Below are 55,653 nucleotides of genomic sequence, written 5' to 3'. Positions count from 1 at the left end.
AGCCCGCCGCCCAGCGAGTGCCCAGTCGCGAAAACCCGTTCCCGGCCACCGTAGGCTGAATCGAGCCGGGCCACCACCACGGGCGTGAGGGCACGGGCCTGCTCATATTGGTCCCACAGGCCGGGCCAGTTCGTAACGGGCCGCGTATTGGCCACCCAATCGGCAAACTCCAGGTAATTGGTACCCCGGAACACCAGCACCGCCAGCGGCCGGGCGCCGGTCCGGGCCTGCACCCATACATCGTACACCAATCCGCCTAAGGGGTGTTGGCCCGGCGGAGTTGTCACCACCTCAGCCAAGGCAAACGGCTGCCAGCCGCGCCGGGCTAGCTCGCGCCGCTCCACGGCGTATTTGGCCGTGTCCTGCCTATAATCGGGCCGGTGGCCAGACACGCGTACCCCCGCATACACTACCGCGCTCAGCATGGCCATATCGCTGACCAATTGATAATCAGCATCGTGCAGCTGCGGCGTGAGCTGGCCTTGCGCCAGTTCGGCCGACGTGCGGTGCCACTGCTTACCCTTGATGATGACCACCGCATCATCGGGCCGCTGGCAGGCACTGAGCAGCAGGCAGCAACCCAAAAGCAGGATGGCGAATGTTGTTTTCATTTCAGGTTCTGTTCCATGTGCCGGTCATGCAGAGGTTTGCATGCTCCGCTCGGCATGACGGTCTATTGTGCTGCAGGCTTCGCATTCTCACTGCACCGGCACCGATTTCGTTTGCACGGCAAACGTCGTATCGGCAAACTCGGTGTAGCGAATCAGGACGTGGCCTGGGTGAGCGGGGTCTTTTTCGATGGGCTTTACCTCGGCCTCCCACTGGTTGCAGTGCGTGGAGAAGGGCTTCACCAGCCGCTCCCACTTCCCGGCCCGGTAGGTAAACACGTAATAACTGGCCCAGCAGCTGGTGAACCACTCCGGCAGCAGGCCGATTTCATCGCCGCCGTTGCCGTTCAAATCGCCCAGGTTCTCGGGCTGCCCACCAATGCAGTTCAGCTGCTCAATGGCCGGCAGCGCCGCCTTCGAAAATCGCAGGTAGCTGGTGCATTCGCCCTTGCATTCCATGTCATCTGTTATTTCGGGCGCCGTCAGCCACACGTATTCGGCACGCCCGTCGCCGTCGAAATCGCCTTTCGCGGCATCCTTGGGCACAGTGTCGGACGGGACCGGAGGCTTTGTCGCCACCGGCGAGGCCGGGCGGGGGGCTTCGGGCGCTTTGATTGGTTTAGTGGATTGCTCGCAGCCCGTCCACAGGCCAATACTCAGCACGAGCGCGCTCAGAAAGTATCCTTTTTTACTCACAGCAAATCAAGTTCGAGTTTAGCCCAGTTAATAAGTACCTCCTGTCCTGCGTCATCGTCACAATTACCTCTAGCTCAACGTCAGCCCCTTGTCGACAAAGCGGCGGTAGATGCCGGCCAGAATCTCGCTCTTCGTGAGCTGTTCCTGGCGGATATTGGTAATCCAGAACAGCACTTTCAGCTCATATACCTGCCCGTTGATGCTGCTGAGCAGGATTTCGGGCGGCAGGTTGTGCATGGTGTAAGGGCTGGTTTTGATTTCCTCCTGAATGAGCTCGCGGGCCGTTTGGAGGTCGGTCTGCAAGTCGGTGCCGGGAGCCAGCCTCAGCGACAAATCCGTGCGGATGTGGTCGTTGGTACGCGTCCAGTTGATGACGTGGTTGGAGAGCAGGTCGCCATTGGGCACGATGATTTCGGAGCCCGTGACGGACGTCAGCTTGCTCGACCGGATGCCGATGTCGTGCACCCGTCCGGCCTTGCCGGCTACCTCAATGAAGTCGCCCACGTGAAACGGCCGCTCAAAAATCAGGATGATGCCCGACACCAGGTTGTTCACAATGCTCTGCAAGCCCAGACCAATGCCCACGCTAAGCGCGCCGAATACGATGGCGATTTTACTCAGCGGCAGGCCCGTGGCGGCGGTAGCCAGCGCGAAGCCCACCAGCACCAGCAGCAGCCGCAACGCTACCAGCCACGAGCCGCGCTGCCGCGAGTCCACGCTGTCGTCGTTGCCCACATCGCCGAAAAAGTAGCCGATGTAGCGCTGCAGCAGCGCCGAAATGTAGAGGATAAGGAAAAACAGCAGGACGTTGCCGTAGGTGAATTCGGTGCTGCCGAAGGTGTGCGTGGCCGTGAGAAAGTGGTCGAACAGGCCGTAGATGAGGTTGTAGATGTTGAGGTTGGACGTGAACACCACCAGCCACAGGGCACCGGCCAGCACCGTGAGCAGGCGCATGAGCTGGGGCTCAATCTTGTCGTAGTCGAAGGCCCCCGCGCTGCCCTCACTCCCCCGGCTACACAGGATTTGCAGGTGGAAAGCTTCGGTGAACAGCTCAATAAATACCGCCAGCCCGATGCCCTGCGTGAGCCCAAAAATGGCCGCCGTACTGAACATCTTGGCCAAACTCAGCCGCCCCACCACGTTGCAAAACACGGCCAGCGCATTGAGCCCAATGAACAGCCCCGTCACCGGAATAAGAAAGCGCAATTGAGCCAGTGTCTGGCGCAGCCGCCACAGCAGCCACGCCCCAATTCCCACCGCCAACGCATTGAGCCCGAGCAAGCCCCAGCGCGCGCCCAGCCCGGTGGTGGCGTTGGCGTTGGTGATGCTCAGCCACACGAAAAACGCCACCAGCCCCAGCCAGTACAGAAACAGTTGCCGCGACCAGCTTCGCGCAAACACTGCCGTGAGGGCCACCAGCAACAGCAGCTGCAGCAAGGCCAGGTACACGGGTGGCGGGTGCAGCTCCAGCGCCGGCGCCAGGCTGAACATCACCACCAGCGTAGCCGCCACCGGCCCCGGCCGCAGGTACCGAAACGGCTCGGTAATGGCCAGCCCCGCCGTCTTGGCCCGCCGGTAGTTGAACGAGACCCAGCCATAAAACACCAGCCCAATGAGCGCCATGTAGGCCCAGTTGTCCCAATTATGAGCGAAGTAGAAGTTAATGATTTCGCGCCGGTACTGGCCGGCTTTGCGGGCCTTGGGGTCGGGTGGCAGCGGCGGAATTGACTCGGCTTCCCACAGCGGCGGGTAGTTGAGCTTGGCACTGGTGCGGCTGTAGCGGCGCAGCTGGTCGCCCACCTCGTCCTGCAATTCCATGCCCTGGATGTAGCTGGCGGCCACCTGCGTCTGCAGCTGCTTCACCTTGAGGTAGCGCTTTTCGAGCAGGCCGCCAATGCGCTGCCGCCGCGCCCATAGCGCCGAATCGGAGCGCTCCAGGGCCAGGGTGGTGGCATCGGCGCTGGCAATGCGGACGGGCGGGCGGGCAATGCTCTTGAGGCGAGCCTGCATGGCAGCCAGCTGTTTGTTGGCTTCGGCCAGCTCGGTGCGCCACTCCCCCAGCTCATCCTGCAGGGTAGTGAGCATGAGCTGGCACATCTGCAGCTGCTTGATGTCGACCACCTGCCCCTTTTGCTTGAGGGTGTACTGAATGGCCTTGAGGTTTTCCACCACATCGGGTAAATCCTCGGCCAGTCCGCGGGTATCGAACACCTTGCGCACCTGCCCCGAAATGCTGCTGAGCGTGGTGTAGCCCACTTCGAGTCGGTAGGAATCGTCGCGCGTGGCGGTGGTATCCACGGCCATCGTGTCTTCCTTTGCCACGGTGGTTTGAGCTGCCGCCGGGGCCAGGGCCAGCAGCCACAGCAGCAGGAAAGCGCTGAGCCAGGTTGTTTTCAATGGTTTTAGGAAGGTCAGCCAGGTATTCGGAACGGGCATACAGGAACTTTAAGCCGGAAAAATACGCCCTGAAGCGCGAGCTTGCTTTGGGCAAAAGATGCAGCCAGGCGTTGTGCCGTTGAACAGGAGCATTGCATCGACCGGGCCAACCTCACGGGCCCCCTCCGGGGCGGCCATCCTCAATCGTCAGGCTCCCCTCTCTTGGGGAGAGAGGCCGGGGGTGAGGTTAAATCGTCCGCGCCACCCCGATGCAACACTCCCCTCCTCTTCGCCGTCTGTCCCTGCTATGACCAAACCCCTCCTCACGCTCCTGCTCCTCGCCGGCCTTGCCGATACGGCCGCCGCCCAGACGCAGCCGCTCTACATGCCGCGCGACATCAAGCAGGCCTTCAACAAAGGCACCCGCAGCCCCGACGGCCGCCCCGGCCCCAACTACTGGCAAAACCGCGCCCGCTATGACATTACCATGCAGGCTGCGCCGCCGGCCCGCGACATCCGTGGCCGCGAAACCATCACCTACACCAACAACAGCCCCGACACGCTGCGCCAGGTGGTCCTGCGCATCATCCAGAATATTCACAAGCCCGGCGCCTCGCGCGACGGCGACGCCGCGGCCGATTACCTCACCAACGGCGTGGTGATTGACACGTTCCAGGTGGCCGGCCAGCTCAAGTCGCTACCCCAAAACCTGGGCACCGCGCCGGGCGTACGCCTGCCCAAGGCGCTGGCCCCGCACGATTCGGTGAAATTTGCTGTGTCGTGGCACTTTCCCATTTCCATCGAGAGCGGGCGTGAGGGCATGATTGACCCCACCACTTACTTCCTGGCCTATTTCTACCCGCGCATTGCCGTATATGACGACTACAACGGCTGGGACCGGCTGCCCTTCGTCGACAGCAAGGAGTTTTACAACGACTTCAATGATTACACCCTGCGCGTAAAGGCGCCGGCCAACTACATTGTGTGGGCCACCGGCACCTTGCAAAACCCCGACCAGGTGCTGCAGAAAGCCGCCGCCAAGCGCCTCAAGCAGTCGATGACCAGCGACGCGGTTATCCACGTTGCTACCGCTGCCGATTTGGCCAAGAAGAATATCACCGCCCAGCAGGCAATGAATACTTGGGTGTGGGCAGCGAAAGACATTTCGGACGTCACCTTCGGCCTGAGCGACCATTACGTGTGGGACGCCGCCAGCGTCGTCGTAGATGCCAAGGCCAAGCGCCGCGCCAGCGTGCAGGCCGCCTACGCCGATTCAACGGTGGACTTCCGGCAGTCGGTGAAGAACGCGCAGTTTGCACTGGGCTGGTTTTCGAATCCGGCCAACTGGCCCGGCGTAGCGTATCCGTTTCCCAAAATGACGGCGTTCCAGGGCTTTGCCGATATGGAATACCCGATGATGGTGAACGACAGCCCCCAACGCGACCCTACGTTTGCCCAATTGGTGCAGGACCATGAAATAGCCCACACCTGGTTTCCCTTCTACATGGGCATCAACGAGAGCCGCTACGCCTACATGGACGAGGGCTGGGCCACCACGTTTGAGCTGCTCATTGGCCGCCAGGAAAACGGCGTAGTCAAGGCCGACAACTTCTACAAACAGTTCCGCGTGAACCGCTGGATTCACGATGCCGCTACGGCCGAGGACCTGCCCGTCATCACGCCCAGCAGCGAGCTGAAGGCCGGCTACGGCAACAACGCCTACGGCAAACCCTCGCTCAGCTACCTGGCCCTGAAGGACATGCTCGGTGACGAGCTGTTCAAGAAAAGCCTGCACGAATACATGGACCGCTGGCACGGCAAGCACCCCATTCCGTGGGACTATTTCAACTCAATGAGCAACGCCAGCGGCCAGGATTTGAACTGGTTTTTCAACAACTGGTTCTTCACCAACTACTACATCGACCTGGCCGTGGCAGCCAGCGGCAATACCGTGACGGTGCAAAACATCGGCGGTTTCGCCGTGCCCTTTGATATGCATGTGGAGTATGCTGATGGCAGCAAGGCCACCCTGCACCAGTCACCCGCCGTGTGGCAAGCCAACCAGAAGCAGGCCATCATCACCGTACCCAAAGCGGTGAAATCGGTGCGACTGGACGGCGGCATCTTCATGGATGCCAACGAGCGGGACAATTCCTTTGGCGGGTAAAGCCGGAACTGTCATTGCGGATGGAGCGTAACGCGACCAGCCTTGAGTTGTGACAAATCCCTTCAAAGAAAAGCCCCAGCACCGCGCGGTGCTGGGGCTTTTCTTTGAAGGGATTTGTCGCGTTTACAGGACGGATTGCTACGCTGCGCTCCGCCCGCAATGACGGGCCGTGCGGTTACTCCCGCCGCAGCTTTTTCAGCTCCTGGCGCACCTCCTTCACCCGCTCGTCAAACCCATCGGGGTCGTAGCTGACGGCTTCCACGTCAAGGTCGTCGAGCAGGTCCATCATGGCGTTGGAGTGGTCGGTGCGGGTGCCGGCGGGCATGGTCACGAAGGTCATTTCCGACCACAGCAGGGCCAGCAGGCGGGTGCCGTCCTCGTTGCGCATCTGCATTTCAAGCACCAGGTTGGAATTGTCGAAGTGGATGAGCTGGCTCAAAATGCGAACCTGCACGCCCTGCCGCGCCGGCTTGAGGTAGCTGATGTGGTGCTTGGTGATGACCCACCCGGCCTTCTGCTCGCGGGCTATTTCGCCCAAATTTAGCTGGTAATGCTCGGTGGTATGGTCTTCGCGGGCGTTGAGAAAGTAGTCGAAGTAGCGGGCGTTGTTGAGGTGGCCCAGCATGTCGCAGTCCTGGAAGTGGACGCGGTACGTGGTTTCGGGCGTTTGGATAAGGCGGGGCATTGGGTTTAGGGCAAGAGGGTATGAGGCAAGAAGGTGTGAGAGTACACGAGTAAAGCCGTGGGGCAAAGGTCGGGAATCGTTCGTCATACCGAACATAGCCGAGGCAGCTCGCTCGCATCGTTCAACGATTGAGCTACTGCCGCACGCGAGCTGCCTCGGCTGCGCTCGGCATGACAGTCTAACCTTTTATCACATTGCCCTCCTGACCTCCTACTCTCTAAAAATACTCGGCACGCCTAACACTTTGCCGAAAATTCCTTACCTTTTACCACCCAAAATTCCCGCCTCATGTTCACGCTTACCCCTGACCGCTCCCTTGTCCTCCAGGCCCTGGCCGACACCTTCATTCCCGCCCTGCCCGACGGCAGCCCATCCGGCGCGGCCGGCCTGAATCTGGAGAAGCTCGAAGCTGCAATCCAGGAGCAGCCCGCTGGGGCCCAGGCCGAATTTAGCCAGTTGCTCGATTTGCTGGAGAAGCCGCTGCTGGGCCTCACCTGGTTTGGCCCGCTGAAACCCTTCCGCAAGCTGGATGCTGTGCACCGCGAGCAGCTGCTGCAAAGCTGGGCCGCCAGCAACGTGCCGCAGCTGCGCAAGGGCTTCCAGGCGTTGCGCAAGCTGTGCACGCTGCTCTACTACGGTGGCAGCATGACGGACGTGCCGGCCGCCTGGGGCTTCCTCGGCTACCCTGGGCCTGATGAGCAGCCGGTGGATTCGCCCAAGCCCATTCGCACCCTGCGCCTGACAGAGGACGTCGTGTATGAGTGCGAGGTGCTGGTGATTGGCAGCGGCGCAGGCGGCGGCGTGGTGGCCGGCGAGCTGGCCGAGGCTGGCTTTGATGTGCTGGTGCTTGAAAAAGGCCCCTACTGCCACGGCTGCGACTTTACCCAGCGTGAAGTCGACATGCTGGGCAAGCTCTACGATGCCAAGGGCACCCTCTGCACTCAGGATGGCAGCATCGGCATCCTGGCAGGCGCCTGCTTGGGCGGGGGCACCACTGTAAACTGGGCCGGGGCCTTCCGCACCCCCGATTATGTGCTGCAGGAATGGGCCCGCGAGCACGCCGCGCCCCATTTCACCACCCTCGAATTCAAAGAAAGCCTCAACGCCGTGGCCCGCACCATTGGGGTGAACACCAACTACACCCGCCACAACGGCCAGAACCAGGCCCTCTGGGACGGCTCGACCAAGCTGGGCCAGGAGGTAAAGCTGATTCCGCGCAACGAAAAGGGCCTGACGGATTCCGACAGCCACTTCCGCAGCCTTGGCTACACCACGCTCGGCGATGCCCACGGCATCAAGCAAGGCACCCTGAATACATATCTGCTCACCGCTTTCGAGCACGGCGCCCGCATCCTGGCCGATACCAAGGTGGACCGCGTGACCATCAGCGACGGCCGCGCTACCGGCGCGGAGGCCCTGCACACCACCGAGGACGGCCAGCAGGTTCACATCACCGTGCGGGCGAAGCGCGTAGTGGTGGCCGGCGGGGCCATCCAGACGCCCGCGCTGCTGCTGCGCTCCGGCTTGAAGCACCCGCACCTGGGCCGCCACCTGCACCTGCACCCCACCGTGGTGGTAGGGGCCCGCTACCCGCACGCCATGAACTCCTGGCACGGCCCCAGCATGAGCGTGGTCAACGATACCTACACCCAACTGCACGGAACCAACTTCGGCGCCAAGCTCGAAACGCCCCCCACCCACCCCGGCCTGCTGAGCATGGTGCTGCCCTGGCGCTCGGGCCAGCAGCACCACGAGCTGCTGCGCGACGCCAGCCACCTGGGCTCGTTCATCGTGCTCACCCGCGACCGCGACGGCGGCCGGGTCAGCATCGACAAAAACGGCGCGCCGCTGATTGACTACACCTTGTCGGATTTTGACCGCGCCAACATGCTGGAAGGCGTGCGCGCCGCCGCTCAAATCCACGTCGCAGCCGGGGCCGAAACCGTGTATCTGCCCCACAATACCTTGCCCACGCTTCGTATAAAGGACGGCGTACTACTCAATCCTGCCCTGCTCGACCAGCTGCCGCATCTAAGCTGGAAACCCAACCAATTCGGCCTCTACAGCGCCCACCAGATGAGCACCTGCCGCATGGGTGGCGACGCGGCCACCCACCCGCTCAAGCTCAACGGTGAAACCGTGGAGGTGCAGGGTCTCTTTGTGGCCGACGGCTCAGCCTTCCCAGCCTGCAGCGGAGTCAACCCCATGCTCACCATCATGGCCCTGGCCCACTTCACAGCCCAGGGCATGAAGGCCAGCCGGAATGTGGAAAAGCAGGCCATGGTGGTGTAGAAACACGATAATTCGTGTCTCTACGTTGGGTGATGCAAACCGCAAATGGCTACGCATGCCCAACCAACAGCAGCAACAACAAGACGCGAAGCATCACGCTTCCACAGCCTACCTTGCTCTCATGAAACGCCCACCACTCACGTACCTGTTGCTCCTGCCGTTGCTGGCGGTGCTGTTGTTTGGAAACTGCGGCGGCGGAGTGCGGGAAGTAGTCAACAACATGTCTAGCGAACGGCACGAGCGGCTTCAGGCCATTATTTTGCAGCAGCGCGCCGAACGGGCAGCTGCCCGCCGCCAGCTCCACGGCGAAGCCCGTCGGGAGGCTTATTTCCAGATTGAGGAGAAAACCACAGCAAGTGCCGACAGCCTGTTCGGTCAGTTCGGCAACGGCCGTACCAAGTGGCGAAAACGCCGCAATAAGCTGGAGCGGCAGGCGCTGCGCAAAGACAACTCGGCGCTGATACCCGCCATTCGCATCCCCATCGATACCCGTTGAGGCAACCTCCCCAGCCTCGACCGAAGTTTCTGCGTACTGATAGCAGTACCGCTATTTATGCACCGCATGCGCTTCCCCCGCTTTCTTGCCCTTCTCACGTTTAGCCTGGCCACAGCCAGCTGCTCCCTTTTTCACCGCGACAAGCCGGCCCCGGTAGTCGAAACCGTTCGCACCGCCGACTCACCTGCGCCGCCCACCGCTGCCCGCGACCTGGCCGATGTCATGGGTACCGAGCTTAAACTCACCCCCGACCAAACGGGGCGCGTCCGCACCATTCTCAACGTCACCCTGACAGAGTCGAACGCCGCCAAAGAAAAGCTCCCGCCCAAGTCGCCGCAGCTGCTGGCCGAGTTGAAACGCATCAACGCCAAATCGCAAAGAGAGCTGAGCGCGGTGGTGGGCCCCACCAAGTTCAAGCAGCTGCAAACCAAAGCTGTACAGCAAAAAATAGCCTTGGAGATGCAGCAGCGGCAGAAGTAGTCAGGCACTTCGCTTCGCTTTACCGGCGGCGCGTATACTCGCCCCGCGTTTCCCACAGCCCAGCGTAGCGGCCCACGCGCCGCGTTTGCGCCCCTGAGGCCGGCGTGAGCAGGATGGAAGTCAGGGCTCCGTTTTCGCGGCGGTAGCGGATGGTGGCCGCGTCCAGCGCCAGCAGCCGAAGAGTATCGGTTCCGAATTTTTGCCAGCTAAGGTGCGGCCCGTCAATTTCCAGGCGCTGTACCCGCCAGTTGTCGGCGTCGGTGTCGCGCTCGTTGAGGTAATAGCGGCCCTGAAAACGCCGCAGCTTTCCGGCATCAGCCCCGCGCAGGCTAAAAAGAGTATCAGTAGCCAGCCAACTGTCGCGCACGAGGCCATCGTCCATAAGCTTTAGGTAATGCAGCTGCCCATTCTCGGCATACGTGGTATCGGCACGCACATGGTGGAGTGAATCGCGCTTGAAGGTCATGTTGCGCAGTTCCTGTCGCCACACCGCTGTGCGGCCAATGCAGACCGAGGTCGTGGAATCGTCGGCAGTGTACACGGCTTGGTGCCGCGCCGGAAACTCGAGAAGGTCGGCCGCCTGCGCGGGAAATGGTTCTGCAAAACGCACTTGCAGGCCTTCGTCACAAGCTGTGAATACCAAGCTGCCAACCAGCAGGGCAACTCCGCGCAACATCCGGGCAGTTTTCATACCCGTTCATATTGCTCCCGTCTTAAGGTAACCTTGCTGCTGCTCGTAGCCCCTACAAGTACTTCACCAGCAAACCAATCAGTTTCTGCACTTTGCTGGTGTAGGGCGGATACATGGCCTTGATGCCGGTGAGGCCCACGCGCTGCCGCAGCACGCCTTTCTCGTTGCTGAACGCCAGAAAGCCCGAGTGCCCGTGCGCCTTGCCAAGGCCCGAGTTGCCCACGCCACCCGTCGGCAGCTCCGGATGCGCAAAATGCAGCACCGTTTCGTTCACGCCCGCGCCGCCGGCCGACACATTTTCGAGCAGGTAGCGGCGGTTTTCGGCATCGGTGGTGAAGATGTATTGCGCCAGCGGCTTGAGGCGGGCATTTATATAGTCGACGGTTTCGGGCAGGGTTTTGAAGGTGATTACCGGCAGCAATGGCCCGAAAATCTCCTCTTCCAGCACCCGGGCATTGGCCGGCACGTTGGTCAGAATGGTGGGCTCGATGTAGTTCTGGCCTTCGTCCACGGTGCCGCCGGCGGCCACGGTGGCGCCTTTGGTTTCGGCGTCTTCGAGCAGGCCGGCCAGCCGGGCGAAATGGTGCCGGTTGACCACCCGGGCCAGGGATTCCGACTGCGCAATGCCCGCACCGGTGGGATTGTAGGCCCGCTGAATGGCAGCGGCTAGTTCCTTGAGCAGGGCCAGCTGTACACTTTCCTGCACCAGCAGGTAGTCGGGCGCTACGCAGGTCTGACCGTTGTTGAGGAATTTGCCCCACACAATTTTCTCGGCCGCGTCGCGCAGGTCGGCCGTCTGGTCCACCACGGCGGGGTTCTTGCCGCCCAGCTCCAGCGTCAGGCCGCAGAGGTGCTCGGCGGCGGCGCGCATTACAATCTTGCCTACTTCGGGGCTGCCGGTGAAGAAAATGTGGTCCCAGGGCAGTTTCAGCAGCTCGGTGGCCACGGTTTTATCGCCTTGCAGCAGCAGCACCTCATCGGGCCGAAACAGCTCCTCGCATAGCTGCTGAAGCAGCGCGGAAGTGGCCGGCGTCTGCTCCGCCGGCTTGATGACTACCGCGTTGCCAGCCGCAATGGCCGAAATCAACGGGCCCACAGCCAAGTAAAACGGGTAGTTCCACGGCGAAATAATTAGTACCACTCCCTTGGGCTCCACCTGCACCCAGGAGCGGGTGCCCAGCAGCGCCATGGGCGCAGCCACTCTGCGCGGGGCCATCCATTTATTCAGGTGGCTCATAGTGTGCTTCAATTCCACCAGCGAAGTCCAGATTTCGGTCAAATCCGTTTCGGCGGCGGGCTTGCGGAAGTCGGTGAAGAGGGCCTGCTGAATATCGGCGCGGTGTGTGTGGAGCCAGTCGCTCAGCTTTTTCAGACGGGCCCGACGGGCGGCCACATCCTCTTGCCGCAGGGCTGCGGTGCGCTGCCGCAGGGCCAGAAACGCCGCGCCAAACGAATTGGCAGCAATGGCGCTGGCGGGAGAAACGAGGCCCTCCAGGGGCGCGGCAGCGGTTTCGGGCATGGGCTCGGGTGGGATGAAACAAGCAGCGTGCAAACGGGCTTATACGGCGTGTTGCCAAGCTCTGCTGAAAGATACGCTGCTTGCCTAAAATATTCGGTGCCCCAGTACGTCATCGGGGAACGGCACTGCGGGCAGCCGCCCAATGTGACGACAGTATTACCTTTGTGGCCCATTATCCGAGCCACTGCTCACTTGTTCTTTTCCATTTGGCCCCCTCGCCCCACCCCCTGCCGCTAGGCCGCGCCATCGTTATTTAGCTATTCCTCTCTTCGTGAACCCTCTTTATCCCCGCCGTGCTGCACGGCTGCTCGTTGCGCTGTCTTTTAGTTTGCCTTTTGCTTCCGCCAGCTTTGCCCGCGCCACGCCACTGCCCATTAGCGAGCCCGATTCCGCCACCCTCGTAATCGCCGGCCCCGATACCCTCACCGCCCCTGCCGACACTGCCAAAACCGCTGCCCCCGCCGATTCGCTGCCGCATATCCACCCGCGCGATGAGAAAGGCCGCATCAGTACCTATACCGTAGCCCCCGGCGTGACCTGGCACTACGACAAGCCCAAACCTTTCCGCTGGGCCTTCAACATCCCGCGCGACATCATCCAGGCACCCGGGCTAGCGTTTCGGCGCGAAAACACCAGCACGCTGGTGGGCCTGGTGGTGAGTTCGGCCGCATTGTGGGTGGCCGACCAGGCCATCATCGACTGGAGCCAGGACGTGGGCAAGCAGCTGGGACTCACGCCCAAGAGCACGCAGCGCACCCTGTTCCGCATTCCATTCCACGTCGGCTCGGCCAACCTGCCGTTTGAGTTCAACGTGCCCGATAACCTCAACAGCACGTTCTACTACATCGGCGACGGCTGGACGCACCTCACCATTGCCAGCAGCTTCTGGATTTATGGCGGCATTAAGAAAGACAACCGCGCCCTGCGCACGTCCAGCGAGCTGGGCGAAGCCATTTTTAGCACCGGCCTCATCGTGCAGGCCATGAAGCGCCTCACCGGCCGCCAGAGCCCCTATGTGGCTACCAAGGACCGGGGCGAGTGGCACTTGTTTCCGTCGTACAACACGTACCAGAACTTCGTCCCGAACTACGACGCCTTCCCCACTGGTCACTTGGCTACGGCCATGGCCACGCTCACCGTCATCGCCGACAACTACCCCGAGTACCACTTCATCCGGCCCGTGGGCTATGGCATGATGGGCCTGCTGGGCTACGCCATGCTGAACAACGGCGTGCACTGGGCTTCCGATTATCCCATTGGCATTGCCATCGGCTATGGCTTCGCCAAAATTGCCGTGCGCAATGGCCGCACCCGCGTAGTCGATGGCGCACCGGTTGACTCCACCGGCAAAGGCACTGGCTTTCAAATCATGCCGCGGCCCAAGCCCTGGTACCGCCGCGGGCAGCTCTCGCCCTACGTTTACGGCCCCTTCACGGGTGCCAGTTGGAGCCTGCGGATGTAAGAAGTTAACTACCAGCCACAAAAAAGCCCGTTCCTGAATCAGGAACGGGCTTTTTTGTGGCTGAAATCCGGGCTTATTTGAACAGGCCCTTTTTCACGGTGCGGTTGCCTTCTTCGTCGATTTTAACCTTGGTGCCGTCGGCGCGCTTGATTTTCACCGAGCCGTCGTCTTCACGCTTGATTTTGGCGCCGTTTTCGTACTTGGTTTTTTTGTCGCCGTCGTCCTCACGCTCCATCTTTTTCACCGCCGAGCCCTGGCCCACGCCGGCCGAGCCGGTGCGCTTGGGCTGCTCTACCACCACTACGGTATAGGGCTGGCCGGCATAATACGTGCCGAGGTTGCTGGAATAGGTGTTGTACTCGGACGGATTGGTCAGGATGGTTTTGATTTCCTGATTGGCCTCGTCGTTGGCGGCGCGGATGGCGGCATAGCGGCCGGTGGTATCGGTAGTGTAGCTGTTCAGCTTGCGGCCGCGGGTGTAGTACACCGTGCGGATGCGGCGCACCACGGTGGTGTCCTGCAGCTTCAGGTCTTCGGCTACGCGGGCGGCCAGGGCGTCGGCCTCGTTGCGGTAGGCGGCGGTGTCAACCGTGGTCGTCGTTGTGGTGGTCGTGGTGGCATCGGGAGTAGTCGTAACGGTGGTTTCTTCCGTTTTTTTCTCCTGCGTGCAGGCGGCTGTAGCCAGCGTGGCAGCGGCCAGCAGGCCAAGCAATTTGGTATTCATAAGCGAAGTTGAATAAGTAAAATGGTTATCTGACCATTTTTTGACTTGATACGGCCGGGCTTGTCGGGAGGTTGTAAGCGCAGCTATGAGGCTCGTTAGAACGTGTACCCCGAAGGTTAACTTCAGCCCGCGAAAACAATAGTTGTTCAGACGGGCCGAAGTAAACCTTCGGGGTACACGCTTTGCGCACTCAACGCCTACGCATTCACCACCGAGCCGCCGTTGGGGTGCAGGGTCTGGCCCGAGAAATACGAGGCGTCCTCCGAGGCCAGAAACACGTAGGCCGGCGCCACTTCCGAAGGCTGCCCGGCGCGGCCCATGGGCACATCGTGGCCAAAAACCGGCAGCTTAAAGAAGCCCGCCGCCGTCACAAACGGCGTCCAGATAGGGCCCGGCGCTACCGAATTTACCCGAATGCCTTTCTTGATGAGCTGCAACGACAAAGCCCGCGTGAAAGCAGTGATGGCGCCTTTGGTCGACGTGTAATCAAGCAGCAGCTCGTTGCCCTTAAAGCCATTGACCGACCCCGTATTGATAATAGAGTCGCCTTCCTTGAGGTGTTTCACGGCCGCCCGCGAGATGCGGAACATGGCAATGATGTTGAGGTTGAAGATACTGTCCAGCTCCTCATCCTTGATTTCTTCGAGCGAGTCGTGCCAGTTTTGCTCGGCGGCGTTGTTCACCAGGATGTTCAGCCCACCCAACTCGGCCACAGTGCGGTCCACAATTTGCTGGCAGAAGGCCGGCTCCTTGAGGTCGCCGGGCAGTAGCAGGCAGCGGCGGCCGTGGCCCTGCACTAGCTCCTGCACCTTTTCGGCGTCCTGCTGCTCGGTGGGAAAGTAGCTAATGGCTACGTCGGCCCCTTCCACGGCGAAATGTACGGCCACGGCCCGGCCAATGCCCGAATCGCCGCCCGTGATGAGGGCGACCTTGCCTTTGAGCTTGTCGGCCCCTCTGTAGCCCTCGCGAATGAATTCGGGCTCGGGGGTCATTTTGTATTCGAGCCCGGGATTGCCGGCCCCGGCATCCTGCTTTTGCGGCGGAAAAATGGTTGGTTTATCAGACATGCGTAAAATACTGGAAAGGATTAAGACTGTTCTAACGAGCCAACTTGCAGCAGGTTATCCCGTAGCGCTGAGTTTGGGAGGGCGGAGAGAATTTGACAGAATCCCTCATAATCCGCGGCGAGCCTGCGCTCTGCAAGGGCCGTACCTTTGCGGCGTCCGCTGTTCCTGCCACGCCTGGCCGTGGCGGCAGTTTTCCTAAGCCATTGCCCATACCGCCCATGTCCCTTACCCGCCTCAATAAGTTCATCAGTGAAAGCGGCCTGTGCTCGCGCCGCGAGGCCGACCGCTACATCGAGCAGGGCATGGTGCTCATCAACGGCAAGCCTGCGCAGGTGGGCGACCAGGTGGCCCCGCGCGACCGCGTGACCGTGAACGGCCACAAGCTGGAACCTAAGCAGGCCGAAGATGCTGTATACCTGGCCTTCAATAAGCCGGTGGGCATTACGAGCACCTCGGAACCGGGCGTGCAGGGCAACATCGTGGACTATGTGAACCACGCTGCCCGCGTCTTCCCCATCGGCCGCTTGGATAAGGACTCGTCGGGCCTGATTTTCCTGACCAGCGACGGGGATATTGTGAACAAGATTCTGCGGGCCGGCAACCAGCACGAAAAGGAGTACGTGGTGACCGTCGACCGCATTCTCACCGACCGCATGCTGGACGAAATGGCCGCCGGCATCCCCATGCTGGGCACCGTCACCAAGAAGTGCGTTATCCAAAAGGAAACGCCCTACATTTTCCGTATCACGCTGGTGCAAGGGCTGAACCGCCAGATTCGGCGCATGGTGGAGCATTTTGGCTACGAAGTAGTTAAGCTCGAACGCGTCCGCATCATGAACGTGACACTGAAAGGCCTGCCCGTGGGCGACTGGCGCGAGTTGACGCCGGCCGAGCTGGCCGGCATCATGAAAATGGTGGCTTCCTCGAGCGGCACCGAGGAGGCTTCCAGTAGCCGCCGTAGCCCGGCCAAAACGCCCAGGGGCATCGCTGAAAAGCCGGCGAAACGCACCGATACGGCTGCTTCCGGCGAAGCCCGTACCAGCCGCCCACGCAAGCCTGGGCCACCATCCATGTTCAACCCATCGGGGACCGGCTGGTGGGGACCGCGCCCTGAGAAGCCCACCACGGCTGGCAATAAGCCCGGTTCTGGTGGCAAGCGCTCAGCAGCGGGCAGCTCATCACGCCCCAAAAGCAATGGTTCTGGCGGCCCGGCACGGCCCAAAAGTGGTGGCCTGGGCAGCCGCCCCGCCGCCGGTGGCAAGAAAGCAGGTGGCCGGGGCCCGGCCCGGCCGCGCTAGCCAACGTTATTTTTTGGTCTTCAGCACCGTAAGGCCCGCTTGCAATACCGGGTCCGCTTCCGTCGTCGGGCGTTGGGCGAGCTTGACTAAATCCAGAAATACCGCCGGGTGGTAAGCTTCCCTAGCCTGACCATTGATGTGGTACAGGCGTTCAACAGGGAAGCCGAAACCGATGCCGGAATGCGGCAATTTGTAGGAGTAGATGGCTCCTTTCAACTGGGCCAATTCGGTACCCACGACGGTGCCACCGCGCAGGGCATCGAAGCCGATGGCCAGGCCCTCGCCCATGCTGCCAGTCCAGCGGCCTACCAGCACCACCAGTGGCTTGGAGTAGCGCGGCCCACGCGGGGCCACCAGTTCCAGCCAGCGGCGTGGGATGCCGGTTTCGGCTTCCTCATTGGGCAGTTCGTGGCGCTGGTACGGCGCTTCTTTTCCAATGAAGCGGCCCATGATGGCGCGGGCCACGCTGGTGTTACCGCCGCTGGGCGTTTCGCGCAGGTCCAGCACGAGGCTTTGGGTGCCTTGCAGGGCCGTGAGGGCACTGTCGAACCTGGCAATAAGCCGATTGTCACCCAAGCTGTTATTGATTTTCAGGTAGCCAATGGCTCCGTTTTCGCCAATGCGTTTCACTTCGAGCAATCCGGCATAATGCGTGGTTTCGAGCAGCGCCGTGGGAACATCGGGCTGGGCCGTGAATGTGCGCATTCCCGCCCGCACAGTCCAGGTGCGCGGGGTGATGTGGTTGCCGGCCAGCAACTCGCCTAGGGCGAAGTTGCGGGCGGCGGGGTCGGGCGTGCGGAGTGCTTGGCCCAGCCAGGGGCGAATGGCATCGGCCACGGGCACGCCATTCACAGCCTCGATGATGGCCCCAGGTCTTACGCCCACCTTCTCGGCACCGTAGCCGGCCCGGACTTGCTGCACCACGGCGTGGCCGTTCACAAAGGTGGCCCATACGTCGGTGCCGGTGGGCACGAGGCGGCGCGAATCGAGGCGGTTGGTGCCCAGGCCAGCGTGGTTGTCGTAGAGTTCGACTAATGCGTTTTCGAGCAGGCGCACGAAGGCGCGGCGGCTGTTCACGGTGTCGGCCTGGGTGCGGTAAATGGTGCGAACCCGTTGCCAGTCGGTTTGCTTTTGGTTGAAGTAGCCGTAGTTATCCCGGATGGTTTCCCAGAAAAAATCAAAGTCCTCCAGGTACTGCTGATGAGTGAGCGGCGGGGCCTGGGCCGCCAGCCCGGCCGGAAATACCAGCGCCAGCACGCACTGCGAAAACCAGAACACCCAACGCTTCATGCGGCAAAGAAACGAGCATTGGCCCCATATTGCGGAGCATACCGGAATTTAAGCCGGCTGTTTTGCCGTTAGCTCCCGGATGAAATACCTGCTCCTGCTTTTCTGCCTGTGGATGCTGAGCGCGGCCCTTGCGGCCCCTGCCCCTCTCGAGCCGCTTCGGATTGCCGAGCAGTTTGTGGCCCCTGCCGGGTGGCCGCTCATGAAGGACTACCTCTGCTGCGAAGTGGCCGGCCAGGCCAAAGACCAGACACTGGGCCAGCAGATTCCGAGGCCGTTGCGCCGCACCTGCCAGCTGGTGCGCCAGGATTCGGCCATGGCCGTAGTGGCCGTGGAGCTGCGCGACTCTGCCACCCGGCGCGACTTCTATCTGCACTTCCGCCGCGAGGCCGGGGGGTGGAAGCTTGGCGCCATCCGCAACCTGGCCATGACGCACTTGGGGCCGCCCATGGTAGCGCTGCTCGCGGCCATGCCCCCCGCCGAAGTAGCCGACTACGACCGCAAGCACCCCGACGCCAGCCACGCCTTCACCGTAGGCAACCTGCGCCTCTGGACCAGCGCCGATGCCGAAATAGCTGCGCACTTCCGAAAGAACCGGGCCGATTTCCGCAAGGTGCTGCGCCTGGTGCAGGCCGGCCAGTACTTTGCCACCGATACCGTGGCCGCTGCCCGCGAGCAGGCTGCCAACGCCGACCCCGCCGTGAACGCCCTGCTTCACAAGCTGTTTCTGAGCCGCGTGACGCGCCGCGAAACCGACTGCACCAGTTGCCTGGAGTTCGTCATCGGCGGCAAGGTGAGCAGCACGGTGGGCCTGCTCTACCAGCCCGATGCCGCGCAGCTTCCCGCCATGAGCCCTGACCATCTTATTGTACTCAAGCCCCTCGGCGACGGCTGGTACCTCTACAAAACCACCTGAATTGCCATGCACCCGACCCCTCCTCCGCTCGCCGAAAAAGACCAACTGCACCCCCGCAACCCGCACCGCGCCCCCTACGATTTTCCGCTGCTCCGCCAGCGCAGTCCGGAGTTGGCGGCCTTTGTGCGGCCCAACCCGCACGGCAGCCTATCAATTGATTTTGCCAACCCCGCCGCCGTGAAAGCCCTCAACCGGGCCCTGCTGCGGGAGTTCTACGGCATCGAGCACTGGGATATTCCGAAGGGCTACCTGTGCCCGCCCATTCCCGGCCGGGCCGATTATGTGCACTACCTGGCCGATTTATTAGCCGAAAGCAACGGTGGTCTGCGGCCCCGGGGCGAGGATATTTCGGTGCTTGACGTGGGCGTGGGGGCTAACTGCATCTACCCCATTATTGGCCGGCGGGAATACGGCTGGCACTTCGTGGGCTCTGACATTGACGGGGTGGCCGTGCGGGCCGCCCAGCAGATTGAGGCCGCCAATCCCACGCTGGCCGGGGCCATCGAGTGCCGGCTCCAGCCAGCCCGCACCCGCATTTTCGATGGTATTTTCCAGGCCGGCGAGGTGTTCGACCTCACCATGTGCAACCCGCCCTTCCACGCCTCGGCAGCCGAGGCAGCCGCGGGGACTAAGCGCAAAACCACCAGCCTGGGTACCGCGCGCGGCCCCCGGCCCACTCTGAACTTTGGCGGGCAAAACGCTGAGCTGTGGACCGAGGGTGGCGAGGCGGCATTCATTCGGCGCATGGTGCAGGAGAGCGGCCGACGGCCCCGTGCCTGCTACTGGTTCACCTCACTCGTGTCGAAAAAAGAGACGCTCCCCGGCGTGTACCGCGCCCTGAAAACAGCCGGGGCCACCGATGTACGCACCATCGATATGGCTCAGGGACAGAAGAAAAGCCGCCTCGTAGCCTGGACTTATCTCACGCCGGCCCAGCAGGAAACCTGGCGCAAAACCCGTTGGACCGACCCAAGCTAGACCAATCTGGCTCTCTACCTTATATATTGCGTATCTTCGTAACAATCCACTCCGCTGCTCGCTGCCGGGCCCGCCGTCGGCGCTGACAGCACAACGATTTAGCAACACAACACTATGGGTAGGTCTCAAGAGACATTTGGTAAGAAAGACAACGAGAAAAAGCGCGCAAAGAAGAAGACTGAGAAAGAAGAGCGCAAAGCCGAGCGCCATGCCAACGCCAAAAGCGGGGCGGCCCTAGAGGAAATGTTTGCTTATGTGGATGAGAATGGCAACATTACCTCTACCCCACCCGACCCCACCAAGAAGCGTGTCATCAAGGACGAGGACATTCGCATCAGTGTGGCCAAGCAGGAAGACCGGGAGCCCGAGGAAACCACTCGCACCGGCACCGTGACGTTCTTCAACACCTCGAAAGGCTACGGCTTTATCAAGGATTCGCAGAGCCAGGAAAGCATTTTTGTGCACGCTAACGCTTTGGGTGGCATCACCATTGGCGAGAACGACAAAGTGACCTTTGAAGTGGAGATGGGTGCCAAAGGCCCCAACGCCGTGCGCGTGAAAAAAGGTGGTGCTACGCCGCCCCCGGCAGTAGCCGCAGCCGAGTAGCCGCTCACTGGTTCATCAAAAAGCCCCGCCACCGAAGCTTCGGTAGCGGGGCTTTTTGTGCGTTCAGCCGACCTTAGGTATGTAAGAACGATGTAGACATGCAACCCTTCGTTCCCCTACATTGCTGGAATTGCTAGGCGTTGGCATCTAGCGCGGCCAGGTTTTGCTCGGCGGCTTCGGCATCAGAAATTGGTGGGGTATCAACTGCTGTGGGTGCAGCGCTGGCTTTGCGGCGCTGGGCCAGATAGCCCAGGCCTAGCGCCGCCAAGGCAACTCCGCCTATTACTTTCTGAGTAGTAGTGAGCTTGCGCTTGCCCAGCTTCTTCAGCGACTTGGAGGCACCACCGAGCAGGCTTTTCTTGGCCGACTTGTTTTTCTTGGCTTTGTCTTTGGTCTTTTTCATAGTGCGGTTCAGTTAGAATCACTTGCCTGCAGGCGGTATGCGTGAGGCCCGATTCTGTGGGTTATTCGGCTTGGGATTTGGCGCTTTTTCGGTGGCGGGCGCCTGCTGGCTTGTGGCGGTGGGCAGGCGCTTCATCGAGGCCAGGGTCATCGGCCGGGCCTTTGGGTTTGGATGTGACGGGAGATTCATGGGCAGCCAGGTACACCAGGCCCGCCGCAGCCAGCGCAATGCCGCCCACTACTTTCTGGCCAGTGCTAAGCTTGGAAAGCTCCTTGGTCACTTTGCGAAATTTCTTGAGCGACACGGCCGCGACGTCCAGAATATCTTCCGACGCCCGGTCTTTTTTCGAGTGCTTCTTTTTGTCTTTGCCCATGAGCAGGTGGGGTAAAACGGTTTCCAGCAGAAGCTGATAAGGGAAGGCCATGGCGATAAAGCAGCCAGCACAGGCCCGAATAAGCCTTGCGCTGCTGTGAGCTAAAGTATTCGCAAGGCACAGGAGGAAGGTTGTCTTTGCACTTCACAAATACTTGCTACTGTAGCGCTTATCCAACCAGTCGCAGAATCATTTTACCGGCTCTTAGTACCACAATCCTTTGCGGAAAATCAGAGCACTATTTCAAGGTTGTTCTTGCCTGAGCGCCCAATCGGTTTCGGCAGCTTGAAGCCTTTGATGAAAAGTAGATTGTTTTTTATCCGAAGTCTGCTTGTTTTTTAAGCGAGAAGCTGGATTTGCCAGAGCTATGCCGGGCCCAAAAAGGGTAGGAAAGACATTGTTCTTTCCTACCGAAAGCCCAGTAAAATGCGTGTGCAGTAAGCGTGCAGAAGGCTGTAGAACCGGCACTTGGGATTAACCAGGGGGCATTGCTTCCGGTAAAACGCCCATAGCTTGCGGCTCGAAGCACCCCCTCAATTGGTGCTCATCTCCCATTTACTGGTACTACCTGGCTGCCATGCCAGCTGCTGACGGCTTGGTCAGCGGGCAGCGCCATGCGCGCACTTTTTGCTTTTGCCAACCCTGGCTGGACGGCCAGGATTTTTCCTTTTCACCACTTCCCATAATTCCCACACCTTATGAAAAAGCTTACGCTGTTTTCCCTACTGGCCTTCTTATTCGGCGCGCTACTGCCCCGGCTCGGCCAAGCCCAGGGCTCCATCCCGTTCACCATCAACAACACCTCACCGTTTGCCGACGCGGACTTGTACGTGGCCATCGTGGGCATCGACCCCAACAACAACCACGTTTGGATAAACGCCGCCAATAGCCAGGTGCTGCCCATGAGCAGCAGCTACAACACCGTGACCGGGCCCACCATCAACGGCAACACGGGACCGGGCCAGAACTCGAAGTACGCGGCCTGCTTCACCAGGCTCAGCAACATTCCGAACCGCACGTTTACGCTGCCCTACATTGCCGGCTGCCGGGTGTACATATCCCGGGGCCAGCAGCTGTATTTCTACTTTTTCGGGGCTAATGGGGCGCCTTCGGGCTACACTGCGCCCAACCCCCAGAGCCCAACCGACCCTAACACGGGCATTCTCTACGAAACCATTGAGCTGACCAATAACGCGGGCGGCTTCTTCGGCAACACCACCCGCGTCGATGCCTTTGCCTATCCCATGGGCCTGGAACTGTACGGCAATGGCTACTACAAGAAAACCGGCGAGCTGAAAACCGCCGCCGATATTGTGGCCGCCTACAAGGCCAATGTGCCCGCCGAATTTCAGGGCACGGTGAACAACACCACCGGCGTCATCAGCTTCCCCTCGAAAACGCCGGCCTTCTACGACGGCACCAACGGCACCACGGCGGGCCCCTACGGCAACTATTTCAAGCCCTACATCGACGCCATTTGGAACAAGTATAAGAACGAGGATTTGATTTTCTACGCCGGCAATGCGGGAGTCTTCAAGGGTCGCGTCGATGCCAACGACCGGCTGACGGTGGTGGGCCAGTCGGGCGCGTTCACGGGCCGCACGGGCATTATCACGCGCCGGCCCACTACGCAGGAGGCCTTTGAGGGCAAGGGCGTGCTGGCCAGCGGCGTGGGCGACGTGACCGTCGACCTCGTGGTGCAGGCCCAAATGACGGCCGCCATCAACCGTCACATCGTGAACACGACCACCACCAACCCCGGCCAGCAGAACTGGTACAACGTTGCCTCTTTCTACGGCGCGGCACCTATGAACTACTACGCCCGCTTCTGGCACTTGCCCGGCATCAGCGTCGATAATCTGTCCTACGGCTTCGCTTACGACGACGTGGCCGACCAGTCGGCCACACTCCAAACGCCACAGCCGACCAAGGTAGTGGCTACTTTCGGGGGCTTTGCCGGCCAGAGCGGTGGCACCGGCGTGGCCACCATGTACAAGGACTGCAACTACGCCGGCACGGCTGTGGCCCTGCCTGTGGGCGACTATAACTTGGCTGCGCTGCAGGCCCGCGGCATTCTCAACGACGACATTTCCTCGCTGACCGTGAACAGTGGCTATCAGGTGGTGCTGTACGAAAGCGACAACTTCACCGGAAGCACGCTCACCGTCACGGCCAACAACACCTGCTTGGTGAACAACCCGCTCGGGACGGGCAACTGGAACGACAAAGCCACCTCGCTGCGGGTGCAGACCTCCTCGGCCACCTTCAGCCGGCAGTTGGAAGCCGAAGCAGCCAACGTGAACAACGGCATGACCGTAGAGGCCTGCTCGGACACGGGCGGCGGGCAGGACATGGGCTACATCGACGCCGGCGACTACCTGGTCTGGAACGCCATCTCCTTCCCCACCACCGGCACTTACCTCCTGGAGTACCGCGTGGCCAGCGGGGCCAGCGGCGGCACCATTTCCGCCGACTTGAACGCGGGCGCCATCCAGCTCGGCAACTCGAGCCTGCCGGCCACCGGCGGCTGGCAGACCTGGACCACCGTCTCGAAAACCGTTACGGTGAACGCCGGCACCTACAACTTCGGCGTCTACGCCCAGACCGGCGGCTACAACCTCAACTGGGTTCGCATTTCCAAGCAGGGCGCTGCCCGCATGGCGGCCACAGCCCCAGCTAACAGCACGATAGAAGTTTACCCCAACCCGGCCACAGACCACCTGCGGCTATACTCGGCGCAGTCGCTAACCGGCCGCCAGTTTCAGATTATGAATTCCTGGGGGCAACCGGTAGCCCAGGGCACGCTGGATGCCGAGGCCGGCGTGGACGTAACGGGTCTGAAGCCGGGCATCTACACCATCACGGTCACCGCCGACGGCCAGGCCCAGACCGTGCGCTTTGTGAAATAATATCCGTGGGCAGAGTCGGTGACTTTGCCCACGCTTTTTCCTTTTGCCAGATGTGGGATGGCACCTCACAGCCTCAGCTCAGCCTGGTGCGTTCCAATTCAACAGACTGTAGGTCAGTTCATAATTAGATTAGCTTATAACTTGTCTTTTTTCACTCAAACCCTCTTCCTTATGAAAACATTGTCTTTCTTTAAGAATGCGCTGCTGGCGCTGTTGCTACTGGCGGCGGGGCCCGTATTTGCCCAATTTCGGGTCATCGGCTATATGCCCTCTTGGGCCGGCGATGTGAATAGCGTGCAATACAGCAAGCTTACCCACGTCAACTACGCCTTCCTGCTGCCCACGGCCACCGGCGGCCTGCAAGCCATCGAAAACCCTGCGAAGCTTCAAAGCTTGGTAGCCACGGCCCATGCCAACGGCGTGAAAGTCCTCATTTCGGTGGGCGGCTGGAACAACGGCGACGACAGCGCCTTTGAAAGCATTGGCGGCAACGCTGGCTACCGCAACACCTTCGTTGCCAATCTGGTGAACTTCGCTAACCAGTACGGGCTCGACGGCGTCGACATCGACTGGGAATACCCGGACGCGGGCACCTCGGCCAATAACTACGCGGCTCTGATGCAGCAACTGTCCACCGAAATGCACAGCCGCAGCAAGCTGCTCACGGCCGCCGTGGTGGCCACTGGAGGGGCCGGCGTGCTTAACAGCGTATTCGGCTACGTCGATTTTCTGAACCTGATGGCCTACGACGCCAACGACTTCGACCACTCTACTTACGACTACGCCACGCAGTCCATTGGCTACTGGCGGGGCCGCGGCCTACCCGCCAACAAAACCGTGCTCGGTGTGCCCTTCTACGGCCGGCCCAGCTGGGAGTCGTACGCCCAGTTGCTGGCCCGCGGCGCCAGCCCCAACGCCGACGTATTCAACGGCGTGGGCTACAACGGCATTCCCACCATCAAAAGCAAAACCAATCTTGCCTTCGACCAGGCGAGCGGCATCATGATTTGGGAGCTGTCGCAGGATGCCACCGGCGCCAACTCCCTGCTCACGGCCATCAACCAGGTGGTGGTGCAGCGCACTACCACCCAGCCCCCGACCACCGCGCAGGCTATTCCGGGCACCTTGCAGGCGGAAAGCTTTTCGGCTCAGTCGGGCACCCAGACCGAAGCCACCACCGACACGGGCGGCGGGCTGAACGTATCCTATTTCGATACCGGCGACTGGCTCGACTACCGGGTGAACGTGGCCACGGCCGGCACCTACACCGTGGGCTTCCGGGTGGCCAGTGCCACTGGCGGCGCCACCTTGCAACTGCGCAACAGCAGCGGCACCGTATTGGGCAGCATCAACGTGGGCAACACCGGCAGCTGGCAAAGCTGGCAAACCGTTACTGTCACCGTAACGCTGCCCGCCGGGGTTCAGACCCTGCGCGTACACGCAGCCGCTTCGACTGGCTGCAACCTCAACTGGGTCTCGTTTGCGGCCAGTAGCACGCCCGGTTTTAGCCGGCAGTTGGAAGCCGAAGCAGCCAACGTGAACAACGGCATGACCGTAGAGGCCTGCTCGGACACGGGCGGCGGGCAGGACATGGGCTACATCGACGCCGGCGACTACCTGGTCTGGAACGCCATCTCCTTCCCCACCACCGGCACTTACCTCCTGGAGTACCGCGTGGCCAGCGGGGCCAGCGGCGGCACCATTTCCGCCGACTTGAACGCGGGCGCCATCCAGCTCGGCAACTCGAGCCTGCCGGCCACCGGCGGCTGGCAGACCTGGACCACCGTCTCGAAAACCGTTACGGTGAACGCCGGCACCTACAACTTCGGCGTCTACGCCCAGACCGGCGGCTACAACCTCAACTGGGTCCGCATTTCCAAGCAGGGCGCCGCCCGCATGGCGGCCCCCATCAAGGACGGGGAAGTTTCCAGCACCACTGCTAAGAGCCTGCAAGCCGCCGAGCTCTACCCCAACCCGGCCATCGACATGCTCTACCTGAGCGCCGAAGTTCCACTGGCCGGCAGCCAGTACCGCATTCTCAATACTTATGGCAAACCTGTAGCCAGCGGCTCCTTCGCAAAAGGCGCCGTAAATGTGGCCGAACTGCCCGCCGGCATTTACACCATTAGCATCGTTACCAGAGACCAGCAGACCACCACGCGCCGCTTCGTGAAGTAGCCAACGCTGGAGTTGAGCGAAAAAGGCTGCCTATTTGGGCAGCCTTTTTTTATTGTTTAATTCCAGTCTCTAACAATGGTTTCACACTGGCCTGCAATGAAGGCTTATGTTTGCCTGGTGGAATCCGGAAACTAATCTTAAAAACGGGGAAATACTGAAAAGCATTACGTGTAGGAGTTAACCAACCCGATTTTTATAATGGATTACTTTTTACTCGCTTTGAAGAAATACGCCGTATTCACCGGCCGCGCCCGCCGCAAAGAATACTGGATGTTCGCGCTCTTCAGTTTCATTTTCGCCATTGCTGCAACAATAGCCGACAAGGTGCTGGGTACGGCAGGGAATGACGGCTCCGGGGCAATCTCCGAGTTATTTAGCTTGGCTATGCTCATTCCCAGCCTCGCCGTTGGGGTCCGGCGGCTGCATGATGTTGGGAAGAGCGGTTGGTTCACCTTAATCATCTTCATACCACTTGTCGGCGTTATCTGGCTGCTGGTGCTGGATTGCACCGAAGGCAGCCAAGGTGATAACTTGTACGGCTCCGACCCCAAAGCAGCAGACTTGGCTTACTAGCTGTTCCACTATCACAACCCACAAAGCGGCTGAAGCTACGACGCTTCAGCCCCTCTTTGCCTCACAACAGCAGCACGTCAATCCGGTGGGCATGCACCTGCTGCAACCCCTCGGACCAGGCGAAGACGGTGAAAAAGCCGTCCTGTGAGGCCACCAGGGCAATGGCATCGCGCTGGTCGTGTACGAACTGGGCAGCGGCCAGGTGTCGGGTGCCACCGTTTTGAGCGGGGTGCAAGCTCAGGGCTTCGCTGCCTACCACGGGCTCGGTGAGGGTCATCAGGCCGACGGGCGTGCTGGCGCTGGCCCGTGTCACCTTTGCCCCGAAAGCCAGCAGGTGGTAGTCCTGGGTAATAACCGTGGCGCCGTCGACGGCGGTGAAGCCGCCCACCACCCCAATGCTGCGGTGCAGCTGGTCTTGGCGGCGGCGGCGCGACTGCCCTGGTCGCCGGCGCAGCGTGATGCCTTTATAAGCCGGCGTCACGGGGTAGGAAAGCGGATGGACCACCGATTCCTGCCACTTATCGGAGCCGGCGGGCACCACCAGCACCAGGCCGCCACGGCCGTGGGCGCGCATGGCGCTGGCCAGCTCCAGCAGCACATTATCGGTTTCGCCGGACCCGGCCGAGGGCAGGCTGCGGCCGGGCAGGAAGGCGCGCAGGGCCGGGCAGTCGCTAAGGCCGCCGTGCTCCTCGTCCACTATTTGCAGGCGGTCGCCGCGCAGCACGGCCACGTTCACGTACTTGCCAAAGCCGCCTACGCGGCGGTGCTTCACCACCAGCAGGCCGGGTTCCACCACTTCCAGCACAAAGCACAGCGGCGGAATCGTGTTGGTGGTGCCCCAGAGGTAGAGGCCATCGGCATCGTGCCACACACCCAGGTGAATGCCAGGCTGCTCGACGGCAGGGGCCAGCTTGAGCAGGTTGTAGGGCGTGAGGCGGCGTGGGTGGCCAAACTGCAACGGCCGTCGGGCCTGTGCGGGTGGCAGTAGCGCCATCGAGATGCGTGGCGGGTGCCCCTCCTCGCGGCGCAGGCTGGCCCAGAAGGCCACGTCAATCACGGCTTCCACCCACTGCGCTTCGGGCGGAGACGCCAGCTTGGCAACATCTTCCAGGCTGGCTGCCCGGTGTCGCGCAAAGTGGGCTTCAACCATGGGCGCGGCCATGCGGGCCGTGAGGTAGGTAGGTTCTGAAAGCATGGGGCAAAGATGGGGACGCGCGGTGGGAAGGCAGACACGGAAAGAAGCAAGCCAGCTGCGTTGTTCGATGAGCAAGCTAGTGTGCCTGCTGCCTACCAGCCGGCCCGACTCGTGCTTCCGGCAAGCACTTATTGGCTCCCGGTCGAATAAGCGGAGTAGCCGATGGGCTGGCGCTGGCAATTCCGTGGGCAGGGCAGCCGCTTCATACAGCGCAAAAATGTGATGGTTCGGTTTCGTTCAGCGCGCAAACGTGAAGTGTCGCGCCTCTTCGCCACCTTGCACGCCTACTCAACCCCGTTAGTACATGCAGCTTCAGCAAGCCCTTGGCCTCATTCAGGAATTTTGGCAGGAACCCGTTTGGCCTTTTCAGCCCGCGCCCACGGCAGAAGCGGAGTTGGACCGGCTCCGGCAGGAGTTCCCGTCGCCGTTGCCGCCCGCGCTGGTGGAATACCTTACACGAGCTGCGCCAATGACGTGGGCGTCTTTCGCGGCGGTGGGCAACCCGATAGATGTGTACGGCTTTGCACAGCTGGGCCTGCGGCAGGATGGCTACAACTTCAATTCCGTCACCCAGCAGCCCCTGACCGACTGGCCGGACCATTGGTTCATGATTGCCAATGAAGGCGGCGACCCCATCATCGTGGATTTGCAAGCCGCCGATGGGGCCGTCATCCGGTTTGAGCACGGCGCGGGCAGTTGGGAAGACGGAGCCGTGCTGGCGGATTCCATTGGCCAGTTTCTGCTGTGTGCCGCTGCGGTTCAGCACGCCCTGCGGCACTTGGGCGGCGACGACCCTATTACCGACGATGAAAACGGGTTTCAGCTGGTGCCGTCAGCGGCAGCGTGGCTGTTTCCGCACATGCGTGAGTGGGCCGGCCCGTACTATAATGAGTGGTGCGCCCCTTTTGACAACGCCTAAAGGTTTATTCGGACGAGCGCGCAGCTGGTTTCCTTACATGCAGTGCGAACACGCTGCCCGGACCGTCAACCCATCCAGCTACCATTCATTCCCTTACTCATGAAGCCTCTCCCACTCGCGGCTCCCGGCTTTACCGACATGGAAAGGAGCTTGCTCCAGGCGATGTTCGACGAGCTAGCAGGCTTTATCACTGCCGACTGGGAGCAGCGGCTGCCGTTTACAGTTGGCCGCTTCTACATGTTGGAGCGCTTGGGCAACCCCGTGCAGCTGGTTCTGAGGCTCACCCGGCCCATCGGCAAAATGCGCAATCCGGAGGAAATCGACCTTTGGCTCAACGTCAACATTCAGGGAACCAGCGCGGAGAAATGGGTATCGGCCAAAGATAGTTTCTTCCTGAGTCAGGGGCCTGCCGCGCAGGTTACGGCCGCTATTCACTCCTTCCAGGCCGATATCCACTTGGTGCAGGCGCAACTGGCGCAGCATTACTACGGCACATTTTACAACTCTTAGCGCAGGTTTTAATAAGGGTGCTCCAGCAACATCGGGCAACGTTACCGGGCCACGGCAACCAGCCGGACGGCTCGGCCCTCGAACCGAAGAACAAGACCTAACCGCTCTGAATTGTGGCCTCCACCACAGCGTCAGCCACGCAGGCTTTGGCCGAATCTTCGGGAATGATGGCGGGGGCGCGGCTGGTCCAATACCGTCCAGCCTGGACCGGGTGGGGTCGTTCAACCGCATGGAGCCGTTGTTGCGTATCGGTATATCTTTACCGTACCAACGGCCGTCTGTTTTACCCAACTACAGGTCCGCCGCTTGCCTCCTTTCACCTGCCTAGCCTATGGCTTCTTTTCACGCCGAGTTGCACCTGATGGGCACTTCCTACCGGGTGGTGCGCTGCCAATATGCCTGCCATCAGCCCATTGACCCTCGGGGCCGGGTAATTAGCAAAGTGCGCCACGACCTGCTGCACCTCGCCCTCGACGTGCCCGACAACGACGAACTGCTGGTGTGGGCCTCCACGCCGCACAAGCCTCTGTCGGGCCAGGTGGTCTTTTATGACCCAGCCCAGCACGTAGCCCACGAAACCATTGCTTTCACGGCGGGCGAGTGCGTGGGCTACCAAGAGGTATTCGAGAGCGGGGCCGGGAGCGATGGAGCCTACGTTTGCCACCTCATCATCGCAGCATCGGGCTTTGAACTGCGGAGCGGCGGGCCGATGGGAGCCACCACAACCGTGCAGCAAGTGCAGCGGGTAGCCGCGGTGGCCCAGCAGGTACAGGCAGTGGCAGGGGCAGTGCAGGCCGCCACGGCCGCTGGGCCGTCGGCGATGCTGCGCGAAACAGCTGCCGCAGCTGCGGCCTTCAGCCCCAACGGCCCCGCCTCGGGCTTTGCACGCGCGGCCCAGGCCGCTGTAATAAGCACCGAAGTAACGCAGCTGCTCAGCAGCACCTTCAATCTAACGTCGAGGGCAGTTAATGACGGGCCTGCTCCTCCCGGCTTCAAGGAAGCTGTGATGGCCGACTTGCAATCTCTCTACGAAACGCCAACCGGCCGGAAGCTGCTGGAGTCCTTACAGGCGTCGGGCAAGCGCATCGAATTATTCTACGGGAAAGCCAACGGCGCTGCTTTCCCCGGGGCCAGCGTTGAATACCCCCACGGCTATTGGCCGCCAGCGTTTTATGCGGAGGACGGTGTTACCCCCGGCGCGGGCACGGCGATGGGCATTGCCTACAATCCATTTAATGCTGTGAGTGGTGAGGGAGAAGCAGCGTGGCTCGAGCGCCCACCAGCAATTGGGCTGGCCCACGAGCTAATTCACGCCGAACAGGCTGCCTACGGCCGGATGCGGCGGAATAATGCCCCCAATGGCAAAGGCCCCGACCCCAAAAACCCCAACAAGTTGGATGAGGTCCAAATATTTGAGCTGGAAACCGTTGGGGTGCCCCCGCACGATGCGTATGCGATTTCGGAAAACAAAATCCGCGCCGAGTGGAATCCCCCGCAGCCTCGCCGCGAGTATTACTAACAGTGCACAAACTGGCCGTTTATCCTTCTCAACCGCTGTTCTTCCCCGATGGCTCCTGACTCCCTGACCACCGAAACCCTGGTAGCCCACACCAGCGACTGCACCCTGACGGTGAAGGTGACCCCCACCGCCGAGGCGCTGCACCTGCACTACCAAATCCGTAACACCGCCTCGCGGCCCCTCTACCTCCTCAACCAGCTCTGGGAGAATGCCTGGCGCGATACCACCCGCAACCAGCTTATTTTCTACGCATTGCCTAATCTGGCCAACGTGGAGGCAAGTAGTGAAGCGGTGACGGTGAGCAAAAAGGTGGTGGATGTGCCTCCTGGCTTGCTGGTGGAAGCACGCCGCATTCCGCTGATGACGCGCGTAGCGCCAGGAGCCGAGTACGCCGAAACCGTGGTGCTGCCTCTGCCCCTACAGCTCAACAACATGTACCAGAGTGGCCCCCTCAACGTTCCGGCCGTGCCACGCCCGCTGTACTTTGAGCTAGGGTACCTGCCCTCGGAGCCTGCGGAGACGGCTATTCGGGAAGTGGCGACGCCAGAGGGTAGCGCATTCGGCACCAATGCTTTCCCTGCCAGCGAGCAGGCGATTATTACCGTGGGACCATTTGGGCAGTCGTTCCAGGTGCTGGCCGATGAGCGCCCCGCACCCGCGTCCAGCAACGGCCAGTGGACGCCTTGGGGGTGAAATTAGCGCCAAGCTGCCGTTGGCCTGGCATGCGGCCAGTAATAGCGAAGCCGCCCAATTGGCTTTAAGCCCTTGTCCAGCAAATTTATTACTCTCCTTCCCCATTCATGACTGATTCCAGCACTACCGAAATTGCGCTCAGCAAACAAAAATTAACATTGCTTTTAGGAGGCTCGCTGCTGCTGGCTGGGGCCGCTGCCTGGATGGCGGCCACCCCGGAAACATTCATCGAAAACCCTTTCCTGCACGACCCGGCCAAAATCCGGATGTTCGGGATACTGGGCAGTATTTTCTTTGCGGTTCTCGGTTTTTTTCTGGTCAAAAAGCTGGGCGATAAACGGCCCGGCTTGCTGGTGGCGGCTGATGGCTTCACCGATAACTCCAGTGGCCTGGCAGCGGGCGAAGTACTCTGGGCCGACGTTGCCGCGTTGGAGGAGATGCAGATGGCAGGTCAAAAGTTCGTCCTGGTGAAGCTACGCGACCCCAACAAATACATTGAGCAACACACTAACCGCTTCAAGAAGCAGTTGCTCCAAACCAACCTCAAGTCCTACGGCTCGCCCATTTTCATCTCGGCCAATACGCTGCAATGCTCGCACGCGGAGCTAACCACGCTGCTGACTGCCCGTCTGGCCGCGCACCGGGCAGCATCTTAAAGCGCTTTGGCTGCACCGCTGGCCCCAGCTGTCTCATGAGTAGCCAGACCCTGCACACCGAAAACGCCGCCTGCACCCTCACCATCACGGCTACCCAATTGGCTGGCGAAGTGCTGCGCCTGCACTACCGCGTAGTCAACCGTGCGGCGGAGCCGCTGTATCTGTACAACCTGTTTTGGAACGACTCCCATGTGAACCCGGCCACAGGAAAAGAGCAGTTTGAAATCAGTCCGCACGATGCTTACGTACGCCTCGACGGCCAGCGCGTGCACGTGGCGCTGGCGGCGATGAGGGTAGCCCTCTCCGATGGCCTCGGGGTTCGCTACATTCCCTGCCTCACGCGCCTGGAGACCAACCACGCCGCTCCCTTCGAGGCAACCCTGGACCTTCACCTGCCGCTGGTTCCATACTTAAAATCGGCTACTGCCACCCCTGATTTCCCCTTGCTATTGCCCCTGCATTTTGAGCTGGGCTATTTCCTGGGCGATGCTGAAACGGCAAAACACATTAGTCCGGCCGCAACCAATGTGGGCCTTGCTTACCAGGCAGTGCCATTTCTGGCCAGCAGCCAACACCTTATTGCCACGGGGCCTTTTAGCGAGCCCGTGGCCGTAGCGCCTTGGCTTGGGAAGGATGCCTCGCGCCCCTGGGAATGACCCCGAACGGCCATCGGTCGGCATCCAGGGTAGCATGGGTAAACTGCTTTTCGGGTGGCCCGAAGCGAGACTTACACTCGGTCATAATTCGCCCGCTTGCCTAGCGCGGCCATGCGCACGGTTTCGGCTACGCGGCGGGCGCGGGTTTCGGGCTGCTTGGCGCCCAGCACCCAAGTCAGAATCTGCTTGCGGGCGGAGGGCGCGAAGGCCGTGAAATTGGTTTGGGCAGTGGCATCAGCGGCTAGCGCTGCGGCTAAGTCTTCGGGAATGTGGCCGGCTTCGGCAGCGTCGAGGCTTTCCCAGGCGCCGTTTTGCTTGGCGCGGGCAATGGCGGCTAGGCCGGCGGGCAAGAGTAGGTTGGCAGCTTCGAGGCGCGTCAGGCGCTCTTTGTTCACCTTGCTCCAGCCACTTTTGGGCTTGCGCGGGGTGAAGAGCAGTTGCGTGCGGTCGGCGTCGAGCTTGCGCGGGTGCGAGTCTATCCAGCCGAAGCAGAGGGCTTCTTCCACGGCTTCGGGATAGGTAACGCTGGGCTGGCCGCTGGCTTTTTTGCAGTACACCAGCCACACGCCGGGGGCGCTGGCGTGGTGCTCGGCCAGCCACTGCCGCCACTCGGCGCGGCTGGCGGGCTGGGTTTGGGCAAAGGTATCGGTGCGTGACATGGGCGGGCGAATGAATGAGTGACGAAGGAGCAGCCGCTGGCTCCGTATTTCTGACCAGATGGCTTCCGTAAAAGTGCTGAATTGGCGGCTAATGGCCAGCTTTGGGAAGCCGCGAGGGAAAGTTACCGCGTAAAGCCGAACCCGGTGCCCGAGGTGCGGGCGCCACGTCCTTTCCTTCCTTTCCCCAATGAAAAACCTATTCGCAATGGCCCTCGGCCTGCTTCTACTAGCGGGCTGTAGCAAAGACAGCGAGGGCGACATTACCCCGCAGGTGCCTTCCCTGAACGTGGCCCTGACGCCCGTGGCCACCTCCACGGTGCAGTGGACGGGCGTGGCCGTGACCCGCGAGGGCCGCGTATTCGCCAACTTTCCGCGCATGGAAACCGATACCATCCCCTACTCGGTAGCGGAGGTGAGCGGCGCCCAGGCCACGCCCTTCCCCGATGCGGCCTGGAATACCTGGGACCGCATGATGTCGCCGACCAACAAGTTTGTGTGCGTGCAAAGCGTGTACACCGACGCCAATAATTTTCTGTGGGTGCTGGATGCAGCTTCGCCCCAAATGCGCGGCGTGGTGCCCGGCGGCGCCAAGCTGCTGAAGTTTGACGTGGCCACGCGGCAGGTGGTGCAGCGCATCGACTTCAACGACGAGACGGTGGTGTACCCCACCAGCTACCTCAACGACGTGCGGATTGATACGCAGAACAACTTTGCCTACATCACCGACTCCAATGCGGGAGCCCTGATTGTGGTGAATCTGGCCACGGGCCGCACCCGCCGCCTGCTTGGCAACCACCCGTCTACGAAGTCGGAGAAGCTGATTATCACAGCCGAGGGCCGGGTGTGGCGCAACCAGGCGGGCGAGCTGCCCGATATTGATTCCGATGGCTTGGCCCTCTCGCCCAACCGCGACTACCTCTACTACCACGCCCTCACGGGCCGCACGCTCTACCGCATTGCCACCCAATACCTGCGCGATGAAGCGCTGCCCCAATCCCAGCTAGCCCAGCGGGTAGAAACCGTAGCCACCACCAACCCGCCCGATGGCATGGCCTTCGATGCGACCGGCAACCTCTACCTCACCGATGTGGAAAACAACGCTGTGACGCGCATTACATCCAGCGGCGAGTTTCAGGTAGTGGCCCAGAATGCGCAACTGAAATGGCCCGACAGCTTCTCGGTGGCCACTGATGGGTCGGTCTACGTCACGACTTCGCAGCTGCACATTCCCCGTCGGGAGCGCACCGAGCCGTACCGTATTCTCAAGCTTGCGGTGCCGCGCTAGCTGGCCCGCACCGCAACCGCAACAGCGGCCGAAGCTTCTGGTGGAGCTTCGGCCGCTGTTTGCGTTTTAACCGGGTGACTCCTGCCTTTCGATAGGCACTGCAAATGCCATTTTTCTACTTCCAGCAGGCTAATGGGACCTATGGACTTGCTGCGTCAGTTCTCCCGCATACTTGTAAGCTGGCTATATTTAGCTTGGTAATCACCGCTCTTCTTATGCGCAGCACGCTCATTAGCCTTTTACTGCTTTCCGCTCTTTCAGGCACCACCGCCTGGGGCCAAAATACGCCGCCCCAGGCCGGGCCCAGCAGCCCGCCGCTGGCCGCCGCCCCATCCTCGAAACCTCCTACCAAGGAGCAGCTATATCAAACGGTGGCCCGACTAGACACGGAAATGTTTGCCGCCTTCAATGCCCATGACGTGGCTAAACTTATGTCCTACTTCGCCGATAACGTGGAGTTTTACCACGACAAGGGCGGCCTTTCCAATTTTAGCCAAACCAAGGACGGATTTGCGCGCCTGTTTGCCCAAAGCCCCGATATCACCCGTACGCTGGTGCCAGGTAGTCTGGAAGTGTACCCCGTGAAAGACTACGGAGCCATCCATATTGCCACGCAACGGTTTTGCCACGTCGAAAACGGCCGTAACGACTGCGGCAATTCTAAGTTCGTGATGGTGTGGCAGCAGCAGGGCAGCACTTGGAAACTCACCCGCGTAGTGAGCTACGACCATTAAGGGCTGCCCAGGTAACCTGATGGAAGGTTTGTGGATGAGAACGAGGGTTTGTGATGGGCAGGCCTTGCTGCAACCCGGCTGCAACTGCGCAAGAACCGGGTTTCCGTCTGTTTGACCGGCGCGGACTTTTGTGCCAGCAATCCGTTGTTTCACACTCCCGCCCCACCATGCATTACCCCAGTGAACCCGCCATTCTGTATTTCGGTACGCCCGTCGTACTCATTAGCACCATCAACGAAGACGGCTCCGTCAACTTAGCGCCCATGTCGTCGGTGTTTTGGCTGGGCTGGCGGGCGGTGCTGGGCCTGGCCGCTTCTTCCCAAACCACGCAAAACCTGCTGCGCACCGGCCAGTGCGTGCTCAACCTGCCCTCGGTGGACCTGGCGGGGGCGGTAAACCAGCTGGCCCGCACCACCGGGGCCGCCTCCGTGCCGGCGTAGTGCTTTACCGCAGTCCCGATGTTGACCGGGCGCGGCTGGTTGCGGGCATTGGGGAAAAAGCAGCAAGGGCTACCCGGTTTCCTGAGTTACTTTAGCAGCCCTCGGCACAGACACCGAGCCGTAGTCTCCCTAGCAGCGCGTAGCGTGGAATTCCTCTTTCACTTCATTTTCACGCTCCTCAAAATATCGGTCCCGGCCTGGGCTTATACCGAAGCGTTTCGGTTCGTATTCATCCTTTACGGGCAGCTTAAGCCTGGCACGCGTGCTTGGGCCAATGCTAACTCAAAGCGGTTTAGGTGGTATAGCAGGCTTTGCGTTGCGGTGGTATTGTTCGTATTTTCCTTCACTTACTGGGGCAACCACGGCCTTGGTGATTACGCTCGGATTCCGTTGGGCAATGGCGAGGCAATGCAGGAAATCAATGGAATGGAAGCCTATTTTGAAACGGATGTGCCGCTCGAACTTTCCAGCGACCAGCCATTCATCGACTCATTTCAAGTAGCTGATGACGTGCTGTGCGGACAGGCCAACGACAAAACGTTTTTTACTTACAACCTCGTGACCAAGCAGCAGCGCCATTTTGGCGACGCGCAGGAATACGCCACCTACGCCACCCAGCACGGTCTGCCGGCAGTGCGCGAGTTTAAGTCATTCGGCGCGCACTACAGCAGCTACTGGAGCGGTTGGCGTTTTTGGCTCTTGGCCTGAGCCTGCTACGCTGCTAAAATCCCATTGCTGGTAATCCGCCAGCTTGCGCATCTGGGCCGGCTCGTAGGGCTGCCCATCTTTCACCACCAGCGGCACGCGGCGCAGGTCGCGCAGCTGCTTGGGCGGGTTGCCGTCGATAATCACCGCATCGGCCTGCTTGCCCACGTCGAGCGTGCCAGCGCAGCGGCGAGGACGCTTTGCAGTATGGGAAAGGTAGTTGTTCCCAAATAGGTGAAACGCCAGAAGGTTTGTGGTTGCGACAGAAGGTTTGTGCTTCGGTACGAAGGTTTGTAGTTGCGAAACGCTTGGCGGCACTTGCGAAACGATTGGCGGGCCTTAAGCCGCAAGGTTTGTGGTTGCGAAATGCTTGGCGAGGGTTGGGAAGCGGTTGGCGATGCTTGCGAAACGATTGGCGGTGCTTGTGAAGCGGTTGGCGAGCCTTCGGAAGCCTCTGGCGGTGCTTGGGTAGGGCTTGGTCGGAGAAGCTTTCCGGTACTACTTGGACTTGTACCATCAGAACAGGCCGTAAACGGTGCGTTATTTACAGGCCAAGTAAGCAACTACCATCCACCATGCGCTTTGCCCCTATCTTCTATTCGAAACGCATTTTTACAGCCTTTGCCCTGGGCTTAGCGCTGCCGGCTTGTTCGCCTCGCGTTATCACGCAAGCTACCCAAAGCACCCACGCCATCACGGCAGCGCCGGGCTTTTTGGTGATTAAAGAAACCGACACATTCACTGGCCCCTCGGAAGAGGTGGGCGACATTGAAATCAAGGACACCGGGCTATCGCTCAACTGCGATTACGAAACGGTGATTGGACGGGCTACCAAAGAGGCGCAAAAGCTCGGCGCCAACGTACTCAAGATTTACGAGCATCGCCTGCCCGACAACTGGAGCACCTGCCACCGCATCAAGGCCAAAGCGTTGCGCGTGGCCGACTTGGCACTCTACGAGAAGGAGATAGTGTGGAACCCTGCACGCCGGCTCACGCGGGCCGATTTTAAGGCCAGCACCGACAGCCGGCCCTTTGAAGCCGCTACTAGCAGCTACATGCGCTACCACTACGACGGGAAGTTGTTCCAGAGCAAGGTACAGTTCATTGTCGAAACGGTGTTCGACTGCCAGAACTCCTATTTCAAGGGCACGCAGGACCCCGAGCGTACCCTGGCCCACGAGCAAGGCCACTTCGACATCACCGAACTCTTCGCCCGCCGCCTCACCAAAGCCATTCAGGAACAAGTGGCCGACACCAAAGAGCTGCAGCAGAAGCAGGAAGCCATTTACCATCAAATCAGCATCGAGGCGCAGGCCATGCACGACAAATACGACAGCGAGGTGTACGCAGACCGCAGCAAGCAGCCAGGCTGGCTCGCCACAATTGCGCAAGAGCTCACTGCCCTGCAAGCATACGCGAGCAAGGAAATCCCTTTGAAAGTCAGGATGTAACTTACTGGGCTATAAAGACAGAAGAGGCGGAAGCTCCCGTAGCTTCCGCCTTTTTCAATTTCTGCCGCGTCCATCAATATGCTTCGGGTTCCACCGCCATTTGGTGCCGCACCAGGGCTCGCCCACCTATTCTCTTACTGTATTTTCAGGCTGCCCCCCTGGTGCTGTCAAAGCAAAGAGCGTGGATTCCAGCAAGTAGCTGTTGCAGTCAGGATGCTGGCCCTGCTCATCAAAAAGGAGCATGAGGCGTTTCAACTGGCCGCTTTACCCATCGAAACGAGCGGCGGTTTACAGGGGCGTGGCAGCCGTGGTCTGGCGCAGGAAAAGCACGGCATCGTAGGCTTCGGACAGCTTGTAATCGTAGTAGGAATCCTTGCCGCTGTCGGGCATGTAGCCAACCAGGCGATGGGGGCGCTTGAGGTTCTGGGTGCCCAGCTGGTTGGTGAGCAGAAAGAAGTTGGGGGCGCTGGCACCGGCCAGGCTGGCTTCCCAGGAACCGGCCAGGGGCTTGTCGAGGGGATAGGAAGTGAAGACGCTGGTGCGGGTGATGCGGCCGTCGGTGGTGGCGGCGTAGGTGCCGGTGGCCGTGGTGGTACCCAGGGCAAAATACTGGCCGGGCAGCAGGCGCTCGATGAAGCTGCCGGTGCCACCCCCGTTGTTGTCGGTGGGGTCGGCGCTTTTGCGCGAAACGTGGGCATTGTGCGCCCAGATGATGACCTTGGCCCCAGGCTCGCGTACCAGAAAGCGCGTCATTTCGGCCATGGTGCTGTCGCGGGAGGCATCCTTCTTGGTTACCGCAAACTTGTAGAATACGTCGAGGGCCAGCATGGCATCGGTGGCGTAGCCTTCGGCCAGGGCACGCTGGCTGCGGGGCAGGCGCGCGGTGGGCAAGGCCGCCAGGATTTTTTCGGCCGCGTAGTAGCCGTCCAAGCCCGTGCTGAGCCAGCGCTTGCGCGAGAACTTGTAGCCTTTGAACTTGGTGTTGATGTAGGCCAGCACCGAATCCTGGGTGCCGGCGGCTTGCAGCAGCTGGGCAGCCAGGGGCTGCAGGCCGGCCTTGGGGTAGCGAGCGGCCAGGGTGGCCAACTGTTGTGCCTCGGGCAGCGCATAGGCCCCGTCGATGCCGCGCAGGGCCAGTGGCTGGCGGCGGTGGGTGCGGTTGTGGGCTTGCAGCCAGGTGAGCAGCTCCTTGGTTTCCTGGTTTTGCCAGATGCCGTAGAGGTGGCGCTGCATGAGCTGGCTCACGTTGGCGGCGGGGTGGCGCAGGGCCTCATCCAGCAGGTAGGTATCGGTGTAGTCGTTTTCGAGGGCGACCTGCGTGTAGCCGTGGTCTTCCACCAGGATGCGCGTGAGCCAGAAACGTACCCGGTAGAACTCGGCCGTGCCGTGGGTGCCTTCGCCCAGGGCCACTACTTTTTTGCCGGCCATTTGCCTGATGAGCGGCTGCACGGCGGTGCGGAAGGCCTCAAAGCTTTGCAGGCTGATGGGCGTGAGCAGCGCGGGGTTGAGCACCACACGGGCCGTATCGGGAGTGGCCACGGGGGCAGCAGCTGGCGTGGTGGCTTGGGCCTGGGCCGTGAGGCTGGCCGTGGCGAGCAGGGCACTGGCGAAGAGGGCGCGGAAGGAGATTTTCATGGGTATTGGGGGATGGGGGGTTGAAGAGCAATCCCGACCGTCAGCCGGCTGGGAATGGGACAAAGCAACGGCGGCAAATCCCCCCATTCATGCGTTTTTCGACCATCCCAGGCCACTTTCCGACGAAACTGCTGGCTCAGTTTTTTGGTCGAAAAAATCCCTGTATTGGTCGAAAAGAGTGTGCCTAGCTCCGGCTTCCTGCCCAAAACCTGCCACCTTCGCCCCATGCAACCCGCTCCCCCTGCCGACCGGCCCAGCCGCTTTCCTCTCATCTTCGAAATCCTTGCCTGGGGCCTCTACGTGGGCCTTTACAAGTACAGCACCTACATGAGCGTAGCCGCCGAGCAATACCGGCCCGACGGCCGCTTCAACTTCCCTTACCCGCAGCTGATGCTGTTTGCCCTGCTGGCCACTCTGTATGTGCTGCCCTACTACCGCCTGCTGGTGCCGCGCCTGCTACACCGGCGGCGCTACGTGCTGCTGCTGGTGGCCTCGGTGCTGTACCTGTGGTGGGGCATTAAGCTGAATACCTGGCTGGCGGCAGCGCTGTTTGCCCCGCTGGCGTCCCCGCCGGTGCTAGCCGGCTTCTATCAGCACTTCCTCATCGGCTGGCACCAGGTGCTGCAAGTGGCCCAGCCCCACATTCAGCTGCTGTTTACCGATGCGCTGGTGTTTGGCTGCGTGGCGTTTGCCCAATTCGCCTTTGCCAACGAGCAGCGCCGCCGGCTCCTGGAGCGCGACCACCTGGCCCTGCAGCTGGAGCAGCTCAAGAGCCAGCTGCAGCCCCACTTCCTGTTCAACACCCTCAACAGCATCTACGGCCTTAGTCTAGCCGGCTCACCCGAAACGCCGCGCTTCATCCTGTTGCTGTCGGAGTTGATGCGCTACGTGCTCTACGACAGCGGCCGCGAGTACATTGCCCTGCCCGAAGAAGTCACCTTTCTGGAAAACTACTTCGAGATGGAACAGCGCAAGTACGCGGGGGCCCGCATCACATTTTCAGCGACTGGCGCGGCCGGCGCGGCGCTGCAAGTTCCCCCCTTGCTGCTGCTGCCGCTGGTGGAAAACAGCTTCAAGCACGGCCGCCACCATTATTCCGACGATGCCAGCGTGACGGCCACGCTCCACACCACGCCCGGCCAGCTGCATTTCACCATCGAAAACGACCTGCTTCCCGAAGCGCCGGCCGCCACGCCGCGCCGCAGCGGCGGCATTGGGCTGGTAAACATCCGCCAACGGCTCAACCTGTATTACCCGAACGCCCACGAGCTAGTGCTGTCGGAGCAAAACGGGCGGTACCGGGCCGAGCTGACGCTGCAGGTGTAAAACGTGATATGGGCACAGCCCATTATGACGTTCTGCGCCCGCCTGACGTTCTTTCGCTCCATTTTCCACTGCTTTTCTTATGCTCTCTCCTATTCGCTGCCTGGTTGTCGACGACGAGCCACTGGCCCACCAAGTGCTCACCCAGTTTATCAACCAGACGCCCGGGCTCGCGCTGGCCGGCACCTGCCGCAACGCCATGGAAGCCCACGAGCATCTCAGCAGCCAGCCCGTCGACTTGCTCTTTCTCGATATCGAGATGCCCCTCATGAATGGCCTGGCGTTCCTGCGCACGCTCCAACATCCGCCCAAAACCATCATCACCACTGCTTACCGCGAGTATGCCTACGAGGGCTACGAACTGGATGTGCTCGACTACCTGCTCAAGCCTTTCAGCTACGAGCGGTTCCGCAAAGCTACCGACCGCCTGCAGCCTGCCCCGCTTCCGACTCCCGCCGACGACCCGCATCTGGTGGTACGTGACGCCCGCGGCCTGCTCCGCGTGCCGCACCGCGACATTCGCTACGTGGAGGGCTGTAAGGACTATGTGAAAGTGGTGACTGCGGCCAAAACCCATCTGCACCACGCCACCATGCAGGCCATGACCGACACGCTGGGCCCGGCCTTCGTGCGGGTGCACCGCTCGTTTATTGTGGCGGCGGCCCACATTCAACTCCTCCAGCCTGAGCAGGTAGTGCTGGCCGATGGCAGCCTGATTCCCATTGGCAACTCCTACAAACCGGAGCTGCTGGCGTGGTTCAGGAAATAAGCCCAGTCAGCATTTTTAATGTGCTTCCTGCTTGAATTGATACGCCACCCCCAGTTGAAGTACTTGATTGCGCAGACTGCCGCTATAATTATTTGAGGCCGATGATTCTTCGGTGAGGGATAACAGGCCGGTGGTGGCCCGCAGGCTCAGGGCAAAACCCGCCGGGAGCTTTACCCCACCTCCTGCCCCCAGGCCAAGGTCGGCCCGCAGGTAACGGTCGGCCGCAGCGCGGTCTACGGCGGCAGTGGTGCTGCCCATGAAGCCGCCCACCGTCTCGGTTCCTTTTTCGTGAGCATTTATGAGAATTCCCAGGTGAGGTCCCAGTTCCAGATACCAACGGCCAAAAGTAGCCCGCGCCAACACGGGCACATTCAGATACCCCAGTTGTAGGCGGTAGCGGCCAAAATAGCCAGCATCCTGCACGCTATTGTCCTCCACCTGAAGGTCCAGCTGCTGGTAGCTGTAGCTCACTTCGGGCACTAAAGTCCAGCGGCCCGCCAGGGGCCGCTCATAAAACGCGCCTACGTGGAAGCCAAACCGTCCCGTGGCGCTGGCCTCGCGGTAGGCCCCGCTCCAGTTAAACGTGGACAAAGTGGCGTACCCCACTCCTGCCTTAATTCCGGGCTGTGCCCGCGCCCACGAAGCCAACGCCATCAGCAAAACGGTTGCAACTAGTTTTGTGCTCATAGACCACAATAACGGCAAAAACTGCCATTACACCGTCATACTGCCAGCAGTTGAATTGGCTGAAATATCTGCCGTTTCCGCTGCTGGCTACCGTGAAGACGGACCTACCGCAGATAGCTCAACATGCCCGTCATGGCCGGGCTTACGTAAACAGGGCTTCACCATTCCGGCCGACTTGTATGGAACCGAATCCAATGCTAAGCCACCGCACCTACTTCATCCGGGAGCATCTCGGATTTTTGAAGCTGAAGGACACCTTCGACATTCTTAATGCCGAAACCCGAGAGCACATTGGCTACGCCACGGAAGAAAACCCCGCCTGGATTAACTGGACGCGCCTGCTGCTTCAGAAGCACCGGATGCCCACCAGCGTAGTCGTGCGCAACCTTGCCGACGATGCGCCCGTGCTGCGCCTGGAACGGGGTTGGCGCTTCCTCCGCTCCAAAATCCGGGTGTATGACGGCCAAAATGAGCTGCTCGGTTATTTCGAGAGCAAGATTCTAACTCTGGGCGGGGGCTTCCACGTCTACAACGCCCAGGGCGCCCGGGTGGCCGATATTAAAGGCAACTGGATTGGCTGGGATTTCCGCTTCCTTGATGGCGGTGGGCAGGCCCTGGGGTTGGTTACCAAAAAATGGGCAGGCATTGGCCGGGAGCTGTTCACCACTGCCGATAACTACCTGATTTCCCTTACCGACCGGGGCGCTGCCCAGCCTGCCACGGCCGCCCTGCTGCTGGCCGCCGGCCTGGCCATCGACACCCTCTACAAGGAAGCCCGCAGCCAGGCCACCGGTACCACCAACGCTGATTTCAGCTACACGCCGGGGTAATTTGTGGATGTTAGACGATGTAGGGACGGGGCAAGCCCCACCGGCCGATGCCCGAAATTGTTGGGACGGGGCGGACGACGGGCGGGACCCTGCCCCTACTCGTCCAAATACCACTCGCAACCTTCCCACAAACCCGGGCCGTATAGCCGCTTATGTCTGACACTCCTATTTCCCCCGCCAGCCCCGGCCAGGACGAGCCGGAGCTTTCGCCTTCGGGCGCGCCCATTTACCGCTACGAGGACACCGAGCCGGCCCCGTTTGAGCTGGCCAGTGGCGACGACGATACCATCGCGGCCATTTCCGACCACATCGAGCGCCATCTGGGGCCGGTGAATGGCGTGTACCACGAAATCATTTCCGACAAGGTGCACCTCGACGTGCACGTTGTGCCGCCCAGCGCCGACTTTCCATTCTACGCCCTCATCACGTCGGGCATGAGTGACCGGCCCATGACCGTACCGCCCGGCGCTCCTGCCGACGAGGCCCCGCCGTATGCCGAGCTGTGCATCCTGCTGCCCAGCACCTGGAACATCCCCGCTGACCCAGCCGAAGTAGCCGAAGCGTTTGAGGATGAAAACGTGTACTGGCCCATCCGCTGGCTGAAGATGCTGGCCCGCCTCCCCCACGAGTATGGCACTTGGCTGGGTTTCGGCCACACCATCCCCAACGGGGAGGACGCCGCACCCTTTTCCGACGACACCGAGCTGGGCTGCATGCTGGTCCTCACCGCGCTGAGCCTGCCCGAGGAGTTTCAGACTTTGGTTATCAGCCCCGAAAAAACGGTGCAGTTCTACACCCTCTACCCCATCTACCGCGAGGAGATGGACCTGAAGATGGAACAGGGCGTTGATGCCCTAATCGACCGTTTCGAGGACTACGACATCCGTGATGTGCTGGACCTGACCCGGCCCAATACGGCGCTGGTCTAGCCCAGCACAATGCGGGCTTTGCCTGCTTTTCTGTGTTGACTACCCAAGGCTGGGAGGACAGTCGAAGTGCAGTTTCTGACGGTAGCTCTTTTACATCAGGTTGTTATATCTTTACCAACTAACTGCCGCACTTACTTCCTTGCTCATGGCTTCTTTCCACGCTGAGCTGCATCTGACAGGCACACGCTACCGGGTAGTGCACTGCAACTATGCCTGCCAACAGCCCACCGATGCCCGGGGCCAGGCCAACGCCAAAGTGCGCCACGACCTGCTACACCTGGTGGTGGACGTGCCCACCGACGATGCATTACTAGCCTGGGCCGCTACCCCGCACAAGCCCCTGGCCGGCCAGGTCGTTTTTTACAATGCCACTCAGCTGGTAGCATTGGAAACCATTGCTTTCACGGAGGGCGAGTGCGTGGGCTACCACGAAACCTTCGAAAGCGGGGCCAACGGTGACGGCGCCTACGTGTGCCGGCTCGCCATTACGGCTCCCGCCTTTGAGTTGCGCGCCGGCGGGGCCGCAGCCGCTCCCGCCGTGGCAGCCTCCTCTTTGCAAACGGCAGCTGAAGTAACTACAAAGGCTGCTTCGGCCGCTGCTGCCGTAGCTGCTGCTGCCGCTGCGGCAGAGGCTGCTGCCACCGCCGCGGCTACCGCTTCCGGGGCTTCAGCTACCGCCATTGCCGCCGCTGGAGCGGCTGCGGCGGCCGCCGTCATCTTGCCCGCAGGCTTGCCGGCCGGCTTTATTCCCGAGCACAGCCTACAAGAGTTTGCCGCCACCATCGGTGGGGCCGCACACATGCAACCGCCCGAAGTAATTGAGCAGCTCTACGACTTATTCAACGCCGCTTCGGCGGCCTCGTTACCGGGTCAGCCTTCGCTGGCGCACTGGAAAGCGGTGGAGAACCTGATGCGCGCCTCCCACTACGTGAACCCGAAAGATGGCGAAACCCTGCCGCTGAACGGGCACTGGCCCCCTAGCAACGGCGGCTACCAGCGCCAGACCGTGCAACTCAAAGAGGGCGACACCTACGACCGTTACCAAGGCGGCGTATTCAATAAAAAGCTGGACCCCGTTACTAAGAAACTTGATGCTGACCACGTGACAGGGGATGTATTTGATGTCACATTTGGCGGCAATTTTGTCTCGCCCTTAGGCAAAGCTGGCGTCCCAGATGCTCCGCAGTCCTTCGAGTCGCGGGCACTGAATATGGCAGAGGATAAATATCCTTTCAAATACAAGATTAGCATTCTGGAAGATGTACCTACTGATGCCGTGTATGGGGAGGTAGCCAACGTCATTCCCTGGTACGGCCAACCCGGCGGGGGCACCCAGCTCAATATTTCCTTTCCCAAGGAATACCCGAAGGGCACGCCTTGGAAATACCAGGAGTGGCAGCAGATGCAGGACCAAGGCTTTGCAAAGATTGATTTGCAGTCCTCGCCCAACGGGCAGTTTGAAGTGCTGCCCGATAACCAAGTCCGGCAGCTCCGCGACCATCCCAAAAAAGTAGTCTGATGTCGGCCCTTCCCCCGCTGCTAACCGAAGGCCTGCCCATCCGCCGCCTCGGCATCGTCGCCCAGGCCACGGCCACCATCTGGCGCGACGACAATGACCCACAGGCCGCCACAAAGCCCGAAAGCTATTTGGTACCCGTTACATTTCCCGCCCAGATTCCGCTCGAGGGCGGCTGGCGGCTGCAACACGCTTCGCCCACCACGGGCCAACTCGTCACTGACAATGCCCTGGTTGACCTGTTTCATAGTTCAGACTACCAGAATATTCGGCTGAATACCTTTAGCTTATACAACATTGGCCTGTTGGAAAGCATCGCCGCTGCCTTCACCGACCAGCCAGTTGGCGGCCTAGTGAGCGGGTCGCTCGGGGCCGTAGACGGCACAATCCTACTGCCGGGTGGCTCGCCCCACCTGCACTACTACCGCCCCCAGGAGGCGCCGCACGAGCAATACCTGCTACTCTACACCAACCGCTTCGCCCCCGGCGAGCGACCGAACGAAGTACCCAGCTACGCAGACCTCTACGCCCTGGTACAGGTCGAGCTTGATGAGGAGCGTTTCGTCTTCCTGTTGCGCCAAGCCCTCGATGCGGCCAGAGTGGCGCGCCGCCAGCGCTGATGCCAGCTTCTGCCCCTCTGCCAACCGAAGGCCTGCCCATTCGCCGCCTCGGGGTGGTCAATCAGGCCACGGCCACCATTCAGCGCGATGACAGGAAAGTGCATGCGGGCAATAAGCCCGGAAGACTTGTAATACCTCTCACATTCCCCGCCCAGATTCCGCTGGAAAGCAGCTGGCAACTGCAACACGCTTCGCCCACCACGGGCCTGCTTCGTACTCAAAATGCACTAGTGGACCTGTTCAGCGACCCGCTGCATCAGAACCCTCTTCGTCTCCACACTTCTTTCATGCGCAACATTGGCTTGCTCGACAGCATCGCCAGCGTTTTCAATGGCTTGCGCGCTGACGACGAGCAAGCGGACGGGCGTTACGGCTACCGCTTCCCGCTCCTGCCGCCGGAGTCCATGGCTGACGGCGCGCCTCACCTGCACTACTACCGCCCCCTGGAAGCGCCACAGGAACAATACCTGCTGCTCTTTGACAATTGCTACGCCTCCCAGGAGCCGCCAGATGAGGAGACCAGTCTCGTCAACCTCTATGCCCTCGTGCAGGTCGAATTCGATGAGGAGCGTTTTATTTACCTGTTGCACCAAGCAATCGATGCGGCCTGCCAGACTCATTAAGCTCAATTGGCACCAATGCCGCTTGAGTGGCTCAGCACCGGGCCAGCCATTGCTGGCGTACTGAAAAGCAATGGAGAACCAACTTCTGGCGACGTGTGGAGTCCGCAGTTGACGTGGGCTTGGGGAAAGGCTGGACTCGAATAACCCGGCACGAATAACTGGCTACTTTCACCCGGTCGCCATCTGGCTTAGGGGCCTTGGTCACCGCTATATTTGAACTCAATTCCTTTCCCAACACCACTGCATGACTACTCGACCTTCCCGCTCGCTCATCGACGACCTGGTGAGCTATTTTGACCAGAAAACCGAGGTACAAGCCGCTTACTTCGCTTTTCTGTTCAGCTCCGTTAGCAAAACGCACGACTTATTTCTGGGCGTTGAGCACGTTGGGGAGCTCGAAGGCATCCAGAAAATGACCTTGCTTATCAAGAATGTATATCTGGGCGAAAACCCGATGTATTTCGCATCTACTGAATACGATGCTGACACGTTTGCCATCGTGAAGGAAGAAGGGCTGCTCTTCTTCTCACGCCAGGAAGAAACCGCAGTGGCCCAGGAGCTGCTCAAGCTCTTGTTCGACAAGAGTGGTGGCATTGAGGCCTTGGTAGAAGCCGCGCGCCACCACAGCGTGTATGCCTTGGTTGATGAGGCCAAGCTCCAGGAAAAGAAGCTGGCGGTGCCATCCTTCTCACAGGGCGAAACCGTTATGACTCCGCTCTATACCCATCCCAACATGCTGGCGCTGGCCGGCATGGCAACCGTGCCGCCCGGGCTGGCCCTCGCCCGCGTGACGTGGAGCAAGCACTTGGCCGGGGCCCCGCCCCGGCAGGTAGTGCTCAATCCCGACACTGCCTTCACCGCCGCTTTCGAGCTATAGGGGAGGCAGAATTGGTGGGCCCAAAAGTCCGAGTTGCTCCCACCATGCTGATACCGAAAACCCTTATTTTAGCCACCATTTGATGTGGCGACTGATTTTACCAGCACCCACTACGCCACATTGTGTACCTGCTGATGACAATCTGTGGCCAAAGCGGCTGAAGCTATAGGAACTCCAGGCCGCTTTCAGTTTCTGCCGCGTCCATCAATATGCTTCGGGTTCCACCGGCTTTTGGCGACGCACCACGGCTCGCCCGCCCATTCTTCTAATGTATTTTCGGGCTGGCTCCCTAGCTCTGTCAAAGCAAATAGTGTGGATTGAAGTAAGTCGCTATTCCAATTGGGATGCTGGCCATCCAAATCAAAAGGATAGGAGAATAAGGCGTAAGACTGTTCGTACACCATCAGCTCAATTTCCATAGAGGTGATGGGGTCTATCAAATGCCAAAGCTCTCCTTCTACGGCAATATTCTTGCAGCTAAATATCAGCTCCGTTACCTCAAACAACTTGAGGATGACACTCCCAATTGTTGGAAGCTCATCAGCAAAGGCAACAGAAGTATGATATGGGGTATGGACAAACCATAGCGACAAACCTCGTTCAATTCACAAGATACTCTTAAACATAAAAAGGCCGACGCTACGAGAGCGTCGGCCTTTTTATGCCAATTCGAAATTACGCTTACATGTGAATGGCCCGGTTTTCCGTGGCGGCCAAACAGGCTTCTTTCATGGCCTCAGCGTAGGTGGGGTGCGAGTGACTCATGCGGGCCACGTCCTCGGCGGAGGCGCGGAACTCCATTGCCGTCACGGCTTCAGCGATGAGGTCGGCGATGCGCGGGCCAATCATGTGCACGCCCAGAATTTCGTCGGTGGTTTTGTCGGCCAGCACTTTTACGAAGCCGTCGGTGTCGCCGCTGGCGCGGGCCCGGCCGCTGGCTTTGAAGGGGAACGAGCCCACTTTGTAGGCCTTGCCCTGCTCCTTGAGCTGCTCCTCGGTGTAGCCCACGCCGGCCACTTCGGGCCAGGTGTACACCACACCGGGGATGAGCAGGTAGTTGATGTGCGGCTTCTGGCCCACGATGGTTTCGGCCACGTACACGCCTTCTTCCTCGGCCTTGTGGGCCAGCATGGCGCCCCGAATGACGTCGCCGATGGCGTAGATGCCGGGCACGTTGGTTTGCAGGTGCTCGTCGACCTTGATGCGGCCGCGCTCTTCCATCTCCACGCCAGCGGCTTCAAGGTTGAGGCCGGCGGTGTAGGGCACGCGGCCCACAGCCACCAGGCAGTAGTCACCCTCAAACTTCACTTCTTCACCCTTGGCATTGGTGGCCGTCACGGTTACGGTGTCGCCGTCGCGGGTTGCGCCGGTCACTTTGTGCGAGAAGAAGAATTCAATGCCGATTTTGCCCAGCACGCGCTTCAGTTCCTTGCCGAGGCCGCGGTCCATGGTCGGGATGATGCTGTCCATGAACTCCACCACCGATACCTTGGCGCCGAGACGGGCGTACACGGAGGCCATTTCGAGGCCAATCACGCCGCCACCAATCACAATCATGTGCTTGGGCACTTCGCGGATGTTCAGGGCCTCGGTGCTGGTGATGATGCGCTCCTTGTCCTGAGCAATGAACGGCAGCACCGTGGGCTTGGAGCCGGTGGCGATGATGACGTTCTTGGTTTCAATCTGCTGGGCTTCACCGCCTTCGCGGGGCACGATGCTGATGTGGTTCTTGTCCACGAACGAACCCACGCCGGTGATGACGTCGATTTTGTTCTTCTTCATCAGGTAGGAAATGCCGTCCACGTTGGCCTTCACCACGCCGCCCTTGCGGTCAATCATGCGGTTCATGTCGACGGTCAGGTTGTCGAGGCCGATGCCGTGGTCGGCAAAGGCCGAATGGGCGTTGTGGTAATGCTCGGAGGAATCGAGCAGGGCCTTGCTAGGGATGCAGCCCACGTTGAGGCAGGTGCCGCCCAGGGTGGGGTATTTCTCGATGATGGCCGTTTTGAGGCCGAGTTGGGCGCAACGGATGGCCGCTACATAGCCGCCGGGGCCGGAGCCGATGACGGTGACGTCGTATTGATTCATGAGCCGGAGGTTCGGTGATTGTTCGCGCCGCGAAGGTACGGCACAGCACAGGTGGGTGAGGAGGTTTTTGGGCAAAGCCGAATAAAAGAAGGCCTCACCGGGTCATTAACAATTTCGAGTTCCGTTTGGTCCGCCGGCCCGCAAGTCGTACTAGGTCGCCGGCTCCACTTATCGGTGGCCTTCGTTTACATACCACCTGCCGTCGTCTACTACCAACGCTTGGGAGCACGGTTGACCGAAAACAACTTGGTCGCCTCCTTATCTGCGTTCTCATGAAACAGCTTTACCTACTGGCAGCTACTCTATTGGTCGCCATTGCTTCTCAAGCTTAAATGAGTTCGGTCGGCATTGGCACCACTACGCCCAACGCCAACGCGGCACTCGACATCTGCAGCACCAACAAGGACCTGCTCATTTCCCTCCTCAATTCGGCCACGCGGGCCCGGATTGCTCATTACAGCTTATACAGCTGCTTTACTCCTTCTCTGAGCGACGTGGGCTGGCGGCCTAGCACCGTGGCCAGGTCAAGGCTTACTTCAGATTCCTGGCCGTTTTTAATATCGGTCAGGAAGCCGATGGTGCGCTCAATGGCCAGCTCGGGCAGGCCGCGCTGCCGCATGCCGGCCGCAAAAGCTTCGTCCTCAACGGGCGTATAGCGCACCTGTTTTCCGGAAGCTTCCGTAAGGGCGGCGGCCACGTCGTGGAAGCTATAGGTTTCGGAGCCGGTGAAGTGGTAGGTGCGGCTAGTGAAGTTACGCTCCAGCAGTACGTTGGCAATGGCCTCGCCCATGTCGCGGCGCAGGGCAAAGGACACTTGCCCTGCGCCGGCGGGCAGGTTGATGCCCGTTTCCAGCACGTTGGGACCAGTGAAGAGTGGCAGCACATCCATGTACAGAATGTTGCGGAAAAGAATGTGCGGCAGCCCGCTGGCTTGGATGTAAGCTTCGGTGTCGAAGTGGCGCCCCATGAGCTCATTGACCAGGGTGCTGGGGTCTTTTAGGGCTCGGCTGGTGTAGGCGATGCACTGTACGCCGGCTCGCTTGGCGGCATCTACCACGTTTTTGTGCTCCTGCAGGGCTTCTTCTTCGCCCCCTCCCGAGATGAGCAACACCTGCTCGATGCCCTGCATGGCGCGGTCAAGCGCAGCGGGGTCGCCATAAGTACCGACGCGGATGCTCACACCCTGCGCCTGCAGCGCGGCGGCTTTTTGCACATCGCGCACCAAGGCGGCTAGCTGGGTGGTGGGGGTGTTTTGCAGCAGGGTTTGCAGCACGGCGGTACCCAGGTGGCCGGTGGCTCCAGTTACTAGAATCATGACGAGGAAGGTTGCGTGAGAGTATATAAACGACTGCAAAATTCCTCGCCAAGAGCTGCCCCGGGAATGGCCAGATGGCGGCAGGCTGTGGCAAAAAGGCGGCAAACGCAGACTAGCCCGCTTGCCGGTAGGCGGTGGGCGACAGGCCTGTGCTGTTTTTAAAAAACCGACTGAAAGCAAACTGGTCAGCAAAGTGCAGGCTGGCGGCCACCTGCTGGATGGGCAAAACCGGGTTTTGCAACAGGGCTTTGGCTTCGAGCACCACGGCTTCGGCTATCCAGTCACTGGCGGTGCGGCCGGTCACTTCCTTTACCAGTTCGCTGAGGTACTTGGGCGTGATACATAAGGTAGCCGCGTAGAAGCTTACGCTACGGGCGGTGGCGCTATGCACCTGCACCAGCTGCCGGAAAGCGGCGGCCAATTGCTGGCTGCGGGTATGGCTGGCCGGAAGCGGCGCGGGCTGATGGTCATCGTAGAGCGCGCCAATTTCGAAGAGCAAGCCGTTGAGGATGCTTTTCAGAACGTTGTCCCGCTCGGTGCTCAGCGTGTTGTACTTCTGCTGCAGGAAGCGGAAGGAATCCGCCAGGTTCTCGGCCTGGGCGGCCGAAAGTTGAAGCACGTAAGTGGGCGGCGCCACGAAAAAGCGCAGTTTCCCGGTGACCGCGTTGTTGGTGGTAATAAAGTCCTTGGTAAAGAAAATGGACAGTGTTTCGTAGTCGTCGGCAATGTGCAGCCATTGCTTGATGACGTCCGGCGTGGCCAGTATCAGGCAATTCGGGCCGATGGTATAGGTTTCCAGATTCGCCTTTAGCTCGGCCGCACCCCGCAGGCAGAGGCTGATTTTATAGTAGTCGCCGCGGTACGGGCGGTCCAGCGGAATTTTGGGTTTTGCGGGGGCTGCATAATCGGGGAAGTAGACTTCCACCGGGGCTCCTGCGGGGCTGGCAAACGCCTGCAGCTGGTAGATAGGAATGTGTTCGCTCATCGGGAAAGGGCTGGCGCGGGTCAATCCACTAGTACGCCAATGTAGTAATTGAACGTGTCGACTTCCAGGTTCTCCTTGGTGGCGCCGGCCAGCGCTTTTACCTCCGCAAACTTGGTGGTGGGCGTGATAAACTGGTATTCGCCGCCTTTCAGCCGCACCCGAACGGGCATATCGAATTTGTCGACATCGGCCACCCAGCGGGCCAGGGTTTTGCCGTCTTCGAAGCGAATTTCCAGTATGGGAATACTGCGGTGGCGCAAGTACTGGTCAAATATTTTGGTGAAATCCCGGCCGCTTTCGCGGTTGAGGTAATCTATTACCTGCTGGCCCGTGACAGTCTGGTGGTAGAAGGTGCTGGACAGGCCGCGCAGGATTTGACGCCACTTCTCGTCGTTGTTGAGGATGGTGCGGAGCGTGTTGAGCATGGCGCTGCCCTTGTCGTACATGTCGCCGGAGCCTTCGGTGTTCACACCGTAGGGCCCGATGATGGGCCCGTCGTTCTGAATGTTGCGGCGCTGGCCGTGGATATATTCCTGGCCGGCGGTTTTACCAAATTGGCTGTCTACGAACAGCGCTTCGGAGTAGGTGGTGAAGCTTTCGTGCACCCACATATCGGCAATGTCCTTGCTCGTGATGTTGTTGCCGAACCACTCGTGGCCGCTTTCGTGGATGATGATGAAGTCCCACTTGGTGCCCCAGCCGGTGTTGCTGCGGTCTTTGCCGAGGTAGCCGTTCTGGTACTTGTTGCCGTAGGCCACGGCGCTCTGGTGCTCCATGCCGAGGTGCGGGGCATCTACCAGCTTGTAGCCATCCTGGTACCACGGGTAGGGTCCGAACCAGTGTTCCATGCTTTTGAGCATGGGCTTCACGTTGGCAGCAAACTGGGTTTTGGCCTTGGCTACGTTCTCGGGCAATACCCAGTAATCGAGGGTCAAAGGCCCTTTCTCGCCTTGGTAAGAGTCGGAGAAATGCTGGTAGTCGCCCACGTTCAGGGCCACGTCGTAGTTGTTGATGGGGTTGCGCACGGCCCAGTCGAAGCGGGTGTATCCGTCTTTCAGCTTGGTCGTTTTGCGCAGTCGGCCGTTGGAAACGTCCTTCAGGCCGTTGGGCACGCTGATGCTGATGAGCATAGAGTCCACTTCATCGGCCTGCTGGTCCTTAGTGGGCCACCAGATGCTGGCGCCCACGCCCTGGCAGGCGCTGGCCACCCAGGGCTTGCCCGCGGCATCGGTGGTGAAGACCAGGCCGCCGTCCCAGGGCGCCTTTTTGGCCACCGTGGGATTTCCGGAATACTGGACGGTGAACTCGTCGCGGCTGCCTTTCTGAATGGCTTTGGAGAAGGTCACGAACACCGCGTTGGCTTCGCGGGTAAATGGCACGTCCTTGCCCTGGTACAGCACCTTCTCCACCGTCAAATTAGCGAAAAGGTCAAATTGCAGGCGGGTGAAATCCTGGGTGGCGGTGAAGCGGAAGAGGTTGGAGCCGCTGAGGTAGCGCTTTGCCGGGTCGAGCTTCACGTCGAGGTGGTAGTAGCTAAGGTCGTAGCAGCTACGAAGCGGGCCATTGCCGCCGCGCAGGGAGTCGGCACGGGTGAAGGCTTCGGGCTTGGGCTGGAGCAGCTGGGCGGCAGCGGGCCTGGAGATGGCCAAAGACAACAACGCCAGCAGAAGGATTCTTTTCATTACACAAAGCAACAACGAGCGGCAGGAATAAGAGCCCTGTCATCCAGCCCCCGGCTCCTGCCGGGGTGGGATGACGGGCGTATTTTTGCAACAACCCTTCGCTGTTACATGCCCGATTCCTCCCCAGCCACGCCTTCGCGGGCCGCGCTATTCACCGCTTTCGCTCTCGTGTACCTCATTTGGGGCTCCACGTACCTGGTCATGAAATTTGCCGTGGCCAGCATGCCGCCGTTGCTCATGGCGGGCACACGCTACGGCATCGCGGGCGGACTGCTTTATGGGTACATGCGGCTGCGGGGCGAGCCGGCGCCCACGTTGCGCGGCTGGGGCTACGCGGCGGTTATCGGGCTGTGCCTGTTGGGGTTTGGAAATGGCGGCGTCACGCTGGGCGTGCAGTATTTGCCCAGCGGCATCACGGCGCTGCTGGTGGCCACGGTGCCCATGTTTCTGGCGGTGCTGGGGTGGCTGAGCGGCGTGTCGCCCCGGCCCACTTTGCGGGTGACCATCGGGCTCGGTGCAGGCTTGGTAGGGATGTACCTACTGGCGGCCCACACCACCACGGCAGCCGTGAAGCAGCCGGGCCACGCCGGCCTGGGCATTGCCTGCGTGCTGCTGGCCGCCCTGCTTTGGGCGGTGGGCTCGCTGTATGCCAAGAGCCGCCAGCCGGCCTCCTCCCCTTTCACCTCCGGCGGCATGCAGATGCTGTGCGGCGGCGCGGCCATGGTGCTGGCGGGCCTGCTTCGGGGGGAAGCCACGGGCTTTGAGCTGGCACAGGTCACGGCCAAATCCTGGCTGGCGTATGGCTACCTGGTCACGTTCGGGTCCATTGTGGCCTTCACGGCCTACATCTGGCTGCTGCGGGCGGTAGCGCCAGCGCTGGCCGGCACTTATGCGTTTGTGAACCCGGTGGTGGCGGTGCTGCTGGGCTGGGCCTTCGCCGGCGAAAGCCTGAGCCTGGAGATGCTGGGCGGCGCAGCCCTCACTGTGCTGGCTGTGGTGCTGGTGATACTTGGCGGGCGACAAAAAGCCTAGCCCAGCTGTTTACGGTTCGAACCCCTGCTTTTTGCTTATGCTCGCCTCCTCCCTACCCGACCTTGAAAACGAAGCCGACATCGTCCGGCTGGTCGATGCCTTTTACGGCCGCGTGAATGCGGATGAATTGCTGCGCCCCATTTTCAACGATGTGGCGCGGGTAGACTGGGCCACGCACCTGCCCGCCATGTACGATTTCTGGAGCAGCGTGCTGTTGGGCACCAGTCGCTACAAAGGCCGGCCGATGGCCAAGCACTTCCCGCTGCCCATTGATGCCGCACATTTCCGGCAGTGGCTGGCGCTTTTCCAGGCTACGGTCGATGCCCTTTTTGCCGGGCCCAAAGCAGAGGAAGCCAAGGTGAAAGCCCAGAACATTGGGGCCATGTTCGAGCACCGGATGCGGCCCAATCCACTGTCACTGCTAGGCAGCTAGCGCAGAACGGACAAAACAAAACAGCCACTCCGGACCGGGGTGGCTGTTTCGCATCAACTAAGAATAAGCTAATCAGTATAAATAACGTAATACCTGCGCAAGA

The 55,653-nt window shown here is 60.6% G+C and carries 54 protein-coding genes (1 of these 54 cut by a window edge); 33 read left to right on the top strand and 21 right to left on the bottom strand.

The window, feature by feature from the left end:
• From J4E00_RS12890 to J4E00_RS12880, 3 genes are all read right to left on the bottom strand, one after another.
• On the bottom strand, positions 1-611 hold the 5' portion of the coding sequence (locus J4E00_RS12890) for a hypothetical protein (protein WP_208175582.1). Its footprint begins 313 nt before the window's first position; 611 of the gene's 924 nt are visible here — the first part of the coding sequence; its start codon is at positions 609-611; its stop codon lies off the left edge, out of view.
• 87 nt (positions 612-698) lie between these two features.
• Positions 699-1,304, bottom strand: a complete 606-nt coding sequence (locus J4E00_RS12885) for a hypothetical protein (RefSeq protein ID WP_208175581.1) — start codon at positions 1,302-1,304, stop codon at positions 699-701.
• 69 nt (positions 1,305-1,373) lie between these two features.
• Positions 1,374-3,701 (bottom strand): mechanosensitive ion channel domain-containing protein, encoded by a 2,328-nt coding sequence (locus J4E00_RS12880; RefSeq protein WP_208175580.1) that lies wholly within the window; start codon positions 3,699-3,701, stop codon positions 1,374-1,376.
• A gap of 286 nt (positions 3,702-3,987) precedes the next feature.
• Here J4E00_RS12880 and J4E00_RS12875 point away from each other — a divergent pair, with 286 nt between their 5' ends.
• Positions 3,988-5,847, top strand: coding sequence for a M1 family metallopeptidase (locus J4E00_RS12875; RefSeq protein ID WP_208175579.1), 1,860 nt, complete (start codon positions 3,988-3,990; stop codon positions 5,845-5,847).
• 175 nt (positions 5,848-6,022) lie between these two features.
• On the opposite strand, the gene J4E00_RS12870 is transcribed toward J4E00_RS12875, so the two are convergent.
• Complete coding sequence (locus J4E00_RS12870; protein ID WP_208175578.1) at positions 6,023-6,532, bottom strand: acyl-CoA thioesterase; 510 nt, start codon at positions 6,530-6,532, stop codon at positions 6,023-6,025.
• A gap of 288 nt (positions 6,533-6,820) precedes the next feature.
• On the opposite strand from J4E00_RS12870, the gene J4E00_RS12865 reads away from it, so the two are divergent.
• From J4E00_RS12865 to J4E00_RS12855, 3 genes are all read left to right on the top strand, one after another.
• Positions 6,821-8,824, top strand: a complete 2,004-nt coding sequence (locus J4E00_RS12865) for a GMC family oxidoreductase (RefSeq protein ID WP_208175577.1) — start codon at positions 6,821-6,823, stop codon at positions 8,822-8,824.
• Between the two features lie 121 nt (positions 8,825-8,945).
• Positions 8,946-9,320, top strand: a complete 375-nt coding sequence (locus J4E00_RS12860; protein ID WP_208175576.1) for a hypothetical protein — start codon at positions 8,946-8,948, stop codon at positions 9,318-9,320.
• A 66-nt stretch (positions 9,321-9,386) separates the two neighbouring features.
• A complete protein-coding gene (locus J4E00_RS12855; RefSeq protein ID WP_208175575.1) occupies positions 9,387-9,800 on the top strand; it encodes a hypothetical protein in 414 nt (137 codons plus the stop codon).
• 19 nt (positions 9,801-9,819) lie between these two features.
• Here J4E00_RS12855 and J4E00_RS12850 read toward each other — a convergent pair whose 3' ends face one another.
• Together J4E00_RS12850 and J4E00_RS12845 are read right to left on the bottom strand one after the other, a co-directional pair.
• Positions 9,820-10,491: a hypothetical protein gene (locus tag J4E00_RS12850; RefSeq protein ID WP_208175574.1), complete on the bottom strand. Its 672-nt coding sequence runs from the start codon at positions 10,489-10,491 to the stop codon at positions 9,820-9,822.
• Between the two features lie 52 nt (positions 10,492-10,543).
• The gene (locus J4E00_RS12845) at positions 10,544-12,010 is read right to left on the bottom strand and encodes an aldehyde dehydrogenase family protein (RefSeq protein ID WP_208175573.1); all 1,467 of its coding nucleotides are present in this window, start codon (positions 12,008-12,010) and stop codon (positions 10,544-10,546) included.
• 328 nt (positions 12,011-12,338) lie between these two features.
• Between J4E00_RS12845 and J4E00_RS12840 the strand changes: the two genes are divergently transcribed.
• Positions 12,339-13,472, top strand: coding sequence for a phosphatase PAP2 family protein (locus J4E00_RS12840; protein WP_208175572.1), 1,134 nt, complete (start codon positions 12,339-12,341; stop codon positions 13,470-13,472).
• 73 nt (positions 13,473-13,545) lie between these two features.
• On the opposite strand, the gene J4E00_RS12835 is transcribed toward J4E00_RS12840, so the two are convergent.
• Positions 13,546-14,196: a hypothetical protein gene (locus J4E00_RS12835; protein WP_208175571.1), complete on the bottom strand. Its 651-nt coding sequence runs from the start codon at positions 14,194-14,196 to the stop codon at positions 13,546-13,548.
• 197 nt (positions 14,197-14,393) lie between these two features.
• A complete protein-coding gene (locus tag J4E00_RS12830) occupies positions 14,394-15,263 on the bottom strand; it encodes an SDR family oxidoreductase (RefSeq protein ID WP_208175570.1) in 870 nt (289 codons plus the stop codon).
• A 218-nt stretch (positions 15,264-15,481) separates the two neighbouring features.
• On the opposite strand from J4E00_RS12830, the gene rluF reads away from it, so the two are divergent.
• Complete coding sequence (gene rluF, locus J4E00_RS12825; protein WP_208175569.1) at positions 15,482-16,561, top strand: 23S rRNA pseudouridine(2604) synthase RluF; 1,080 nt, start codon at positions 15,482-15,484, stop codon at positions 16,559-16,561.
• Between the two features lie 6 nt (positions 16,562-16,567).
• Here the strand turns inward: rluF and J4E00_RS12820 are convergent, their stop codons facing one another.
• Positions 16,568-17,851, bottom strand: a complete 1,284-nt coding sequence (locus J4E00_RS12820) for a S41 family peptidase (protein ID WP_208175568.1) — start codon at positions 17,849-17,851, stop codon at positions 16,568-16,570.
• 79 nt (positions 17,852-17,930) lie between these two features.
• Between J4E00_RS12820 and J4E00_RS12815 the strand changes: the two genes are divergently transcribed.
• The 3 genes from J4E00_RS12815 to J4E00_RS12805 all read left to right on the top strand — a co-directional run bounded on the left by J4E00_RS12815 (position 17,931) and on the right by J4E00_RS12805 (position 20,348).
• Entirely contained in the window at positions 17,931-18,764 is an 834-nt protein-coding gene (locus tag J4E00_RS12815) for a hypothetical protein (RefSeq protein WP_208175567.1), read from the top strand.
• A gap of 6 nt (positions 18,765-18,770) precedes the next feature.
• Positions 18,771-19,742, top strand: a complete 972-nt coding sequence (gene rlmF / locus J4E00_RS12810) for a 23S rRNA (adenine(1618)-N(6))-methyltransferase RlmF (protein ID WP_208175566.1) — start codon at positions 18,771-18,773, stop codon at positions 19,740-19,742.
• Between the two features lie 114 nt (positions 19,743-19,856).
• Complete coding sequence (locus J4E00_RS12805) at positions 19,857-20,348, top strand: cold-shock protein (RefSeq protein ID WP_208175565.1); 492 nt, start codon at positions 19,857-19,859, stop codon at positions 20,346-20,348.
• A 133-nt stretch (positions 20,349-20,481) separates the two neighbouring features.
• Here the strand turns inward: J4E00_RS12805 and J4E00_RS12800 are convergent, their stop codons facing one another.
• Both J4E00_RS12800 and J4E00_RS12795 read right to left on the bottom strand, forming a co-directional pair.
• Positions 20,482-20,751, bottom strand: a complete 270-nt coding sequence (locus tag J4E00_RS12800) for a hypothetical protein (RefSeq protein ID WP_208175564.1) — start codon at positions 20,749-20,751, stop codon at positions 20,482-20,484.
• A 61-nt stretch (positions 20,752-20,812) separates the two neighbouring features.
• Entirely contained in the window at positions 20,813-21,175 is a 363-nt protein-coding gene (locus tag J4E00_RS12795) for a hypothetical protein (RefSeq protein ID WP_208175563.1), read from the bottom strand.
• 647 nt (positions 21,176-21,822) lie between these two features.
• Here J4E00_RS12795 and J4E00_RS12790 point away from each other — a divergent pair.
• The 3 genes from J4E00_RS12790 to J4E00_RS12780 all read left to right on the top strand — a co-directional run bounded on the left by J4E00_RS12790 (position 21,823) and on the right by J4E00_RS12780 (position 26,784).
• Complete coding sequence (locus tag J4E00_RS12790) at positions 21,823-24,033, top strand: beta-1,3-glucanase family protein (protein ID WP_208175562.1); 2,211 nt, start codon at positions 21,823-21,825, stop codon at positions 24,031-24,033.
• 171 nt (positions 24,034-24,204) lie between these two features.
• A complete protein-coding gene (locus J4E00_RS12785) occupies positions 24,205-26,211 on the top strand; it encodes a carbohydrate-binding protein (protein WP_208175561.1) in 2,007 nt (668 codons plus the stop codon).
• Between the two features lie 198 nt (positions 26,212-26,409).
• The gene (locus J4E00_RS12780; RefSeq protein ID WP_208175560.1) at positions 26,410-26,784 is read left to right on the top strand and encodes a DUF805 domain-containing protein; all 375 of its coding nucleotides are present in this window, start codon (positions 26,410-26,412) and stop codon (positions 26,782-26,784) included.
• Between the two features lie 61 nt (positions 26,785-26,845).
• On the opposite strand, the gene J4E00_RS12775 is transcribed toward J4E00_RS12780, so the two are convergent.
• A complete protein-coding gene (locus J4E00_RS12775; protein ID WP_208175559.1) occupies positions 26,846-27,979 on the bottom strand; it encodes a putative sensor domain DACNV-containing protein in 1,134 nt (377 codons plus the stop codon).
• A 304-nt stretch (positions 27,980-28,283) separates the two neighbouring features.
• Between J4E00_RS12775 and J4E00_RS12770 the strand changes: the two genes are divergently transcribed.
• From J4E00_RS12770 to J4E00_RS12745, 6 genes are all read left to right on the top strand, one after another.
• A complete protein-coding gene (locus tag J4E00_RS12770; protein WP_208175558.1) occupies positions 28,284-28,898 on the top strand; it encodes an SMI1/KNR4 family protein in 615 nt (204 codons plus the stop codon).
• A gap of 99 nt (positions 28,899-28,997) precedes the next feature.
• The gene (locus J4E00_RS12765) at positions 28,998-29,408 is read left to right on the top strand and encodes a hypothetical protein (RefSeq protein ID WP_208175557.1); all 411 of its coding nucleotides are present in this window, start codon (positions 28,998-29,000) and stop codon (positions 29,406-29,408) included.
• Positions 29,409-29,739: 331 nt separating this feature from the next.
• Positions 29,740-30,927: a type VI secretion system tube protein TssD gene (gene tssD / locus J4E00_RS12760; protein ID WP_208175556.1), complete on the top strand. Its 1,188-nt coding sequence runs from the start codon at positions 29,740-29,742 to the stop codon at positions 30,925-30,927.
• A 48-nt stretch (positions 30,928-30,975) separates the two neighbouring features.
• Positions 30,976-31,620 (top strand): hypothetical protein, encoded by a 645-nt coding sequence (locus tag J4E00_RS12755; protein ID WP_208175555.1) that lies wholly within the window; start codon positions 30,976-30,978, stop codon positions 31,618-31,620.
• A 107-nt stretch (positions 31,621-31,727) separates the two neighbouring features.
• A complete protein-coding gene (locus tag J4E00_RS12750) occupies positions 31,728-32,276 on the top strand; it encodes an STM3941 family protein (RefSeq protein WP_208175554.1) in 549 nt (182 codons plus the stop codon).
• 35 nt (positions 32,277-32,311) lie between these two features.
• Positions 32,312-32,932: a hypothetical protein gene (locus tag J4E00_RS12745; RefSeq protein ID WP_208175553.1), complete on the top strand. Its 621-nt coding sequence runs from the start codon at positions 32,312-32,314 to the stop codon at positions 32,930-32,932.
• Between the two features lie 71 nt (positions 32,933-33,003).
• Here J4E00_RS12745 and J4E00_RS12740 read toward each other — a convergent pair whose 3' ends face one another.
• Positions 33,004-33,591 (bottom strand): YdeI/OmpD-associated family protein, encoded by a 588-nt coding sequence (locus J4E00_RS12740; protein WP_208175552.1) that lies wholly within the window; start codon positions 33,589-33,591, stop codon positions 33,004-33,006.
• A gap of 187 nt (positions 33,592-33,778) precedes the next feature.
• On the opposite strand from J4E00_RS12740, the gene J4E00_RS12735 reads away from it, so the two are divergent.
• From J4E00_RS12735 to J4E00_RS12720, 4 genes are all read left to right on the top strand, one after another.
• Positions 33,779-34,876 (top strand): L-dopachrome tautomerase-related protein, encoded by a 1,098-nt coding sequence (locus tag J4E00_RS12735; protein WP_208175551.1) that lies wholly within the window; start codon positions 33,779-33,781, stop codon positions 34,874-34,876.
• A 215-nt stretch (positions 34,877-35,091) separates the two neighbouring features.
• A complete protein-coding gene (locus J4E00_RS12730; protein ID WP_208175550.1) occupies positions 35,092-35,610 on the top strand; it encodes a nuclear transport factor 2 family protein in 519 nt (172 codons plus the stop codon).
• 167 nt (positions 35,611-35,777) lie between these two features.
• Entirely contained in the window at positions 35,778-36,050 is a 273-nt protein-coding gene (locus J4E00_RS12725) for a flavin reductase family protein (RefSeq protein WP_208175549.1), read from the top strand.
• Between the two features lie 327 nt (positions 36,051-36,377).
• Positions 36,378-36,758, top strand: coding sequence for a hypothetical protein (locus J4E00_RS12720; protein WP_208175548.1), 381 nt, complete (start codon positions 36,378-36,380; stop codon positions 36,756-36,758).
• Here J4E00_RS12720 and J4E00_RS12715 read toward each other — a convergent pair.
• A complete protein-coding gene (locus J4E00_RS12715) occupies positions 36,699-36,923 on the bottom strand; it encodes a hypothetical protein (protein ID WP_208175547.1) in 225 nt (74 codons plus the stop codon). The two genes, J4E00_RS12720 and J4E00_RS12715, sit on opposite strands and share 60 nt — an antisense overlap.
• 407 nt (positions 36,924-37,330) lie before the next feature.
• On the opposite strand from J4E00_RS12715, the gene J4E00_RS12710 reads away from it, so the two are divergent.
• A complete protein-coding gene (locus J4E00_RS12710) occupies positions 37,331-38,206 on the top strand; it encodes a hypothetical protein (protein ID WP_208175546.1) in 876 nt (291 codons plus the stop codon).
• Positions 38,207-38,494: 288 nt separating this feature from the next.
• Here the strand turns inward: J4E00_RS12710 and J4E00_RS12705 are convergent, their stop codons facing one another.
• Positions 38,495-39,841 carry an erythromycin esterase family protein gene (locus tag J4E00_RS12705; protein ID WP_208175545.1) on the bottom strand — a complete coding sequence of 449 codons (1,347 nt, stop codon included), beginning with the start codon at positions 39,839-39,841 and terminating at the stop codon, positions 38,495-38,497.
• Positions 39,842-40,066: 225 nt separating this feature from the next.
• Here J4E00_RS12705 and J4E00_RS12700 point away from each other — a divergent pair, with 225 nt between their 5' ends.
• Positions 40,067-41,167, top strand: coding sequence for a sensor histidine kinase (locus J4E00_RS12700; protein WP_208175544.1), 1,101 nt, complete (start codon positions 40,067-40,069; stop codon positions 41,165-41,167).
• A 79-nt stretch (positions 41,168-41,246) separates the two neighbouring features.
• Positions 41,247-41,933 carry a LytR/AlgR family response regulator transcription factor gene (locus J4E00_RS12695; protein ID WP_208175543.1) on the top strand — a complete coding sequence of 229 codons (687 nt, stop codon included), beginning with the start codon at positions 41,247-41,249 and terminating at the stop codon, positions 41,931-41,933.
• A gap of 15 nt (positions 41,934-41,948) precedes the next feature.
• On the opposite strand, the gene J4E00_RS12690 is transcribed toward J4E00_RS12695, so the two are convergent.
• Complete coding sequence (locus J4E00_RS12690) at positions 41,949-42,620, bottom strand: porin family protein (RefSeq protein WP_208175542.1); 672 nt, start codon at positions 42,618-42,620, stop codon at positions 41,949-41,951.
• Positions 42,621-42,799: 179 nt separating this feature from the next.
• Between J4E00_RS12690 and J4E00_RS12685 the strand changes: the two genes are divergently transcribed.
• The 6 genes from J4E00_RS12685 to J4E00_RS12660 all read left to right on the top strand — a co-directional run bounded on the left by J4E00_RS12685 (position 42,800) and on the right by J4E00_RS12660 (position 48,015).
• The gene (locus J4E00_RS12685; protein ID WP_236049753.1) at positions 42,800-43,450 is read left to right on the top strand and encodes a phospholipid scramblase-related protein; all 651 of its coding nucleotides are present in this window, start codon (positions 42,800-42,802) and stop codon (positions 43,448-43,450) included.
• Positions 43,451-43,602: 152 nt separating this feature from the next.
• Complete coding sequence (locus J4E00_RS12680) at positions 43,603-44,379, top strand: suppressor of fused domain protein (RefSeq protein WP_208175541.1); 777 nt, start codon at positions 43,603-43,605, stop codon at positions 44,377-44,379.
• Positions 44,380-44,524: 145 nt separating this feature from the next.
• Positions 44,525-45,898: a type VI secretion system tube protein TssD gene (gene tssD, locus J4E00_RS12675; protein ID WP_208175540.1), complete on the top strand. Its 1,374-nt coding sequence runs from the start codon at positions 44,525-44,527 to the stop codon at positions 45,896-45,898.
• Complete coding sequence (locus J4E00_RS12670; protein ID WP_208175539.1) at positions 45,898-46,515, top strand: hypothetical protein; 618 nt, start codon at positions 45,898-45,900, stop codon at positions 46,513-46,515. The genes tssD (J4E00_RS12675) and J4E00_RS12670 overlap by 1 nt, the downstream gene beginning before the upstream one ends.
• Positions 46,515-47,138 carry a hypothetical protein gene (locus J4E00_RS12665; protein WP_208175538.1) on the top strand — a complete coding sequence of 208 codons (624 nt, stop codon included), beginning with the start codon at positions 46,515-46,517 and terminating at the stop codon, positions 47,136-47,138. The genes J4E00_RS12670 and J4E00_RS12665 overlap by 1 nt, the downstream gene beginning before the upstream one ends.
• Before the next feature lie 244 nt (positions 47,139-47,382).
• Positions 47,383-48,015: a hypothetical protein gene (locus J4E00_RS12660; protein ID WP_208175537.1), complete on the top strand. Its 633-nt coding sequence runs from the start codon at positions 47,383-47,385 to the stop codon at positions 48,013-48,015.
• A 185-nt stretch (positions 48,016-48,200) separates the two neighbouring features.
• On the opposite strand, the gene J4E00_RS12655 is transcribed toward J4E00_RS12660, so the two are convergent.
• The 5 genes from J4E00_RS12655 to J4E00_RS12635 all read right to left on the bottom strand — a co-directional run bounded on the left by J4E00_RS12655 (position 48,201) and on the right by J4E00_RS12635 (position 54,085).
• Positions 48,201-48,608 carry a hypothetical protein gene (locus J4E00_RS12655; protein WP_208175536.1) on the bottom strand — a complete coding sequence of 136 codons (408 nt, stop codon included), beginning with the start codon at positions 48,606-48,608 and terminating at the stop codon, positions 48,201-48,203.
• 88 nt (positions 48,609-48,696) lie between these two features.
• Entirely contained in the window at positions 48,697-50,103 is a 1,407-nt protein-coding gene (gene lpdA, locus J4E00_RS12650; protein WP_208175535.1) for a dihydrolipoyl dehydrogenase, read from the bottom strand.
• Positions 50,104-50,557: 454 nt separating this feature from the next.
• Complete coding sequence (locus J4E00_RS12645; RefSeq protein ID WP_208175534.1) at positions 50,558-51,418, bottom strand: SDR family oxidoreductase; 861 nt, start codon at positions 51,416-51,418, stop codon at positions 50,558-50,560.
• A gap of 112 nt (positions 51,419-51,530) precedes the next feature.
• Positions 51,531-52,403, bottom strand: a complete 873-nt coding sequence (locus J4E00_RS12640; protein ID WP_208175533.1) for an AraC family transcriptional regulator — start codon at positions 52,401-52,403, stop codon at positions 51,531-51,533.
• Between the two features lie 20 nt (positions 52,404-52,423).
• Positions 52,424-54,085 carry a M1 family metallopeptidase gene (locus J4E00_RS12635; protein ID WP_208175532.1) on the bottom strand — a complete coding sequence of 554 codons (1,662 nt, stop codon included), beginning with the start codon at positions 54,083-54,085 and terminating at the stop codon, positions 52,424-52,426.
• Between the two features lie 108 nt (positions 54,086-54,193).
• On the opposite strand from J4E00_RS12635, the gene J4E00_RS12630 reads away from it, so the two are divergent.
• Complete coding sequence (locus J4E00_RS12630) at positions 54,194-55,117, top strand: EamA family transporter (RefSeq protein ID WP_208175531.1); 924 nt, start codon at positions 54,194-54,196, stop codon at positions 55,115-55,117.
• Between the two features lie 37 nt (positions 55,118-55,154).
• Positions 55,155-55,550: a group III truncated hemoglobin gene (locus J4E00_RS12625; protein WP_208175530.1), complete on the top strand. Its 396-nt coding sequence runs from the start codon at positions 55,155-55,157 to the stop codon at positions 55,548-55,550.
• Positions 55,551-55,653: the final 103 nt, after the last annotated feature.

Origin of the sequence: Hymenobacter negativus (genome assembly GCF_017571495.1) — a bacterium.
GTDB classification, from domain to species: Bacteria; Bacteroidota; Bacteroidia; order Cytophagales; family Hymenobacteraceae; genus Hymenobacter; species Hymenobacter negativus.
This window is presented reverse-complemented; position numbering and strand designations above follow the sequence as displayed.

What these genes read in the sequence shown, in the direction of transcription:
- J4E00_RS12875 (WP_208175579.1), top strand. Translation starts at nt 3,988, where the DNA reads ATGACCAAACCCCTCCTCACGCTCCTGCTCCTCGCCGGCCTTGCCGAT.
- J4E00_RS12870 (WP_208175578.1), bottom strand. Translation starts at nt 6,532, where the DNA reads ATGCCCCGCCTTATCCAAACGCCCGAAACCACGTACCGCGTCCACTTC.
- J4E00_RS12865 (WP_208175577.1), top strand. Translation starts at nt 6,821, where the DNA reads ATGTTCACGCTTACCCCTGACCGCTCCCTTGTCCTCCAGGCCCTGGCC.
- J4E00_RS12860 (WP_208175576.1), top strand. Translation starts at nt 8,946, where the DNA reads ATGAAACGCCCACCACTCACGTACCTGTTGCTCCTGCCGTTGCTGGCG.
- J4E00_RS12855 (WP_208175575.1), top strand. Translation starts at nt 9,387, where the DNA reads ATGCGCTTCCCCCGCTTTCTTGCCCTTCTCACGTTTAGCCTGGCCACA.
- J4E00_RS12850 (WP_208175574.1), bottom strand. Translation starts at nt 10,491, where the DNA reads ATGAAAACTGCCCGGATGTTGCGCGGAGTTGCCCTGCTGGTTGGCAGC.
- J4E00_RS12845 (WP_208175573.1), bottom strand. Translation starts at nt 12,010, where the DNA reads ATGCCCGAAACCGCTGCCGCGCCCCTGGAGGGCCTCGTTTCTCCCGCC.
- J4E00_RS12835 (WP_208175571.1), bottom strand. Translation starts at nt 14,196, where the DNA reads ATGAATACCAAATTGCTTGGCCTGCTGGCCGCTGCCACGCTGGCTACA.
- J4E00_RS12830 (WP_208175570.1), bottom strand. Translation starts at nt 15,263, where the DNA reads ATGTCTGATAAACCAACCATTTTTCCGCCGCAAAAGCAGGATGCCGGG.
- rluF (WP_208175569.1), top strand. Translation starts at nt 15,482, where the DNA reads ATGTCCCTTACCCGCCTCAATAAGTTCATCAGTGAAAGCGGCCTGTGC.
- J4E00_RS12820 (WP_208175568.1), bottom strand. Translation starts at nt 17,851, where the DNA reads ATGAAGCGTTGGGTGTTCTGGTTTTCGCAGTGCGTGCTGGCGCTGGTA.
- J4E00_RS12815 (WP_208175567.1), top strand. Translation starts at nt 17,931, where the DNA reads ATGAAATACCTGCTCCTGCTTTTCTGCCTGTGGATGCTGAGCGCGGCC.
- rlmF (WP_208175566.1), top strand. Translation starts at nt 18,771, where the DNA reads ATGCACCCGACCCCTCCTCCGCTCGCCGAAAAAGACCAACTGCACCCC.
- J4E00_RS12805 (WP_208175565.1), top strand. Translation starts at nt 19,857, where the DNA reads ATGGGTAGGTCTCAAGAGACATTTGGTAAGAAAGACAACGAGAAAAAG.
- J4E00_RS12800 (WP_208175564.1), bottom strand. Translation starts at nt 20,751, where the DNA reads ATGAAAAAGACCAAAGACAAAGCCAAGAAAAACAAGTCGGCCAAGAAA.
- J4E00_RS12795 (WP_208175563.1), bottom strand. Translation starts at nt 21,175, where the DNA reads ATGGCCTTCCCTTATCAGCTTCTGCTGGAAACCGTTTTACCCCACCTG.
- J4E00_RS12790 (WP_208175562.1), top strand. Translation starts at nt 21,823, where the DNA reads ATGAAAAAGCTTACGCTGTTTTCCCTACTGGCCTTCTTATTCGGCGCG.
- J4E00_RS12785 (WP_208175561.1), top strand. Translation starts at nt 24,205, where the DNA reads ATGAAAACATTGTCTTTCTTTAAGAATGCGCTGCTGGCGCTGTTGCTA.
- J4E00_RS12780 (WP_208175560.1), top strand. Translation starts at nt 26,410, where the DNA reads ATGGATTACTTTTTACTCGCTTTGAAGAAATACGCCGTATTCACCGGC.
- J4E00_RS12775 (WP_208175559.1), bottom strand. Translation starts at nt 27,979, where the DNA reads ATGCTTTCAGAACCTACCTACCTCACGGCCCGCATGGCCGCGCCCATG.
- J4E00_RS12770 (WP_208175558.1), top strand. Translation starts at nt 28,284, where the DNA reads ATGCAGCTTCAGCAAGCCCTTGGCCTCATTCAGGAATTTTGGCAGGAA.
- J4E00_RS12765 (WP_208175557.1), top strand. Translation starts at nt 28,998, where the DNA reads ATGAAGCCTCTCCCACTCGCGGCTCCCGGCTTTACCGACATGGAAAGG.
- tssD (WP_208175556.1), top strand. Translation starts at nt 29,740, where the DNA reads ATGGCTTCTTTTCACGCCGAGTTGCACCTGATGGGCACTTCCTACCGG.
- J4E00_RS12755 (WP_208175555.1), top strand. Translation starts at nt 30,976, where the DNA reads ATGGCTCCTGACTCCCTGACCACCGAAACCCTGGTAGCCCACACCAGC.
- J4E00_RS12750 (WP_208175554.1), top strand. Translation starts at nt 31,728, where the DNA reads ATGACTGATTCCAGCACTACCGAAATTGCGCTCAGCAAACAAAAATTA.
- J4E00_RS12745 (WP_208175553.1), top strand. Translation starts at nt 32,312, where the DNA reads ATGAGTAGCCAGACCCTGCACACCGAAAACGCCGCCTGCACCCTCACC.
- J4E00_RS12740 (WP_208175552.1), bottom strand. Translation starts at nt 33,591, where the DNA reads ATGTCACGCACCGATACCTTTGCCCAAACCCAGCCCGCCAGCCGCGCC.
- J4E00_RS12735 (WP_208175551.1), top strand. Translation starts at nt 33,779, where the DNA reads ATGAAAAACCTATTCGCAATGGCCCTCGGCCTGCTTCTACTAGCGGGC.
- J4E00_RS12730 (WP_208175550.1), top strand. Translation starts at nt 35,092, where the DNA reads ATGCGCAGCACGCTCATTAGCCTTTTACTGCTTTCCGCTCTTTCAGGC.
- J4E00_RS12725 (WP_208175549.1), top strand. Translation starts at nt 35,778, where the DNA reads ATGCATTACCCCAGTGAACCCGCCATTCTGTATTTCGGTACGCCCGTC.
- J4E00_RS12710 (WP_208175546.1), top strand. Translation starts at nt 37,331, where the DNA reads ATGCGCTTTGCCCCTATCTTCTATTCGAAACGCATTTTTACAGCCTTT.
- J4E00_RS12705 (WP_208175545.1), bottom strand. Translation starts at nt 39,841, where the DNA reads ATGAAAATCTCCTTCCGCGCCCTCTTCGCCAGTGCCCTGCTCGCCACG.
- J4E00_RS12700 (WP_208175544.1), top strand. Translation starts at nt 40,067, where the DNA reads ATGCAACCCGCTCCCCCTGCCGACCGGCCCAGCCGCTTTCCTCTCATC.
- J4E00_RS12695 (WP_208175543.1), top strand. Translation starts at nt 41,247, where the DNA reads ATGCTCTCTCCTATTCGCTGCCTGGTTGTCGACGACGAGCCACTGGCC.
- J4E00_RS12690 (WP_208175542.1), bottom strand. Translation starts at nt 42,620, where the DNA reads ATGAGCACAAAACTAGTTGCAACCGTTTTGCTGATGGCGTTGGCTTCG.
- J4E00_RS12685 (WP_236049753.1), top strand. Translation starts at nt 42,800, where the DNA reads ATGGAACCGAATCCAATGCTAAGCCACCGCACCTACTTCATCCGGGAG.
- J4E00_RS12680 (WP_208175541.1), top strand. Translation starts at nt 43,603, where the DNA reads ATGTCTGACACTCCTATTTCCCCCGCCAGCCCCGGCCAGGACGAGCCG.
- tssD (WP_208175540.1), top strand. Translation starts at nt 44,525, where the DNA reads ATGGCTTCTTTCCACGCTGAGCTGCATCTGACAGGCACACGCTACCGG.
- J4E00_RS12670 (WP_208175539.1), top strand. Translation starts at nt 45,898, where the DNA reads ATGTCGGCCCTTCCCCCGCTGCTAACCGAAGGCCTGCCCATCCGCCGC.
- J4E00_RS12665 (WP_208175538.1), top strand. Translation starts at nt 46,515, where the DNA reads ATGCCAGCTTCTGCCCCTCTGCCAACCGAAGGCCTGCCCATTCGCCGC.
- J4E00_RS12660 (WP_208175537.1), top strand. Translation starts at nt 47,383, where the DNA reads ATGACTACTCGACCTTCCCGCTCGCTCATCGACGACCTGGTGAGCTAT.
- lpdA (WP_208175535.1), bottom strand. Translation starts at nt 50,103, where the DNA reads ATGAATCAATACGACGTCACCGTCATCGGCTCCGGCCCCGGCGGCTAT.
- J4E00_RS12645 (WP_208175534.1), bottom strand. Translation starts at nt 51,418, where the DNA reads ATGATTCTAGTAACTGGAGCCACCGGCCACCTGGGTACCGCCGTGCTG.
- J4E00_RS12640 (WP_208175533.1), bottom strand. Translation starts at nt 52,403, where the DNA reads ATGAGCGAACACATTCCTATCTACCAGCTGCAGGCGTTTGCCAGCCCC.
- J4E00_RS12635 (WP_208175532.1), bottom strand. Translation starts at nt 54,085, where the DNA reads ATGAAAAGAATCCTTCTGCTGGCGTTGTTGTCTTTGGCCATCTCCAGG.
- J4E00_RS12630 (WP_208175531.1), top strand. Translation starts at nt 54,194, where the DNA reads ATGCCCGATTCCTCCCCAGCCACGCCTTCGCGGGCCGCGCTATTCACC.
- J4E00_RS12625 (WP_208175530.1), top strand. Translation starts at nt 55,155, where the DNA reads ATGCTCGCCTCCTCCCTACCCGACCTTGAAAACGAAGCCGACATCGTC.